The sequence below is a fragment of the Microbulbifer sp. ABH2_005 genome (assembly GCF_056160005.1).
The window spans coordinates 403699-461369 of sequence record NZ_JBSWWI010000001.1 but is presented as its reverse complement, the minus strand read 5'-3'; the positions used below and the strand labels follow the sequence as shown (position 1 = coordinate 461369).

At 51.3% G+C, this 57671-nt stretch carries 48 protein-coding genes and 1 riboswitch (2 of these 49 only partly in view); of the genes, 13 read left to right on the top strand and 35 right to left on the bottom strand.

Annotation, left to right across the window (positions count from 1 at the left end; genetic code table 11):
* A protein-coding gene (locus tag ACXAFI_RS02000) for a TonB-dependent receptor (protein ID WP_475107476.1) crosses the window boundary here: on the bottom strand, positions 1-1976 show its 5' portion. It extends 118 nt beyond the left edge of the window; 1976 of the gene's 2094 nt are visible here — the first part of the coding sequence; it begins with the start codon at positions 1974-1976; the stop codon falls past the left edge of the window.
* 249 nt (positions 1977-2225) lie between these two features.
* Between ACXAFI_RS02000 and ACXAFI_RS01995 the strand changes: the two genes are divergently transcribed.
* Complete coding sequence (locus ACXAFI_RS01995; protein WP_475107475.1) at positions 2226-2543, top strand: DMT family transporter; 318 nt, start codon at positions 2226-2228, stop codon at positions 2541-2543.
* 39 nt (positions 2544-2582) lie between these two features.
* On the opposite strand, the gene rsgA is transcribed toward ACXAFI_RS01995, so the two are convergent.
* Positions 2583-3701, bottom strand: coding sequence for a ribosome small subunit-dependent GTPase A (rsgA, locus tag ACXAFI_RS01990; RefSeq protein WP_475107474.1), 1119 nt, complete (start codon positions 3699-3701; stop codon positions 2583-2585).
* A gap of 590 nt (positions 3702-4291) precedes the next feature.
* Between rsgA and pulA the strand changes: the two genes are divergently transcribed.
* A complete protein-coding gene (gene pulA, locus ACXAFI_RS01985; protein WP_475107473.1) occupies positions 4292-7618 on the top strand; it encodes a pullulanase-type alpha-1,6-glucosidase in 3327 nt (1108 codons plus the stop codon).
* A 152-nt stretch (positions 7619-7770) separates the two neighbouring features.
* Positions 7771-9045 (top strand): metal-dependent hydrolase family protein, encoded by a 1275-nt coding sequence (locus tag ACXAFI_RS01980; protein WP_475107472.1) that lies wholly within the window; start codon positions 7771-7773, stop codon positions 9043-9045.
* A 138-nt stretch (positions 9046-9183) separates the two neighbouring features.
* Here the strand turns inward: ACXAFI_RS01980 and ribA are convergent, their stop codons facing one another.
* The 13 genes from ribA to ACXAFI_RS01915 all read right to left on the bottom strand — a co-directional run bounded on the left by ribA (position 9184) and on the right by ACXAFI_RS01915 (position 19160).
* A complete protein-coding gene (gene ribA / locus ACXAFI_RS01975) occupies positions 9184-9801 on the bottom strand; it encodes a GTP cyclohydrolase II (protein WP_252083347.1) in 618 nt (205 codons plus the stop codon).
* Positions 9802-9818: 17 nt separating this feature from the next.
* Positions 9819-10454, bottom strand: coding sequence for a retropepsin-like aspartic protease family protein (locus ACXAFI_RS01970; protein WP_475107471.1), 636 nt, complete (start codon positions 10452-10454; stop codon positions 9819-9821).
* A 16-nt stretch (positions 10455-10470) separates the two neighbouring features.
* Positions 10471-10959: a phosphatidylglycerophosphatase A family protein gene (locus ACXAFI_RS01965; RefSeq protein ID WP_444920072.1), complete on the bottom strand. Its 489-nt coding sequence runs from the start codon at positions 10957-10959 to the stop codon at positions 10471-10473.
* 46 nt (positions 10960-11005) lie between these two features.
* Complete coding sequence (gene thiL, locus ACXAFI_RS01960; RefSeq protein WP_475107470.1) at positions 11006-11953, bottom strand: thiamine-phosphate kinase; 948 nt, start codon at positions 11951-11953, stop codon at positions 11006-11008.
* 10 nt (positions 11954-11963) lie between these two features.
* Positions 11964-12407, bottom strand: coding sequence for a transcription antitermination factor NusB (gene nusB, locus ACXAFI_RS01955; protein WP_444882793.1), 444 nt, complete (start codon positions 12405-12407; stop codon positions 11964-11966).
* Positions 12408-12472: 65 nt separating this feature from the next.
* Complete coding sequence (gene ribH / locus ACXAFI_RS01950) at positions 12473-12943, bottom strand: 6,7-dimethyl-8-ribityllumazine synthase (RefSeq protein ID WP_152454910.1); 471 nt, start codon at positions 12941-12943, stop codon at positions 12473-12475.
* Between the two features lie 65 nt (positions 12944-13008).
* Positions 13009-14121 carry a bifunctional 3,4-dihydroxy-2-butanone-4-phosphate synthase/GTP cyclohydrolase II gene (gene ribBA, locus ACXAFI_RS01945; RefSeq protein ID WP_252083351.1) on the bottom strand — a complete coding sequence of 371 codons (1113 nt, stop codon included), beginning with the start codon at positions 14119-14121 and terminating at the stop codon, positions 13009-13011.
* Between the two features lie 99 nt (positions 14122-14220).
* The gene (locus ACXAFI_RS01940; RefSeq protein WP_475106323.1) at positions 14221-14883 is read right to left on the bottom strand and encodes a riboflavin synthase; all 663 of its coding nucleotides are present in this window, start codon (positions 14881-14883) and stop codon (positions 14221-14223) included.
* A complete protein-coding gene (gene ribD, locus ACXAFI_RS01935; RefSeq protein WP_475106324.1) occupies positions 14883-16028 on the bottom strand; it encodes a bifunctional diaminohydroxyphosphoribosylaminopyrimidine deaminase/5-amino-6-(5-phosphoribosylamino)uracil reductase RibD in 1146 nt (381 codons plus the stop codon). The genes ACXAFI_RS01940 and ribD overlap by 1 nt, the downstream gene beginning before the upstream one ends.
* Entirely contained in the window at positions 16025-16492 is a 468-nt protein-coding gene (nrdR, locus tag ACXAFI_RS01930) for a transcriptional regulator NrdR (protein ID WP_252083353.1), read from the bottom strand. Before nrdR ends, ribD begins: the two co-directional genes overlap by 4 nt.
* 151 nt (positions 16493-16643) lie before the next feature.
* Positions 16644-17912, bottom strand: coding sequence for a serine hydroxymethyltransferase (glyA, locus tag ACXAFI_RS01925; protein ID WP_444920078.1), 1269 nt, complete (start codon positions 17910-17912; stop codon positions 16644-16646).
* 215 nt (positions 17913-18127) lie between these two features.
* A complete protein-coding gene (locus tag ACXAFI_RS01920; protein WP_475107469.1) occupies positions 18128-18619 on the bottom strand; it encodes an outer membrane beta-barrel protein in 492 nt (163 codons plus the stop codon).
* Between the two features lie 169 nt (positions 18620-18788).
* Positions 18789-19160, bottom strand: a complete 372-nt coding sequence (locus ACXAFI_RS01915) for an outer membrane protein (protein WP_475109789.1) — start codon at positions 19158-19160, stop codon at positions 18789-18791.
* Positions 19161-19865: 705 nt separating this feature from the next.
* Between ACXAFI_RS01915 and ACXAFI_RS01910 the strand changes: the two genes are divergently transcribed.
* Positions 19866-20441, top strand: coding sequence for a hemerythrin domain-containing protein (locus ACXAFI_RS01910; protein WP_475107468.1), 576 nt, complete (start codon positions 19866-19868; stop codon positions 20439-20441).
* 41 nt (positions 20442-20482) lie between these two features.
* On the top strand, positions 20483-20926 hold the full coding sequence (locus tag ACXAFI_RS01905) for a SpoIIAA family protein (RefSeq protein WP_152454919.1): 444 nt from the start codon (positions 20483-20485) through the stop codon (positions 20924-20926).
* Positions 20927-21007: 81 nt separating this feature from the next.
* Here ACXAFI_RS01905 and ACXAFI_RS01900 read toward each other — a convergent pair whose 3' ends face one another.
* The 3 genes from ACXAFI_RS01900 to ACXAFI_RS01890 form a co-directional block, all read right to left on the bottom strand.
* Positions 21008-21667 (bottom strand): putative adhesin, encoded by a 660-nt coding sequence (locus tag ACXAFI_RS01900; RefSeq protein WP_152454920.1) that lies wholly within the window; start codon positions 21665-21667, stop codon positions 21008-21010.
* Between the two features lie 286 nt (positions 21668-21953).
* On the bottom strand, positions 21954-22691 hold the full coding sequence (fnr, locus tag ACXAFI_RS01895) for a fumarate/nitrate reduction transcriptional regulator Fnr (protein ID WP_475107467.1): 738 nt from the start codon (positions 22689-22691) through the stop codon (positions 21954-21956).
* Positions 22692-22943: 252 nt separating this feature from the next.
* Positions 22944-23813: an SDR family oxidoreductase gene (locus ACXAFI_RS01890; RefSeq protein WP_475107466.1), complete on the bottom strand. Its 870-nt coding sequence runs from the start codon at positions 23811-23813 to the stop codon at positions 22944-22946.
* 263 nt (positions 23814-24076) lie between these two features.
* On the opposite strand from ACXAFI_RS01890, the gene ACXAFI_RS01885 reads away from it, so the two are divergent.
* The gene (locus ACXAFI_RS01885; RefSeq protein ID WP_475107465.1) at positions 24077-25099 is read left to right on the top strand and encodes an adenosine deaminase; all 1023 of its coding nucleotides are present in this window, start codon (positions 24077-24079) and stop codon (positions 25097-25099) included.
* An 83-nt stretch (positions 25100-25182) separates the two neighbouring features.
* Here the strand turns inward: ACXAFI_RS01885 and fnr (ACXAFI_RS01880) are convergent, their stop codons facing one another.
* The 5 genes from fnr (ACXAFI_RS01880) to ACXAFI_RS01860 all read right to left on the bottom strand — a co-directional run bounded on the left by fnr (ACXAFI_RS01880) (position 25183) and on the right by ACXAFI_RS01860 (position 30668).
* Positions 25183-25911 (bottom strand): fumarate/nitrate reduction transcriptional regulator Fnr, encoded by a 729-nt coding sequence (gene fnr, locus ACXAFI_RS01880; protein ID WP_152454922.1) that lies wholly within the window; start codon positions 25909-25911, stop codon positions 25183-25185.
* Between the two features lie 70 nt (positions 25912-25981).
* The gene (gene hemN / locus ACXAFI_RS01875; RefSeq protein WP_475107464.1) at positions 25982-27367 is read right to left on the bottom strand and encodes an oxygen-independent coproporphyrinogen III oxidase; all 1386 of its coding nucleotides are present in this window, start codon (positions 27365-27367) and stop codon (positions 25982-25984) included.
* 120 nt (positions 27368-27487) lie between these two features.
* Entirely contained in the window at positions 27488-28186 is a 699-nt protein-coding gene (locus tag ACXAFI_RS01870; RefSeq protein WP_475107463.1) for an OmpW/AlkL family protein, read from the bottom strand.
* A gap of 409 nt (positions 28187-28595) precedes the next feature.
* Positions 28596-29504, bottom strand: a complete 909-nt coding sequence (gene mmsB, locus ACXAFI_RS01865; RefSeq protein WP_475107462.1) for a 3-hydroxyisobutyrate dehydrogenase — start codon at positions 29502-29504, stop codon at positions 28596-28598.
* Positions 29505-29561: 57 nt separating this feature from the next.
* The gene (locus tag ACXAFI_RS01860) at positions 29562-30668 is read right to left on the bottom strand and encodes an enoyl-CoA hydratase/isomerase family protein (RefSeq protein WP_475107461.1); all 1107 of its coding nucleotides are present in this window, start codon (positions 30666-30668) and stop codon (positions 29562-29564) included.
* Positions 30669-30849: 181 nt separating this feature from the next.
* Here ACXAFI_RS01860 and ettA point away from each other — a divergent pair, with 181 nt between their 5' ends.
* Positions 30850-32514: an energy-dependent translational throttle protein EttA gene (gene ettA, locus ACXAFI_RS01855; RefSeq protein ID WP_475107460.1), complete on the top strand. Its 1665-nt coding sequence runs from the start codon at positions 30850-30852 to the stop codon at positions 32512-32514.
* Between the two features lie 321 nt (positions 32515-32835).
* Here the strand turns inward: ettA and ACXAFI_RS01850 are convergent, their stop codons facing one another.
* From ACXAFI_RS01850 to ACXAFI_RS01840, 3 genes are read right to left on the bottom strand one after another with little or no spacing between them, the layout of a single operon-like run.
* Entirely contained in the window at positions 32836-34974 is a 2139-nt protein-coding gene (locus ACXAFI_RS01850; protein ID WP_475107459.1) for an ATP-binding cassette domain-containing protein, read from the bottom strand.
* The gene (locus ACXAFI_RS01845) at positions 34964-37702 is read right to left on the bottom strand and encodes an ATP-binding cassette domain-containing protein (protein WP_475107458.1); all 2739 of its coding nucleotides are present in this window, start codon (positions 37700-37702) and stop codon (positions 34964-34966) included. Before ACXAFI_RS01845 ends, ACXAFI_RS01850 begins: the two co-directional genes overlap by 11 nt.
* Entirely contained in the window at positions 37702-38799 is a 1098-nt protein-coding gene (locus tag ACXAFI_RS01840) for an HlyD family secretion protein (RefSeq protein WP_475107457.1), read from the bottom strand. The genes ACXAFI_RS01845 and ACXAFI_RS01840 overlap by 1 nt, the downstream gene beginning before the upstream one ends.
* Before the next feature lie 444 nt (positions 38800-39243).
* On the opposite strand from ACXAFI_RS01840, the gene ACXAFI_RS01835 reads away from it, so the two are divergent.
* Positions 39244-39957, top strand: a complete 714-nt coding sequence (locus ACXAFI_RS01835; protein WP_475107456.1) for an alpha/beta hydrolase — start codon at positions 39244-39246, stop codon at positions 39955-39957.
* A gap of 238 nt (positions 39958-40195) precedes the next feature.
* Complete coding sequence (locus ACXAFI_RS01830; protein WP_475107455.1) at positions 40196-40516, top strand: hypothetical protein; 321 nt, start codon at positions 40196-40198, stop codon at positions 40514-40516.
* A gap of 97 nt (positions 40517-40613) precedes the next feature.
* On the opposite strand, the gene ACXAFI_RS01825 is transcribed toward ACXAFI_RS01830, so the two are convergent.
* Positions 40614-43601: a TonB-dependent receptor gene (locus ACXAFI_RS01825; RefSeq protein WP_475107454.1), complete on the bottom strand. Its 2988-nt coding sequence runs from the start codon at positions 43599-43601 to the stop codon at positions 40614-40616.
* 574 nt (positions 43602-44175) lie between these two features.
* Positions 44176-44877, bottom strand: coding sequence for a glutamine amidotransferase-related protein (locus ACXAFI_RS01820; protein ID WP_475107453.1), 702 nt, complete (start codon positions 44875-44877; stop codon positions 44176-44178).
* A gap of 339 nt (positions 44878-45216) precedes the next feature.
* On the opposite strand from ACXAFI_RS01820, the gene ACXAFI_RS01815 reads away from it, so the two are divergent.
* Together ACXAFI_RS01815 and ACXAFI_RS01810 are read left to right on the top strand one after the other, a co-directional pair.
* A complete protein-coding gene (locus ACXAFI_RS01815; RefSeq protein ID WP_152454934.1) occupies positions 45217-46818 on the top strand; it encodes an AbgT family transporter in 1602 nt (533 codons plus the stop codon).
* Between the two features lie 738 nt (positions 46819-47556).
* Positions 47557-48624: an AraC family transcriptional regulator gene (locus ACXAFI_RS01810; protein WP_475107452.1), complete on the top strand. Its 1068-nt coding sequence runs from the start codon at positions 47557-47559 to the stop codon at positions 48622-48624.
* Between the two features lie 173 nt (positions 48625-48797).
* Here the strand turns inward: ACXAFI_RS01810 and cobO are convergent, their stop codons facing one another.
* From cobO to ACXAFI_RS01795, 3 genes are all read right to left on the bottom strand, one after another.
* Positions 48798-49412 (bottom strand): cob(I)yrinic acid a,c-diamide adenosyltransferase, encoded by a 615-nt coding sequence (cobO, locus tag ACXAFI_RS01805; RefSeq protein ID WP_475107451.1) that lies wholly within the window; start codon positions 49410-49412, stop codon positions 48798-48800.
* Positions 49413-49473: 61 nt separating this feature from the next.
* A complete protein-coding gene (locus tag ACXAFI_RS01800) occupies positions 49474-50292 on the bottom strand; it encodes an alpha/beta fold hydrolase (RefSeq protein ID WP_475107450.1) in 819 nt (272 codons plus the stop codon).
* Positions 50293-50424: 132 nt separating this feature from the next.
* Positions 50425-52284: a TonB-dependent receptor plug domain-containing protein gene (locus ACXAFI_RS01795; RefSeq protein ID WP_475107449.1), complete on the bottom strand. Its 1860-nt coding sequence runs from the start codon at positions 52282-52284 to the stop codon at positions 50425-50427.
* 126 nt (positions 52285-52410) lie between these two features.
* Positions 52411-52574: riboswitch (cobalamin riboswitch) on the bottom strand.
* A gap of 271 nt (positions 52575-52845) precedes the next feature.
* Between ACXAFI_RS01795 and ACXAFI_RS01790 the strand changes: the two genes are divergently transcribed.
* Positions 52846-53100, top strand: a complete 255-nt coding sequence (locus tag ACXAFI_RS01790; RefSeq protein ID WP_152454939.1) for a hypothetical protein — start codon at positions 52846-52848, stop codon at positions 53098-53100.
* A 42-nt stretch (positions 53101-53142) separates the two neighbouring features.
* The gene (locus tag ACXAFI_RS01785; protein ID WP_475107448.1) at positions 53143-54240 is read left to right on the top strand and encodes a YHYH protein; all 1098 of its coding nucleotides are present in this window, start codon (positions 53143-53145) and stop codon (positions 54238-54240) included.
* 11 nt (positions 54241-54251) lie between these two features.
* On the opposite strand, the gene ACXAFI_RS01780 is transcribed toward ACXAFI_RS01785, so the two are convergent.
* The 4 genes in view from ACXAFI_RS01780 to radA are tightly spaced (at most 5 nt apart) and all read right to left on the bottom strand, a layout consistent with a single transcriptional unit that may run on beyond the window.
* Positions 54252-55046, bottom strand: a complete 795-nt coding sequence (locus ACXAFI_RS01780) for an ABC transporter ATP-binding protein (protein WP_475107447.1) — start codon at positions 55044-55046, stop codon at positions 54252-54254.
* Entirely contained in the window at positions 55043-56038 is a 996-nt protein-coding gene (locus ACXAFI_RS01775; protein ID WP_444920102.1) for a FecCD family ABC transporter permease, read from the bottom strand. The genes ACXAFI_RS01780 and ACXAFI_RS01775 overlap by 4 nt, the downstream gene beginning before the upstream one ends.
* Positions 56022-56855: an ABC transporter substrate-binding protein gene (locus tag ACXAFI_RS01770; RefSeq protein ID WP_475107446.1), complete on the bottom strand. Its 834-nt coding sequence runs from the start codon at positions 56853-56855 to the stop codon at positions 56022-56024. The genes ACXAFI_RS01775 and ACXAFI_RS01770 overlap by 17 nt, the downstream gene beginning before the upstream one ends.
* Before the next feature lie 5 nt (positions 56856-56860).
* On the bottom strand, positions 56861-57671 hold the 3' portion of the coding sequence (radA, locus tag ACXAFI_RS01765; protein ID WP_475107445.1) for a DNA repair protein RadA. The gene runs 593 nt beyond the window's last position; 811 of the gene's 1404 nt are visible here — the last part of the coding sequence; its start codon lies off the right edge, out of view; its stop codon occupies positions 56861-56863.

The window sequence follows — 57671 nt, the reverse complement described above, 5'->3', positions numbered from 1 at the left end:
ATTCGTACAAAAAATCCATATTGCTCCCACTGCCAAGCCAGATGGAGATTCAGTAAATCATGTCCAGGGTATCGATGAGCATTTTGAGGATCAGTGAAATAGCTGCCCTGATGTAACCATTCCAGTTCCGCCGACACTGGAGAACTCGGAGACCAGTGCAGACGATAGCTACCGAACGTTTTTGGTGCTGAATCTACAAAATTTCCATCCAGTTCTACCCCCTCTAACTCCCTTTGATCGTCATAGCGATGTTCAGCATAACTGGTACTGGCCTCAAAACGCAGACTTTCAGATAAGTCATAATTAACTGCTAATTCCAATCCCCAGTGCCGGGTCTTCCCATTGGACTGATTAAAGTAATCAGCATCGCGAAAAATTACATTTTCCTTTTCCATTGCATAGGCCACCCACTCAAATGACAGGGGGTCACCCAGCTTCCTCAGCCCTATTTCAAAGCTATTGAGCTCTTCAGAGTCCAGTTCTGCAACCGTTTGCTCCCTCTGTAAGCGATATAATTCCGTCGTCTGGGGCACCCGATACCCCTGAGCAATTTGGGTAAATAATTGAAACTCACTATCTAATTGTAATAGTGCGCCCAGCTTGGGGGAGATATTGTTAAATCTATCTTTTCGGTCACTCGGTCGACTAAACCGGCAACCGCCGAAGTCACAAGCCAAGCCATTTTCATCGGTACGCCCGGAGAGCATGTTATTGTCGTAATTAAAATGTGCTGACTCAAACCTCACTCCGCCAGTAATTTCCAATTTATCACTGAGCCGCCAGTTTACTGATGCGTAAGGAGCAATATTCCAAACCGTCACTTCGTAATCATAGTGCTTACCCACAGGAATCGTCGCCTGAAGAAATTCAGATCCCTCGGTAACTTTCTCTTGCGCCTCCAAGAGATATCCCTCACTTAATTCCGCATCAATACCCGAAACCAGATTCAGCTTTTTGTCCAACTCCAGATAATAACTACTTCTAATTCCAATGCTTTCCTGACCATTTTCTTCCAAAGGCTGGCCCGGTAAATAATGTTGCAGAAAACGCATTTTGGTTTTTCGAAAATACGGCGCCAATTGTATTTGGCTATCACGGTTGATAGGTATATCGATCAGGGAATACATCCTGATGGCATAGGCATCCCGAAATGACTCTGGATTGGGGTTTGTAAGGCTCAAACGAGGATCTCGATAAGCGCCCTTTCCCTCAACGTAACCCGCAGTTTCCTGGTTCAGGTTTGTAGCTACCAAACGGGTTCGAACTCTGCTATCTCCGATATGGCTAACATACTGAACACTGGCTTTTTGCTGGTCCACACCGGAGTGGTCTCTATAGCCACCATCGGTCATTAGATACAAATCTGTACTTATCCCAGCACCTTCAGCATTAAGACGATGATTCGCTGACACGCCCAATCGGTAATAATCGTGAGGTCCCGTATCAACATTGAGTAATCCCCCCTCATCCTCGACAGGGTCACGACTAATAATATTGATCAATCCATGCAACGCATTTGAGCCATAGAGCGTACCAGCAGGTCCTCTTATGACTTCGATATGACGTGCTGCCTCACTATAAGATTCAAATAACTCATTGATATTGCAAAAGCCATTTGCTCTCAGTGGAATTCCATCCTCTGCTGTCAGAATTCCCCCACAAGCTCCCGCACCCGTCAGCACTGGAGAGCGCAAGGCGGGCAGATATTCCTGCCCATTTCCTCTGGCCAGATTTGCTCCGGGCACACTCGCCAAACTTTGTTGAATATGGGCGTTACCAGCTTTCTTCAGCACATCATTGGCGACAATAGAAATACTCTCTACCCGGTCTGTAATGCCCTGATCATATCTACCTGCTGTAACGACCAGAGTCTCTATCTGCATCTCACTGCCATACGAAAAATCAGAAGAAAAAAATAACCAGGCAGATACAAAAAACAGTGAGACTCCTTTTATTCCATGGACCACACTCAACATCCCCAAACTCCCTATAATTGATTTTTATTTTTATCGCAGAATACTTCCCTTAAAATCTGATTATATCGGAAATAGCTGTTACTAAAGAACAATACGATCTACCGCTCAGCCCACCCCAAGCTTCATAAAACGCGTTTCCTCCATTCTCAGCTATATCTTTTCTATTGACCACCTAATGTGTGCAGCAACAAGCAAGCGTCCCAGGCGGCGCTAGAGTTTAAAACCCAAAGCTATTTTTAAAGGAATATCATGGCCTGGTTCTACTTAATACTCGCTGGACTATGCGAAATTGGTTGGGTGCTGGGACTGAAAATTTCACAGGGAAGTAATACCCGCCTTCTGGGTGTGGCTATGGCTGTGGTATTTATTGGGGTCAGTGGATTTCTTCTGTGGCTGGCGCAGCGGGAGATACCTATTGGTACTTCCTATGCTGTCTGGACTGGAATTGGTGCCGCCGGAGCCTTTGCGGTAGGGGTGCTGTTCTTTGGAGACTCCACCAGCCTTGGGCGCTATCTGGGAGTTTTGCTCATTATCTTAGGCGTTATCACGTTAAAACTCTCTCATTAATTGAGAAGCACCCGGGAAAATTCCCGGGTGCCAGTTCTATTAATCCTCTGAATATTTGTGTTTACGCGCCTGGTTTTGTACAGATCGATACATCTGGGATAGCGCTCTCTCCCCTGCCCGCTTCTGAGCCAGAGTTTGACCGTTACGGCTTAGTTCCTGTTGCAGTTTTTGCCAATTGCGCAAGCGCCGATCATCCAGCGAACCGCCCGTTATTGCCTCTTGTACCGCACAGCCTGGCTCTGACTGGTGCTGGCAGTCAGAGAAGCGACACTCTCTGGACAAGGCTTCAATATCAGAAAAAGTCTCCGCCACGCCATCTTCAACATGCACCAACCCCAGCTCCCGCATTCCAGGGCTATCGAGTAACAGCGCTCCCCAACTCAGGGAATGAAGAGAGCGCTTCCGTGTAGTGTGGCGCCCTTTGCTGTCGGCTTCACGAATGGTCCCAGTCTCAGCCAGGGATTCGCCAGACAGCGCATTTAGCAAAGTGGATTTACCCACTCCAGAAGAACCTAACAGCGCGATAGTTTCCCCAGGTAAGCACCACTGGCGCAGCTGTGCCACGCTTTCTCGATCCAGGCTATTTACCAGTGCAGCGGGTAATTCGCCGAATGGACGCAATGCCTGAAGAAAAGGGGCTGTATCTTCACACAGATCGGTCTTAGTCAGTATCAGGTGTGGGCTGCAACCAGACTCCCGAGCCAGAGCCAAATAGCGCTCAATACGTGAGAGGTTAAAGTCATCATTCAGGGACGAAACAATAAAAACACTATCGACATTGGCGGCGATCATCTGCACCTGATGCCCCCCAGGTGCCATGCGCTCAAACTGGCTGCTGCGGCTCAACAAACGCACGAAGTATCCACTGCTCTTCTCTAACAACAGCCAATCCCCCACCGCGGGCAAATTAGCCACAAGACCCCCGGTTAGGGGAAGGGACAAAGCCCCCTGCTCGCCGGCCAATTCCAGGCGACTGCGGTGTACAGCCATAACCCGCAGCGGCAAACACTGTTCGAGTTCTTCGAGCGTCAGCTGCTGTTGGAAAAAAGACTTCCAACCGAGTTTTTGTAGCGGAGAAGCTTCCCGCTCAATTTTGATAGGTAGGGATTTAGTGCCGAATCTATTAACAGACCGGCGGGTAAAGTGAGATTTACTCAAGATTGAAACCCTCTGGGCGCAACAAAGCACCAAGCGACCGCAGATACGCGGCCAACAGAGCTTTCTCAGGGAAAGCCCGACGTCTAGGAATCTATCGCCGGGCGTGGGCAGCTGGAGGCTGCTACTGGACCCGACGGAGGGTTGCAACAATCATCAATCATCCTCCGCAGTTATTGAGTTCTGGACTCCGCCATAGTACCTGGCCGGGTTGTTGGCAAATTAGCACTACCCAGGGATAGGAGCAAGGATAATCCCGGAAAGCCTCTTAGTAATTGCCCCGCCACAAAAAGCAAAGCCGGCAAAAGCCGGCCTTCGAATCCGATTACAGCGAGTGCATCACCTTTCTCGACCCACAGTAACCTGATCAATAGAGTATAGAACCGACTTTTCTTCTCGCCACTTCTTCTACTCGCGAATCATCTTCTCTAGCGCGCATTGCCACAAGATGACGAATTTATAAAGCTTTTATGACACCCCCAACCACCTCCCCCAGACCTCCACCTCCTCGGGGTGGGAGGCCGTCAATGCGTGACTGCGATTCAATACCAACTGAGAGAACCGCAACAAGTACAAAAAAAATGGGAAGCGCTATGCCAACAACAAAATTTACAGGGCCCGGCACAAGAGCCGGGCTGATTCTGGGGGCAGTCTTCTGCTCCATCCAAGTACCGGTTTGGGCATCTGACACACCAGATCCCACAGAGGTCAATATTCCCGGCAACCTACAAAGCCAACTGGGCTGCGATGGCGACTGGCAACCAGGTTGTGTCGCCACCCTGCTCCGCTATGACAGCGAAGATGACAAATGGCAGGGCAACTTTTGGATACCCGGCGGCAACTGGGAGTACAAAGCCGCTCTCAACAACAGCTGGGATGAAAATTATGGCTGGGGCGGCCAGAGGGACGGCGGTAATATTTCCCTTAGCCAGGATGAGGCTCGCGAAGTTAAATTTATCTACGACCACGAGAGTCACTGGATCACCGACAACCACAATAGCGTGGTCGCCACTGTAGCCGGCAACTTCCAATCCCTGCTCGGGTGCCCGGGAGACTGGCAACCCGGTTGCCTGCACAGCTGGATGCAGGATGCCGATGGAGATGGCACCTACACCTTTATCACCTCAGCACTGCCTGCCGGTTCCTATGAATTCAAGGTAGCCTTGCACGAAGGCTGGGAGGAGAGCTACGGCAACAATGGAGCTAACGTCAGCTTTACCGTGGCTGCCGATTACGACGAAATCTACTTTGCTTTTGACTCGAATAGTAAAGAAGTCTCCGTCAGCAGTGATGGCTTCGCCAAGGGTGACCTGAGCAGCGATAAAGCGCACTGGGTGGATACCAGCAGCTTTGCCTGGGATATCCAGGTGCCGGAAGGTACCAAGGTTAAATTGCACTACAGCAACAGCGCCGAGCTAAAACTGGAGGACGGTGATATCCGTTCCGATGGCACCATCGATCTCACCCCTCTCGCCACCTTGCCCGACAGCGCCCAACAAAAATTCCCGCACCTGGCCAGTTTCAGTGCCTGGCAATTGCCAGGGCAGGCCTCCATCAGTGATCTGGTCACCCAGCAACTCGCACTCGCCGCTTACGATGCGGAGGGCACGTTACTGGATGCAACGGGTGTGCAGATGGCAGGCGCGCTCGATGATCGCTTCTACTACGACGGTGAACTCGGTGCCCGTGTCGGCGAGGAGAATATCCAGCTCGATCTTTGGGCTCCCACCGCACGGGCAGTAAAGCTGCACCTGTTTACAGACTCCAGCAGCGATAGCGCCGATCACGTGGTATCCATGCTGCGCGATGAATCTACCGGGGTTTGGAGTGCCGATATCGATAAGCAGTGGGACCGCAGCTTTTACCTCTACGAGGTCGAGGTGTATTCCTACTTCAGCCGCCAGATTGAAACCAACCTGGTCACCGACCCCTACTCCCTAAGTCTCTCCATCAATAGCGGCAAAAGCCAGATCGTCAACCTGGATGATCGGGATCTGAAGCCGCGCGGTTGGGACCGCCTGCGTAAGCCCAAGTTAACCCAGCCGGAAGATATCAGTGTCTACGAGCTGCACGTACGCGATTTCAGTATTGCGGATCAAACTGTCCCCGAAGCAGAGCGCGGCACCTTCAAGGCTTTCACCCGCAAGCACAGCGACGGCATGCGCCACCTCAATAAACTGGCCCGCGCCGGCCTCACCCATATCCACCTGCTGCCGGCCTTTGACTTTGCCACCGTCAATGAAGATCGCACGCAGCAGCAGCAAACCCCGGACCTCTCAGACTACGCATCGGACAGCAGCGAGCAGCAGGCCCAGGTAGATGCTATTCGCGATACCGATGGCTTTAACTGGGGCTACGATCCATTGCACTACACCGTCCCCGAAGGCAGCTATAGCAGCGCTCCCGATGGACCTGCGCGCATTCGCGAATTCCGTCAAATGGTGCAAGGGCTATCCCACTCCGGCCTGCGACTGGTGATGGATGTGGTTTACAACCACACCAGCTCCTACGGCCAATACGACAACTCCGTACTCGATAAAATCGTCCCCGGCTATTACCACCGCCGCAATCTGGAGGGCGGTGTGGAAATGAGTAGCTGCTGCGCAAATACCGCCAGTGAGCACGCCATGATGGAAAAGCTGATGATCGATTCCCTGGTCACCTGGGCCCGGTCCTACAAGATAGACAGCTTCCGTTTCGATCTGATGGGACACCACAGCCTCGACAATATCCTCAAGGCGCAAGCGGCATTGCAATCACTGACCCCGGCAGCCGATGGTGTCGATGGCAGCGCTATCTATCTGTACGGCGAGGGCTGGAATTTTGGCGAGGTGGCTGACGATGCTCGCTTTGTACAGGCCCGCCAGGGCAATATGGCCGGCAGCGGTATCGGCACCTTTAACGATCGCCTGCGCGATTCCGTGCGTGGCGGCAACCCCTTCGGAGGCTTTGAGGAGCAGGGCTTTGGTACCGGTCTGTTCACCGACAGTAACGGTAAGTTTGAGGGAGAAGATGAGCGTGCCACACTGCTAACCCTGGCAGATAAAGTCCGCGTTTCCCTCGCCGGCAACCTGGCAGATTATCCTTTTGAAGATGCCAACGGCAATATCATTACCGGCAGCGAGCTAGTCTATAACGGCCAGCCCACCGGCTATACCGCCGACCCGCAGGAATCCATTAATTATATTGCCGCCCACGACAACGAGACGCTGTTCGACGGAGTACAGATCAAAGCCAGTGACAGCGCCGACTTGGCTGAACGAGTGCGTATCCAGGCATTCAGTAATTCCCTGGTTCTGTTCGCCCAGGGAGTGCCGTTTATCCACGCAGGCCAGGATTTCCTGCGCTCAAAGTCGATGGATCGGGACAGTTACAACTCCGGTGACTGGTTTAATGCACTGGACTTCAGCCACGCCACCGATAATTGGGGTGCGGGTTTACCTATCGCAGATAAAAACGAAGATAACTGGTCCCTGATGCAACCTTTACTGGCAAACCCGGAATTGGCTCCCGAGCGCCGGCACCGCTTGTGGAGCTCCGCTCTATTCCGCGAGCAGCTGGCGATTCGCAACAGCTCCCCCCTGTTCCGCTTGCCTGATGCCGAGTCCGTAGAGGCACACCTCAATTTCCTCAACACCGGACCCGACCAGATTCCTGGTCTGATTGTGATGGAGTTATCCGATTCCAGTGGCAGCATCGATCGCCGCTTTGAGCGTATTGTGGTGCTGTTTAATGGCGATAAAGAATCGGTGGAGTTCACCAGTGAAAAACTCATTGGTAAGTACTTGTTCAAGCATCCACGTCAACGCCGCTCGGTAGACTCACGCCTGCGCGGAGTGAAGTTTGATAGAGACACAGGCACCTTTACTCTGCCCGGCCGTACTACCGCCGTATTTGTGCAGCCACGCCGCAGACATTAATTCTATGCAGATTAAAAAAGGCCGGATTTTCCGGTCTTTTTTTGGATTTTTTAGAAACTTATTTCCGGCTCTCACCAAGTAATAAACCCACAATTGTCATATTCCGCGGATTGATTTAGCGTGTGCCTAAATAATAAATAGGTGTACAAATCATGAAGCGTTTCCTTCTCTGCGGTATCGCAGCGACTCTTTTCTCTTCCTCAGCACTGGCAGAAACCATTATCCACGCAGGCACACTGCTCGCTGTTCCCGGTAAAAAGCCTTTAAAAGAGCAAAGCGTAATAATCGAGGATGGCAGAATTACTTCCATCCGCCCTGGTTATGTGAATAGAGATGATGCCGAAGTCATTGATCTTAAGGACAGCTTCGTAATGCCGGGCTTAATGGATATGCACGTTCACCTGCAAACTGAGTTGGGCCCCAAAAACGATTCCGAAGCCTTAAAGATGTCCATGCCATTGACCCAAATGCGCTCGCAAATGTTTGGCATGCGTATTCTGAAATCTGGTTTTACCACTGTACGCGATGCGGGTAATAGCGGCGAAGAAATGTATGCGATGCGCGATGCGATCAATAGTGGCTGGGTAGATGGCCCACGCATTATCGCAGCCGGCGGAGTGGGCATTACCGGAGGGCATGCCGATATCAGTGGAGTCAGCCCCGAGTTAATGGCACTGCATGACGACAAAACCAGAACGGTATGCGACGGTCCCTACGATTGCCGCCGCGCGACCCGCCATGCGATCAAATACGGCGCTGATTTTATCAAGATTACCTCTACCGGCGGCGTACTTACCGATCGCGCTACAGGTACCGGCCAGCAGATGGAAATCGATGAGCTAAAAGAGGTGGTCCTGGCAGCCCAGCGTATGGGGCGCAAGGTGGCCAGTCATGCGCACCAGGAAGAAGGCATTATCGCCGCACTGGAGGCTGGTGTAGACAGTATTGAGCACGGCACCTACGCAGGTCCCCGCTCCCATAAGCTATTTAAAGAAACCGGCGCTTACCTGGTTCCGACTCTTCTCGCCGGCGATACCGTGGTACAGTTGGCAAAAAATACCGATGTTTTATCTGAGGCTCAGAAGGAAAAAGCCATACGTGTTGGCACAGATATGCGCGGCAATTTCCGTAAAGCGGTCGATGCCGGAGTAAAAATTGCCTTCGGTACCGACTCAGGTGTATCCAAGCACGGCATCAATGCACGCGAGGCTGTCCTGATGAGTGAAGCCGGTATGGACAATATGGCCATCCTGCAGTCCGCTACCGTTAACGCCGCAGACCTGATCGATATGAGCGATTCACTGGGCACCATTGAGTCCGGTAAGTACGCCGATATTATCGCCACCAATGGCTCGCCACTGGATAATATTGAGGAACTCCTGGACGTGGACTTTGTGATGAAAGGTGGCAAGGTCTTTAAAGATTAGAAGCCCAATATTTTAGGAGCCTCTGAATTATTCAAAGCCGAACTCCAAATACTCGAGCTCGGCTTTAATTAATTTCGACAAAAAAAGGCCTGGATTATCCGGCCTTTTTTTGTGGGGGTGTCTGAAGGAGGTTAAAAGTTATTTTTCTTCTTTCCCTTCCTCATCCTCATTTTCAATCAAATGGCCAAGCTTGCCTTTCTTGGTGGACAAATACTTGGCATTGTGAGGATTGCGCCCGGACTGGTGCGGCAGGCGCTCAGTCACATTAATACCCAAGTCCTCCAACGCTTTTACTTTGCGCGGGTTATTGGTCATCAAGCGAATGGCGTGGATGCCCAGGTGGTCGATCATCGCTTTGAGAATCGAGTAGTCACGCATGTCTGCGCCAAAACCAAGCTGCTCGTTAGCCTCTACCGTATCCGCGCCGCAATCCTGCAAGTGATAGGCACGGATCTTGTTTAGCAGGCCGATACCACGGCCCTCCTGACGCAGATAGAAAATCGCGCCGCGCCCCTCCATGGCAATGCGGTGCATGGCATGTTGCAGCTGGGCACCACAATCACAACGCAGGGAAAACAGGGCATCACCAGTCAGGCATTCCGAGTGAATACGGGCCAACAGGGGCTCGTTGGTATCGAAGTCCCCCATGGTGAGCACGACATGCTCCTTGCCAGTTTCCACTTCCTCGAAACCATGCATCTCAAACATGCCCCAAGAGGTTGGCAATTTTGAGGATTCCACATAACGAATGGTCAACTTAATACCTCTTCACGTCAGTTGCGGGCGCGCAGTATCAGCACACCCCTCTGCTGTTCCATATCTAACCGGCCGAGAAAACTATTTCCCAGAAGCACCACTTGGGGAAAGTTATCAGGATGCACGGTAGCTTCTACATTGTGCAATTTAATGCCACCGATAGTGACACTGCTGAGATTGATCAAATAAGCACTGGTGATACCACTGGCGGTCGACACCGGTATGCGTTTGGCGCCATTGAGATTTAAGCGCAGACGCTGGGCGGTGGGGTAATTGATTGCCAGGGTGGTCGCCCCGGTATCCACCATCACCGGTACCCGCATCCCATTGATCCAGGCATCGGTATTGAAATGACCGCGGCTATCTCCCATCAAGCGCACCTCGGCGCGTTCGGCCTGGGCATAGCTGGCGGCGATGGGCGCATCCAGGGTGAGTTTCTGCTCTCGTCCATTCACACGGATGTGGGCGTAGCTGGTGGTGGCTTCTATCAGGCCAACTCCTTCCGGTGATTGTTGACCCGCCTTGAGAATACGCTGACGGCCATCGATTTCCAGCATGGCGCTATCGCCAAACAGACCCTTCAGTTGTACCTGTTGGGCACAGACTGTGCTGGAAACCAGTAACCCCAGCAGAAGCCAAAATGCCTTGTGCATTGATAATCCCTATCCGCTAAGCCCCAACAAAAAACACGGTTATCTGTAATATCAAAGCCGCATAAACCGCAGCCAGTATATCGTCGAGCATAATTCCGACGCCACCTTGTACACGCCGGTCCGCCCAACCGATGGGCGGCGGCTTGGCAATGTCGAACAGGCGAAAGAGAACAAAACCGTAAAGTGCCCAAATCCAGCCGGCCGGGGCCATAAACATTGTGAGCCAGTAGCCCACCATCTCATCCCAAACAATGCCACCGTGGTCGTGCACACCAAGTTTCTTTGCCGCGGCCCCGCACAGGTAACATCCCACCAAGCCCGTCACTACAAGGATTCCCAAATACCAGGCCGCGGAGAGATCCTTCATCAGCCACCAAAAGGGTATGGCTACCAGGGTGCCGAAAGTGCCCGGCGCCTTGGGTGCCAGCCCCGAGCCAAAGCCAAAAGCCAAAAGCATAGTGGGATCGCGCAAAAGCTCGGAAAAACTGGGGTTATGTATTCTCATAGTCTTATTTCCAAAGCCGCTACCGGCACTTCCCGGTTAATGCCACCTAAAAATGCTTATAACCTGTCGCAGGTGGCGACCAGGGGCTGCCATTATGCCAGCAACGCACCTCGGCCTCGCCCTCTGCAAGGGTGCCGATAGCAGTTACGTTCAGGTCCAGTTGTTCCAGGTCCGCAACCCGCTGCTGCGGAACGGTAAAACAGAGTTGGTAGTCATCGCCACCGCCTGTAGCCAGAGTTGTTGCTTTCTCTGCGGCAAGAGTCCGCGCCAAGGGAGAAACGGCTAATCGCTCCAGATGAATATCAGCGCTGACACCGCTGGACTCACAAATATGTCCCAGGTCAGCGAGCAGACCATCGGAAATATCCAGAGCCGCACTGGCCAACTCGGCAATCGCCGCAGCCACAGGGAATTGGGGTTCGGGATAATAAAAGGCGCGTTCACACTGCAGCTGCACATCGGCATTTACCCGATGTTCTCCCAGCACCACCGGCAGAGCGGCGGCAGCTGCACCTAGAGGACCGCTGACATAAACGTGATCACCGGGGCCGGCACGGTCTCGGCGCAGTGGCGATTCCGTGTGTCCGATCACCTGAATGGTGATCGACAAAGGGCCCGCAGTGGTATCGCCCCCGACCAGAGAAACACCAAACTGTGCCGCGGTCTGCAGCAGGCCATCGGCAAATTTGCGCAACCAAACTGCATCACTGTCAGGCAGGGTCAGGGCCAGGGTAAACCAGAGTGGGCGCGCATTCATTGCCGCCAGGTCACTGAGATTAACCCTGAGTGCACGCGCGGCAATAGCAGCGGGGTCCGCATCAGCCGGAAAGTGGCGGCCTGCCACCAGGGTATCCATAGAGGTGGCCAACTGCCCCGAGGCGGGTGCCTGCAATAGAGCGCAGTCATCACCTATACCCAGAGCAACCCCTTCACCCACAGGAGCACTGGCGAAAAAATCGCGGATAATTTCAAATTCGCCCGGCGCGGTTCCCATCAGCGTGACTTCAGGACTTCTTGTCTGCGGCCACTTCCGCAGTGCGCAGGTCTGCAGCAGTCTTATCCAGGATGCCGTTGATGAACTTGAAGGCGTCGGTGGGGCCGAATTTTTTCGCCAGTGCTACTGCTTCGTTAATCACTACTTTGTAGGGCACATCGATGCGGTTTTTCAGTTCATAAGTGGCCATGCGCAGCAGGGCGCGGGACACCGGGTCCAGATCTTCCACTTTGCGATCCAGATGGGAGGAGTAAGCACCTTCCACTTCGTCGAGGTTTTTGGCTACCCCGTGGAAGATATCGCGGAAATATTCCACGTCGGCTTTGCTCATATCGTTGTCGGTATGGAACTCGGCTTCAATCGCATTGAGGCTGGCGCCGGCCATTTGCCATTGGTAGAGCGCCTGCATGGCGTAGTGGCGCGCCTTGCGGCGGGCAGATGCAGTTACGGTCATTGTCTTTTCCGGTAGATACTTCTCAGAATGGGCAGCGCCGACGCAACTGGCCGGCGCTGTGGCAATTAGATTTTGCCGAGTAGGGAAACCATTTCCAGGGCGGTTTCGGCGGCTTCACAACCTTTGTTGCCAGCCTTGGTGCCGGAGCGCTCGATAGCTTGCTCAATGGAGTCCACAGTCAACACACCAAAGGTCACCGGAATACCGGTATTCAGGGATACCTGAGCCAGACCTTTGGTGCACTCACCAGCGACATATTCGAAGTGCGGAGTGCCGCCACGAATCACCGCGCCCAGTGCAATAATCGCATCAAATTTTTTGGTTTCCGCCAGCTTTTGCGCGGCCAGCGGGAATTCGAAGGCACCGGGGGCGTAATAGATGGTGATATCCTCATCCTTGATGCCCTTGCGGCGCAAGGTATCGAGGGCGCCATCTTTGAGGCTCTCAACCACAAAGCTGTTCCAACGGCTCACCAGCAGCGCGTACTTACCTGTACTGCCGACAAAATCCCCTTCAATCACTTGAATGTTGCTCATAATGTCCAATCCGTATTTCTTTCCATACCCGTGCCATTTCAAATGCACCGGGAAACATTCTGTTATTACTCTTCGACGTTCAAGTACTCTTCCACTTCCAGTTCAAAACCAGAAATAGCGCTGAACTTAAACGGCGCACTCATCAGGCGCATCTTGCGCACCTTGAGATCACGCAGTATCTGCGAACCGGTACCCACCTGCTTGTACACTAAGTCCTGGCTGGGGCGCTGCTGCTTGCCGCTGATCAGCCAATCGATACTCTCCTCGATTTCCTCGGTGGTCTCGTTATGGCAGATCAATACCACCACACCTTTGCCCTCTTTCTCGATGCGCTGCATGGCGCGGCGGAAAGTCCAGGGGACAAATTTTTCATCACCGCGCTGAATCGTGAGCACATCTCGCAGGGTGTTGCCCACATGTACGCGCACCAGGGTTGGCTCCTCTGGCGTAGGCTCGCCTTTGATAAAGGCGAAGTGGCGCTCGCGGCGGGCCTTGTCGAGATAGGTGCGCAGTTTAAACTCGCCAAACTCGGTACGCACTTTGCGTTCGTTGACGCACTCCACGGTTTTCTCGTTGAGCGCGCGGTAAGTAATCAAGTCGGCAATGGTGCCGATCTTCAGGTTGTGCTCTTTCGCGAACTTTTCCAGATCCGGGCGGCGTGCCATGGTGCCATCGTCATTCATGATTTCAACGATTACCGCGGCCGCCTCGAAACCCGCCAAGCGGGAAAGATCACAGCCGGCCTCAGTATGGCCGGCACGGCTCAGTACGCCACCGGGCTGGGCCATAATCGGGAAAATATGTCCGGGCTGAACGATATCGCTGGGTTTGGCATTTCTATTTACGGCGGCGCGCACGGTACGCGCACGGTCCGCAGCGGAAATACCGGTGGTCACCCCTTCGGCAGCTTCGATAGAGACGGTGAAGTTGGTGCTGAACTGGGCACCGTTATCCCGCGACATCAGCGGCAGGTCCAGCTGCTCACAGCGCTCCTTGGACATGGGCATACAAATCAGGCCGCGGGCATGGGTAGCCATAAAGTTAATATCTTCGGCGCGCACCTGCTCCGCTGCCATCACCAGGTCACCCTCGTTTTCGCGATCCTCATCGTCCATCAGGATCACCATTTTGCCCTGGCGGATATCGTCGATCAGTTCTTCAACCGTATTTAATTCCATTGCTAACTCTGGATAAATTAATCAATTGCAAATTGAGCGGCTTTCCCTGCAGTTACACTCACCCGCCCTCACTGGCGCGGCATGCCGGGATAAAGCCAGCTAGCGCTTGTAAAACCCGTTCTGGGCGAGAAATTCGAGTGTCATACCACCGTCGTTGGATTTGGCCGCCTCCTCGCCAAGAAGCAGGCGCTCCAGGTAGCGTGCGATCAAGTCCACCTCAAGATTGACCCGGGTGCCAGCCGCGTAGCCCTGCATAATCGTTTCCTGCAAGGTATGCGGCACAATGGTGAGTTCAAACTCAGCGCCGTCCACCGCGTTCACGGTAAGACTGGTACCGTCGACAGTAATCGAGCCCTTGTGGGCAATATAACGAGCCAGATTATCCGGTGCGCGTAGGCGAAAACGCTCGGCACGGGCCTCAGATTTACGCCACACCACCTCGCCGATACCGTCCACATGGCCGCTGACAATATGGCCGCCAAGGCGGGTTTGTGGGGTCAATGCCTTCTCCAGGTTGACCCTATCCCCGCGCTTCCAGCTGCTGACACTGGTGACATCCAGCGTCTCCGCGGAAACATCCGCCCAGTAGCCATCACCGGGCAGCTCCACTACGGTCAGACAGACGCCGTTGGTGGCGATACTATCACCAAGCTGCACATCGGCGAGGTCCAGTTTGCCGCTCCTGACGCGCACGCGCAGATCCCCACCGCGCGGCTGCAGATCGGCAATCTCGCCGACCGCCTCAATAATTCCAGTAAACATCAGCGCTCGATATCCGTGGTTGCGGTGATGCGCCAGTCGTGGCCGACCGCGCGCATATCGGTAATCGTGATCGGCAGCACCGAGCCCATACGCTCGATGGGCAATTCAAACAGCGGCCGCGCCGTGCTGCCGAGCAGCTTGGGCGCCAGATAGACAATCAATTCGTCTACGTGCCCCCGGTAGAGAAACTCACCGGAAAGGATCGCACCGCTTTCTATCAGTACTTCATTGCATTCGCGTCGGGCCAACTCTTTGAGCAGGGCAAGCAGGTCTACCCGACCGTCCTTGTCCTGAGGTAAAACGACAACTTCGGCACCGGCGTTTTCCAGTCGCTGACGACGCTCTGGATCGGCGCGCTCAGTAGTGCACACCAGTGTGGGGGCGTCCCCCTGCAAAATAAAGGCCTTTGCCGGCGTGCGCAGCTGGCTGTCGACAATAACGCGCAGGGGCTGAACTTCTGCAGCCTGTTCCGCTTCGAGCAGCTCCAGCGCCATCTCATCGGCGCGCACATTGAGATTCGGGTTGTCGAATCGCACAGTCTCTACGCCAGTTACCACTGCACAGCTACGCGCACGCAGGCGCTGCACATCGGCGCGCGCAGCCGGGCCCGAAACCCATTTGGATTCACCGCTGGCCATGGCGGTGCGACCATCTAAACTCATCGCAGATTTGCTGCGCACCAGGGGTAACCCCAAGGTCATACGCTTGATAAAACCCGGGTTGAGCGCACGGCAGCGCTCTTCCAGCACTGGCCCCTCTACCTCAATGCCCGCATCGCGCAGTTTCTGCAAACCGCTTCCGGCAACCCTGGGATTCGGGTCTTCCATACCGTAAACCACGCGGGCGACACCGGCCTGTACCAGTGCCTCGGCACAGGGACCTGTGCGGCCACTGTGGCTACAAGGTTCAAGGGTCACATAGACGATGGCGCCGCGGGCCCGCTCGCCCGCATCGCGCAGGGCTTCTATTTCAGCGTGGGGTTCGCCAGCACGCTTATGCCAGCCCTCGGCAATTACTTTGCCATTATCATCGGTGATCACACAGCCGACCCGGGGATTCGGCATAGTGGTATAGAGACCGCGCTCCGCCAGCTGAATAGCGCGGCCCATCAGTGCCTGGGCACTCTCTACAGCCATTTGACTCATTGCGTTTGGTTTTCCTTACTGGTCAGGCGCTCAATTTCTTCACTGAAGTCGCTGACATCTTCAAAGCGTCGATACACCGAGGCAAAGCGTACATAAGCGACCTCATCCAGCTCGCGCAACTGCTCCATGACCAGCTCACCGATGGCCCTTGCGGGCAGCTCGCGCTCACCCGTTGCGCGCAGCGCATGCTTGATTTGGGAGACTGCGGATTCCACCCGCTCGATACTGACCGGGCGCTTCTCTACCGCGCGCTGGATGCCCGCGCGCAATTTGTCTTCATTGAAGGGCTCGCGCTGGCCATTTTGTTTGATCACCCTGGGCAACAGCAGCTCTGCGCTTTCAAAGGTGGTGAAACGTTCATGGCATTCGAGGCACTCGCGCCGGCGGCGCACCTGATCGCCCTCCGCCACCAGGCGGGAATCGACTACTTTGGTTTCTTCTGCGCTGCAGAAAGGACAGTGCATGTGGGATCGTCCCCAGGGAATGGAAAATGGGCCGCAGTTTATCACAGCCGTTGCCCCCTGTGACTGCACCACGCACCGCTGCGGTGCAGCACACTGTGATACAGCCATAAAAAAAGCGGCTCACCGAGCCGCTTTTTCTAGCAAAGCTAAATTAGGCTTTCTTGTACACAGGAAACTGTGCACAGATCTCCAGAACTTTTTGCTTCACATCGGCAATGGTGGCTTCAACATCGCCGCCTTCCAGTGCGTCCAGGATATCGCAGATCCAATGGGTCAGCTGCTGGGTTTCCTTCACGCCGAAACCGCGCGTGGTAATCGCCGGAGTACCGACACGCAGACCACTGGTGATGAAGGGAGAACGCGGGTCATTAGGCACCGCATTTTTATTCACCGTGATATTGGCATTGCCCAGGGCCTCATCGGCATCTTTACCGGTGTATTCCTTACCGATCAGGTCCACTAGCATCAGGTGATCATCGGTGCCGCCAGAAACGATATTGATACCGCGGTCGAGGAAAGTCTCCGCCATAGCGCGGGCATTCTCTACCACCTTCTTCTGGTAAGCCTTGTACTCAGGGCTCATGGCTTCTTTAAAGGAAACCGCCTTGGCCGCGATAACATGCATCAGCGGGCCGCCCTGACCACCGGGGAATACCGCGGAGTTCAGTTTCTTCTCGATCTCTTCGTTGGCGCGGGCCAGGATAATGCCACCGCGCGGTCCGCGCAGGGTCTTGTGAGTGGTGGAAGTCACCACATCTGCGTGGGAAATCGGCGATGGGTATTCACCAGCGGCAACCAAACCGGCTACGTGGGCCATATCCACAAACAGGTAGGCTCCCACTTTGTCGGCGATTTCGCGGAAACGTGCCCAATCCATGACACGGCTGTAGGCGGAGAAGCCGGCTACGATCATCTTGGGTTTGTGCTCCAGAGCCAGACGCTCCACCTCCTCGTAATCCACCTCGCCGGTTTCCGGATTCAGACCGTACTGCACCGCGTTGTAGATTTTGCCGGAGAAGTTGACACGGGCGCCGTGGGTCAGGTGGCCGCCGTGGGCCAGGCTCATACCCAGCACGGTGTCGCCGGGGGCGCACAGGGCCTGATATACCGCCGAGTTGGCCTGGGAGCCAGAGTGCGGTTGTACATTGGCGTAATCTGCACCAAACAGCGCCTTAGCGCGCTCAATCGCCAGGGTTTCCACTTTATCCACATACTCACAGCCACCGTAGTAGCGTTTGCCCGGATAACCTTCTGCGTACTTATTCGTGAGGCTGCTGCCCTGGGCTTCCATGACTTGTGGGCTGGTGTAGTTCTCGGAGGCGATCAGCTCAATGTGGTCTTCCTGGCGAGAATCCTCTTCGCGGATAGCTTCCCAGATTTCGGGATCGTAAGAAGCGAGCGTGACAGATGAATCAAACATGGTGTTCCCTCGGTAATGCGGGCTGAGTAGAGACTGGTGTAACTCGGTACCACTGTGCTCAGGCCTTGCAACTTGGCCTCAGGTGCCAACAGGCCCCACTGACTACTCAAAGAATCCTGAGCATTTTAGAAAGGCGCGCATTGTACACCAAGGTCACAGGGATTGCGCAAAAACGAAAACGCGGCCAAATGGCCGCGTTTTCACTGTTGGTTAGCTTAGAAGCGAACAACCAAGGAGCCTGACCAATAATCCACATCAGACTCGATAAAGGTATACTCTGTCTCGAATAGAACACTCTCGGTCAGCTTGAACCCGGCACCAATACCTGCCGAGGCACCACTATCTGAATATTCACCAAAACCGTCGACATCCAGCTCTTCATGGAGATAACCGAGCCGTCCCTTGAGGTAAATATCCCCCTCAGAACGGTAAGTCGCGTAAATCGCCTGGGTCGCAAAAGAGTAGTCCACTTCACTCCAGTAGTAATCGTACTCTCCTTCAACCAAGGAGTCAGTGAATTCGGCTTCCAGACCCCAACCCGAATTCCAGCCATAGCCAACACGAACCCCTGCATTGAGTGGGCTATCTCCGTCCGCATCGGTATTCATTACACCAAAAACTGCACCTACATAGGCGCCCTCTGCCTGAGCTGCTGCAGAACATACCAAAGCCACGGCGGCAACTAACGCGTTAAAACGAAAACGCATATCCATCCCCATATTTGTTGAGATATAAAAATCGGGCGGATTATAGGTGCCAAAACAAAGTATGCAAGTACACACTTACCTTAGAGAGCTTTATATTTAGAGATTAACTCAAAGTATGACCACCGAAATGACTCCAGAGGAGTCGGGTATTTTGCCCTAGCAGCCAACTTCAGAAGCGATAGTTAAAAGACCCTGACCAAAGGCCCACGTCCTTTTCGAGCTGGGTGTATTCCAACTCCATCCGGCTATTGGCTGTTAAGGCAAGACCGATACCCGCGCCAATAGCCACACCAAAGTCATCACTGCTGTTACTGCCAACAGTCACATGCTCGTAGAGGAGACCCAGGCGTCCCTTAAAATAGAAATAGCCTTGGGAGCTATAAGTCCGGTAGCCAGCCAGGGTATGCAGATCGACATCCACCTCTTTTCCCTGAACCTCGGTTTCCCCACCATATAAGGAGCCGTTATATTCGGCCTCGAGCCCCCAGCCGGAGTAAAGCGGATAACCGATGCGCAGACCAACACCTAGGGGGTTATCGATATTGTTAAATATCGAAATCCATCACCCCAAGCCCCCTTCCCCAATAGAACCCCTGGACAAATGTGCCGGAGAATAGAGCTAGAGTCAGGGTACCTAAGAAATTTGTTATTTTTTTCATAATTTTTCCAATTTGCCAAAGACAGAAATCACCTTGCGCCGAGTAATTTTTCTCTGTAAGCCTTTCACCGACTGACAACGCCTAAAAAGCTACTGGATCGAAATGGCTGCCTGGAAACCCGATAAAATGGAGCTGAGAAGTAGGCAAAGAAAATATCATCAGAGAGGCGAGAACAAGCGGCCATGATTCTCCCCAGGTTGGAATTAGGCACAATTCCCTAGTGGTCAAGCTTAAAGTAGCCGAAAAAAGTAGCCGAAAAAACTACCTCAAATTTAGGGTATGGCATATAAACTCTGTCCGGTATAGATAAATACTGTCACGACGGCTTTATTCACATAACAAGACTAAGGTTCGCTCAAAACCAGCTCTAAATTGCATATCACGCCATTTTTGTCCTCCATCCTCAGACTTTCACATAGCTGATCGGGCAATTTGCTTGACACTGACAATAAAACCGTAAAATTCCTTGTTTACCGCGCCAAAAATTTTCAGCTCTACCACTATCTATTTGGTACTTGATCCACATCAATTCCCTTCTCGAGTCTGCTGGCAACAATAAGTCTCGAAACTGATCGCGGAGGTCTGGGATGAATAACATCTATCGACAGCTCTGTTTAGACCATAAAAACATGCAGCAAATGCTCAATGCTTTTGAGCGCTTGCTACAGGACCTTTTTGGGAGTAATGAGCGGGATCCTAATACCCTCTCACTAATTCTGGACGCACTGGATTATTTTTCTGTTTACCCAGACAAGTACCATCACCCGGTGGAAGACCTGATACTTGCTCGGCTACTGACCAAACCTGTGCACAATCGAAATGCGATTTATGAAGCACAGATGCAGCACGAGCAAATTGCGGCAACTACCAAGCACATGTGCGCGCTTTTCTATGCCGTAGCCAACGATGCCATGGTAGAGAGAAGAGTTTTACAAGGAGCCAGCCATACCTATTTGCAGTTGCAACGCAAACATATAGAGTTGGAAAATTCGGCAATATTTCCCCAAATAGAGCAGTACCTGGAAGTAGAAGACTGGAAACAAATACACAAGCAGGTGAAACAGCTGAAAGATCCATTCTTCGATCAAAAAACCAGAAACGTTTACGAATCTTTACGTGAGTATCTAACGCAGCCAGAGTCACCCATACAGGCCTTTGCTTAGGATTGCTCAAACCACATTTCGAGCACACTGAAGGAGGAGATATGCAAATCAAACGCCACGGAATCTCCATTGGCATGGAAAGAATTGATAATGATTTCTTCCTGTATATTAAAGCCGTTGGGCAACTAACCCATGAAGATTACGAGTACATCACGCCTTTGCTTGAGTATGCCCTTGAAGGGGTCAAAAAACCAAAAGTACAAATGCTGATTGATCTGCGGGATTTTGAGGGTTGGGGTCTGCACGCGATATGGGATGAATTTAAATTGACCCTGAAACATGGCAACGAGTTCTGTCGTATTGCTGTACTAGGAGATGAGGGCTGGCAGGAGCTGGCCACCAAAGTTGGTGGATGGTTTGTGAGTGGCGAAGTGCGCTACTTTGAAAAGCAGCACGAGGCCATGGACTGGCTATCACAGGCACTGGAAAAAGAGGCAGAAAAAAAAGGTGCAGAAAAGGAATTAGCTTTCTCCACACACTCCTGATAAGTAGTGGATTAACGGGGCGGTTACGCCCCCTTTTTTTGCCTAAAATAATCTCTTTAGACCTCGCATAAAAATCCAGCCTCAGTGGGACACCCGTTGAAACTTACTATCCCAGGATGGTGTCCCTATCAAAATATTATTGAGGCTCACCTCACTGCGACAAAATGAACAATAGATATTGTCATAATGCAATTTATTCGCATGCAGTGTATTAATAACATCTACCAAAGTTGGATCATCCTTTCCAACCCTGTGGCGAATAGTCAATAGATCAGCTTCCATAACAGGCTTTATATTAGCCAACATTTTTTGATGGATAGGGTTATTTGGATCGAGTGAAGAGTAATCTTGATTGTGCTTATGTGCATTATCCAGAGCATTTTGCACATCGGTATAAGATTCCCCTTTGATAAAAGGCCGAGTTACCCGCCCCAAAATTTGCCCGGTAGTGGTCCCATGGTATCCCTGGTACTTACTCAAAGTATAATTATGGCAAACCTTTCCTTTCTTAATCCATTCGTGATACTTCGCATTTCCAGAAAGCACACTGCTAATGCCCGGGTCACTTAAGGAATAACCATGGGGGGAGAAAAAGAAAATATTATCTCCCCCATGCCCGTTGGTGTAGAAATGCTGTTTGGTTGCAGCACCATGCGCAGAAATAACCAAATTGGAAGCCTCACCTAAGCGCTTCCCACTCGCAGTAAATATCTTAAATCTATCAAACTCTCTGACGGGCATAATCACTCCCTGGATTAGCAACTTATTTTTTTCGAATCATATACCCGCAATTGCTCAATGGCAAAAATTACGCCACTAAGCTTAACGGAGGAGCCATCAAGAAAAGATCTACCCAAAATTAATCGGATATTGAAAGGATGACCAGCGCTAGAAGAATATTCACATTTACGCGCAAGAATAGATCGATGGCGGGCAACGGCTAGAGCAGGCTATGGCTGGGGAATATTGGAGCACTAGCTAGCTACTAACCCCTTCCTTGAAACGCTCGTCAGTAAAAATTGGCGAGCTAATCTCCGCCTTCATTATCGTAACCGCAGTGAGTTCCAGCCACTTCACTGAGCCCAAGCAAGTCCTGAATCTGTACAACCCTGCCATTCACCTTGATAAACCCCTGTTTCTGAAAACGAGAAAACAGCCGACTGACCGTTTCCGCAGTCAAGCCCAGATAATTGGCTATATCTGTGCGCGGCATGGATAAAATAAATTCGCAGGAAGAATACCCGCGACTGGCGTAGCGGCTGGAAATATTCATTAGCAATGCGGCCAGACGGGTATCTGCGGATCGCTTGCCAAGTAACATTAATATTTCATTTTCCTTGCGTAGCTCTTCAGAAAAAATACTGTATATCTGTTGCTGTAGAGCCGGAATCTGTTGCGCTAACAATTCCAGTTGAGAAAATGGCAACAAGCAAACACTACTGTCTTCGAGTGCCTCGGCATAGCTTGAATGAACACGCGTACTGTAAGCATCGAGTCCAAGCAATTCTCCCGGTAAAGCAAAATGTGTTACCTGAGTGTCGCCATCAGCGGCTATTACGACATTTTTAAAACTGCCAGAACGGATTGCGTAGAGGTTTTGAAATGAATCGCCAACCCGGTATAGGGATTCCCCGGCCTTAATCAGCTTCTTTTTTCCCGTGACCTGTTCAAGGCGGTCAATATCAACTTGAGACAGGCCTGCTGGTATGCATAGGCGTCTGACGGAGCAATTACTGCAACTTACCGCTGTTGATGAATCAATCATGCCCAACTGGCCGGTTAAAATTTTGCAAAATTGTAACGGCATTGGCGGAGTGCGTCTTCACTTCGAAGCAAACTGCAAAATATTGGAAAAATTTTACTGAAATCAGCCAATTATATTTATCCCCGGCCTACTCTCCACAGCTTTTAAACAATTCCAATCTTTATTTACCTCAATAGAAATCTGACCGCCGGGTGCTATTCATCACAAATGGACAGTCAGAACTCTGGGCAAACAATAAAAACTGTGGGTATATCAGTGATTCGCGTGCAGCATGGAGTCTACCACCATTTTTTGCTGCGCTTTGCCACTAGGGTCCGCATCCGTTTTGTAAGCACAAAACTCATTGGCCCAAGAAGAGGTGCGAACCCGCACCGGCGGATCATCACTTTCAATCACCTCCAAAACCACTTGCGCCACCTGCTCAGCAGTCTGATAAAGGCGCGCCGTCTGCTCGGGTGTACGTTGCTGAATTCCCCCCAGATACTGCTCGAAAACGCCTCGATAATCCCCTTCAGGTACACCTCCATCCGCTTGCAATTGAGACAGAACACTATTGGCAAACTCGGAATAGATGCCTCCAGGCTCAACTGCAGTGAATTGAATATTAAAACTGGGCTGGATATAGCTGGCCATAGCCTCTGTGTACCCCTCTACAGCAAACTTGGCGGCACAGTAAAGTTCGTTGAACGGCTGCCCCACTAACCCGCCCACGGAGGAGATATTGATAATCCGACCGCTGCGCATCTTCCGCATATGGGGAAGTACCGCTTTGGTACAACGCACGACGCCATGGAAGTTCACATCCATTACCCACTGTATCTCTGCTTCAGTGGCCATCTCCGTGGTTTTCACAAAACCGGCGCCGGCATTATTGACCAATATATCGATGCGTCCCTGCTCCCGGATAATGGTATCCACAGCATTTTGAATAGTTGCCGTATTTTGCACATCCAGCGGTAAAACTCTAAGACTGTGACCACGATCAGCAACCTCAAGTAGTGGAGCCGCTTTTGCCAAATCTCTCATGGTGGCATAAACAACATATCCCAGATCCGCCATTTTAGCGGCCAAACTCTGCCCCAATCCCGTAGATGTCCCCGTAATCAATACAACCTTGCTCATAGCTTTCTCCTACCCGGAAAAAGTAAACTACCTGGTGTATATTACATCAACACACACACAAGTAAACCATATAGTTTACTTTATGCAAGATATTAGCATTCCTCAGCACTCTTAGCAGGGCCTAACCCAACAGGCATAAGACTGACTTTTCAGCCAGTGAGTAGAAACTGTTAAGATGGCCTCCAGTTTTATCTGGCTGCTTGATCAATGTAGCTTTCAGCTCAGGCAACAGCCCCAAATTTCTTTCCAATACAGTTATTACTATGAGCATCGCCGACCTGGATTTTATAAAAGCCCTGCCAAAGGCAGAGCTGCACCTGCACATTGAAGGCTCCCTGGAGCCAGAACTAATGTTCGAGCTAAGCCGACGCAATAAGATTGAAATCCCTTTTTCCAGCGTTGAAGAAATTAAGGCCGCCTATAAGTTTCACAATCTGCAGTCTTTCCTGGATATTTACTATCAGGGTGCCTCAGTCCTAATCCATGAACAGGATTTTTACGATCTGACCATGGCCTACCTGCAGCGCTGCCGTGAAGATAACGTTGTACATACAGAAATTTTCTTCGACCCCCAAACCCATACGGAAAGAGGCATTGATATCGGTGTGGTTATTCGGGGCATCCACAGCGCACTGAAAGATGCCGAATCCGAGTGGGGAATTAGCAGCCACTTGATCCTCTGCTTCCTGCGACATCTGAGTGAGGAAGAGGCTCTCTCTACCTTGGAAGCCGCCAAGCCCTACCTGGAATTTATTAAAGGCGTTGGTCTGGATTCCTCCGAATTAGGCCACCCGCCCAGCAAATTCCAGCAAGTCTTTGCCATGGCTAAAGAGTTAGGGCTGGAAAGGGTCGCCCATGCGGGAGAGGAAGGACCCGCTGAATATATTAAAGAAGCTCTGGATTTACTCGATGTAAGTCGGATAGATCACGGGGTGCGCTGTGTGGAAGATGAAACACTGATTGAGCGGCTGATAGATCAGGAGATTCCCCTCACTGTCTGCCCACTCTCGAACACTGCACTCTGTGTTTACGAGGATATGAACCAGCATCCAATTTTGCAGCTACTGGAACGCGGACTCTGTGTCACGGTAAATGCCGATGACCCGGCCTATTTCGGCGGCTACGTGAATCGCAATTACGTGGCATTGAGTGAAAGTCTGGGCATGACCAGGGAACAGGCTAAACAGCTGGCTATCAACAGCTTCAAGGCCAGCTATATTTCAGAGGATCAAAAACAAAAATGGGCTGAGGTGATTGCCTCTATTGAGACTGTTGCGGAAGTGTAAAAAAATCGTGAGAGGCCTGATCTTATACTCAACAGCAGGCCTCTTAGGTTAATTGGGACTCTTCAACGTTTGATGAGTCTTAATTAATCCTCATCGTAACCGTAATGGGTACCCGCCAGCTCGCTGAGACTGATCATATCTAGTATTTCCACTGCCCGGCCACTCACTTTAATCATCTTTTCTTTCTGAAAACGGGAAAATAATCGACTTACCGTTTCCGCCGTCAAACCCAGGTAATTGGCGATATCGGTGCGCGGCATAGAAAGTACAAATTCACTGTGGGAATAACCCCGGCGGGCATAGCGACTGGAAATATTAATCAGCAAAGCCGCTAAACGGGTATCCGCCGAGCGCTTGCCTAGCAGCATCAAAATATCATTTTCCTGGCGTAGCTCTTCGGAAAAAATACTATATATCTGCTTCTGCAACGCCGTAACCTGATTAGCCAGTAATTCCAACTGAGTAAAGGGCAACAGGCAGACACTGCTGTCTTCTAGCGCTTCGGCGTAGCTCGGGTGCACGCGGCTACTATAAGCATCTAACCCCAACAATTCTCCAGGCAAAGCAAAGTGGGTAACCTGAGTGTCGCCATCGGCTGCGATCACTACAGTTTTAAAACTGCCTGAACGAATAGCATAGAGATTCGCAAAAGGGTCACCGGACCGATATAAGCTCTCGCCGGCTTTTACAATTTTTTTACGGCGCGTAACCTGCTCTAGTCGATCAATATCTGCTTGAGATAATCCCGCAGGCAGGCATAAACGTCTAACCGAGCAGTTGCTGCAGCTAACCGCTACTGAGGAGTCCATCATACTAAACCAGCCGGTAAACTAATTTGCGGCTATTGTACCCGCTGTGCAGCCAATCGTCTCCCATAGAAAATTAAAGAACACGAGAATATTGCGCATCGGTTTGTTGGCTGTGTAGATAAATATCAAATGCCGAGGCGACATTGCGTACAAACCAGCGCCCCTGTTCCGTGACTACGATCTTTTTCTCATCCTGGTAAATAAGACCATCGTCAAACATAGGTTCAAGCCGCTCTAGCTCATGATAAAAATATGTATTAAAAGCTACGCCTGTACGACGCTCGGCCTCAACTTTATCCAGGCTTAGGCGACACATCAGTTCGGTAATAACCCACTGGCGCAACTTATCTTCATCACTCATTAACCAGCCTCGGCATGACGCATTACCCCGCTCGGCAACAGCCTGGGTATATTCCTTCAGGCGATGCAGGTTCTGCCAGAAACCATTACGACTGTAGCTGATTGCGGAAGCCCCCAATCCGACAAGTGCATCGGCGGGCATTAATGTATAACCCTGGAAGTTTCTTTGTAACATCCCCGCATGAGCGGCCTTGGCCAGTTCATCTCCCGGACGGGCAAAATGGTCCATACCGAGGAATTCATATCCGGCACGGCGCAGGTGCTCTACCGCAGCCAGCTGCATCGCTACTTTTTCTGAGGCGGAGGGAATGAGTTCCGTATCAATAAGGCGTTGAGCCTTAAAGCGATGGGGTAAATGCGCATAGTGGTAGAGGGCGATTCGGTCCGGCTGTAAATCCAGTACCTTATCCAGGGTGCTGTGCAGGCTGCTGAGGTTTTGCTTGGGCAGACCGTAAATCAAATCATAGGAAATAGATTCGAATCCCCGCTCGCGTGCCGCAACCGTCAGTTCGGTCACCTGATCAGCACTGCAAATTCGGTTGATGGATCTCTGCACTTCGATATCAAAATCCTGCACCCCCAGACTCAGGCGATTGAAGCCGAGCTCCCGCAGGGTATCCAAGGTCTCCAGCTCCAAAGTGCGCGGATCAGCCTCAATGCTATATTCCACTCCATCGCCGGGACGCAAATCGAAAATTTCACCCAGCCCTTCCATTAGGCGATGCATATCTCCATCGCTGAGGAATGTGGGAGTACCGCCCCCCAAGTGCAACTGGGTAACTGGTACCTGGGCTACTCTATCCCGATACCAGCGCGCCTCCTCTAAAAGGTTATCTAGGTAACTGGAGGCAAGACCGTATTGAGAGGTTATTACTTTGTTGCAGGCGCAGAAATAACAGAGAGAGCGACAAAAGGGGATGTGTACATACAGGGATAAGCTGCGAATATCCCGAAGAGCATCCCAGGGTTTGATACTGCCATCCAGTGGCTTAAATCTATCGGCTGTGGGATAAGAGGTGTAGCGTGGGCAGGGGCCGCTATAGCGGGACAACAGCTCTTCCGATAGGCCACCCATACTGCTTTTTGTCTCTTGCATCATATTTCTACAACCTCAATCAAATGTTTGCGACAGCCCCCGCACAAACTAAAAGGCAGCCGCCGAGTTCTCACCGGGAAAACCGCAGCGACTGCCACACCCCAAAACTAGAGTGTTGCCACCTTAGAAGCGGTAGCCGAGACCTGCCATATAAACCAGCGGATCGATATCAACATTGGCAGTCACTTTACCTATGCCAGGTACCTTGACGGTGGCGTCAGTTTCGATATCCATCCAGAACACAGACATATTGAACAACCAGCGCTGATCGGCGCCGAAGGCGAAGTCGATGCCCGCTTCGGCAGCTAGACCGAAAGAGTTATCCAGGGACAGTTTGGAATCACCGGTGGCACCAATACTTTTAAGCGCTGCATTGCCAGAGCTATTGATCTCTTCATCGAAGAAAGCGGTGTAGTTCACCCCCAGACCGACATAAGGCTGGATAGCGGATTGAGTATCCATTGGGTACCACTGCACTAACAAAGTGGGTGGCAGGTGCTTTGTTTCACCCAGATCAAAGTTGCCAAGACCTTCGCCAACAACTTCGATATCGTGACTGAAAGGCGTTGCGGCAACCAGCTCCACACCCCAGTGATCGCGGAACATATACACACCGGTCAGGCCCAGAGCAGAGCCGTTATCTACATCAACACCGGTATTAGGTTGAGCAGCCCCATTAACAGACAGTGCGCTGGAACTGGTGTCGGGCGCTACTGTGGCCATACCACCGCGCAAAATAAAGCTACCCTCTTCGTAGGCCAGTACCGGTGCAGAAAGTACGGCGGTCAAGGCGGCTGTCGCACAAGCAGTTATACGATTCATTAACTTCTCCATACATAGCGATTTAGCATTTTTCCCGACTTTGGAAGGCCCCCTCCAGGCACAATCACAAGTCGCAGGCAGGTTAACCGCTGGCTGCAATCCTGAGCTTGATCCAAATCAAGCTGTCGGATTTCGCGGAATTAAAAGCAGCGTATTGCCCACAACACTTGTCTGGCCAAATATCAGGGACATTCCAAGCGGGGCGGCGAAGATAGCGATTGGGGTGCGCTGAAGGAACGGGGAGGGTGTTAGTAATTGGTACCTATTGCCAATTTTGCGAACTGGTACGAATTTTTAACGTTAGATGACATATAGACACGCCCCCTCTCCATCACTGGCCGGCACCAATCAACGGAGAGGGGGAGGGAGAAGGGAAAAGAGAGAGCACGGAAGCCAGGTAACTTCTAGGCTACCAAGTCAGACCACCCGCCGGGCGGCGGAACATATTCTGGATGCTGGAAAAATCCAATTTCTGGTTTTCTTCACTGGCGCCGTGCAGCTGATAGAGGTTTTTTGCCAGAGCCCCCATAGGCGTGGAAGAGGCACTGGTAGCCGCCGCATCCATGGCGAGCCCCAGGTCTTTCAGCATCAACGCCACGGTAAAGCCACCAGCGTAGCCATTTGCCGCCGGCACATTTTCCATTGCGCCAGGGTAGGGGTTGTAATTGGCCAGGGACCAATTGTTGCCTGAGCTCTGCATCATGATCTCGCTCAGTACCTTTGGGTCCAATCCCTTATCCACACCCAACTGCAGGGCTTCGGCGGTGCCAGTCATATGGATAGCCAGAAGCAGGTTGTTACAAATTTTTGCCACCTGCCCTGCCCCTGCGCCACCGGCATGAAAAATCTTGGCGCCCATCGCCTGTAGCGGCGCCCGCGCGGCATCTACTGCCGCCTCCTCACCCCCACACATAAAGCACAAGCTGCCCGCCTGGGCTGCTGCGGTACCCCCCGAAACTGGCGCATCAATGGCAAGCAGGCCCCGCTCAGACGCAGCTTCATCCACCTGACGGGCATCTTCCGCAGAGATGGTTGAGCAATCGATAATCAGAGTATTCTCAGCCAGGTGATTCAGCAGCCCCTCTTCTCCCAGGTAGAGGCTTTTTACCGCCGCACCACTGGGCAGCATTGAGACCACAATAGTGGCCCCCTCAGCCGCCTGCAGCGGGGACTCACAAGGCGTGCAACCATCTTCTTGCGCCTGCGCCAGAGCCCTGGGATTGAGATCGAAAGCCGCCACGCTATACCCGGCCTTCACCAAGTTGGCCGCCATAGGGCCACCCATATTCCCCAGACCAAAAAAGGCTATCTTTTCCATAAAAGCCACTCCATATTTTGTTGTTGGTATCCCGTGCGTAAAGCGGCCCGGGTCGCTTTATAGATCCGCAAGTGGATGCGCTCCGCCCCAGGGCGCGCTAAAGCAGCTCTCCAGCTGTTGCGGGCTAATCTCCTCCAAGCTCTGAGGCTGCCACTTTGGCGTACGATCCTTATCGATCAATAGAGCCCGCACCCCCTCCTTCAAATGGCCACTGGCACAGAGGTTTACCGCGAGCGCCAACTCCATCCGAAACACATCGGCCAAAGATAAGTGGCGCGCTCGACGCAACTGCTCCCATACCACCCAAGGGGTCAGTGGTGAACCACCGGCCAGGGTGGTGGCGGCGCGCTGCAACCATTTATCCACCCCTTGATAGGCGCTGATTGCCGCGCAAACCTCCGGCAGGCTGGCAAAGTCCGTGAGCTGTTGAATCTGGTCGTAGTGTTCGCGCAACTGCGACTCCGGCCGCTGCAAGGGAGAGAGCTCGCAACTCTTAAGGCAGTCACTAATTAGACGGTGGTTAATTGCGTTCTCAGCCGAATAATCCAACGCAGCCAGTGCCGCCAACACGGTCTCGCGTTGGTCCTGCGCAATAATTCGGTCGGCCATACCGGCAAACAGGGCATCGGCCCCATTAAACTGGGCCCCTGTCAGCCCCAAAAAAAGACCCAGGCGGCCCGGCATACGGTTCAGGAACCAGCTACCGCCCACATCGGGAAATAAGCCGATAGTGATTTCTGGCATCGCCATACGCGTGGTTTCAGTCACAATACGATGGCTGGCACCGGCCATAATGCCGATACCACCCCCCATCACAATACCGCCACCCCAGACCACGATTGGCTTGGTATAGGTGTGTATTTGGTAGTCCAGACGATATTCGCGCGAGAAGAATTCGGTCGTGTAACGATATTCCGGCGGCTCACCGTAGGCGGCCGATTGCTCGTACAGTGCCACCACATCGCCCCCGGCACAGAGGGCTTTATCACCACTGCCGTCTATCCATACGGCGGCCACCGCATCATCATCAGCCCATTGATCTAACTGGGCTGAGAGCAGGTCAATCATCTGCAGGTTGAGCGCATTGAGCGCCTTGGGCAGGTTGAGGGTCGCGATCGCCAGTGCACCGCGCCGGGAGAACAACACCGGGGAGTCCTGATCCATTGCTATCTGTCTTATTGCTCTTGTACTAATTAGCGTCGCAGTTAAGCACATATCAGATTCAACGTCAGCCACACGCGAGTACAGCGGCGACAGGCGCAGGGGTGCAGTTGCACTTTTTACGCAAACTGATAAGTTGCGCGCAAAATCTGAGCGATTGCAACACCCAGTTACGGAACCCCAAATGGCTGAATACGTATACACCATGAACCGGGTGGGCAAAGTAGTGCCCCCCAAACGCGAAATTCTGAAGGACATCTCCCTTTCCTTCTTCCCCGGCGCCAAAATCGGCGTACTGGGCCTGAACGGTGCCGGTAAATCCACCTTATTGCGCATTATGGCCGGGGTCGACCAGGACTTTAACGGCGAAGCCCGCGCCATGCCGGGCATTAAAGTTGGCTATCTGCCCCAGGAACCGCAGCTCGACGCCAGCAAGACCGTGCGCGGCAACGTGGAAGACGGCGTGAGGGAAGCCATCGACGCCCTCGCCGGCCTGGAACAGGTCTATGCCGATTACGCCGAGCCCGACGCAGACTTCGATGCCCTTGCGAAGAAACAGCAGCAATTCGAAGACATCATCCAGGCCTGGGACGCCCACAACCTGGAGCACCGCCTGGAAGTCGCCGCAGACGCCCTGCGCCTGCCGCCTTGGGACGCCGACGTTAACAACCTATCTGGTGGTGAAAAGCGCCGTGTGGCCCTGTGCCGCCTGCTGCTGTCGCGCCCTGATATGCTGCTGCTGGATGAGCCCACCAACCACCTGGATGCGGAATCCGTATTCTGGCTGGAGCGCTTCTTGCACGACTTCACCGGCACCGTAGTGGCCATCACCCACGACCGCTACTTCCTCGACAATGTTGCCGGCTGGATTCTGGAACTGGACCGCGGCCACGGTATCCCCTGGGAAGGCAACTACACCACCTGGCTGGAACAGAAAGAGAAGCGCCTGGAGCAAGAGCAGCGCGGCGAACAGGCCCGCGCCAAAGCTATGCAGAAGGAGCTCGAGTGGGCCCGCCAAAACCCCAAGGGCCGCCAGTCCAAGAACAAAGCCCGCCTGTCCCGTTTGGAAGAAATGCAATCCCAGGACTTCCAGGCCCGCAACGAGACCAACGAAATCTACATTCCACCCGGTGAACGTCTCGGCGACAATGTGATTGAGTTTAAAGAGGTGAGCAAAGGCTTCGGCGAGCGCCTGTTGATCGACAACCTGTCTTTCCGCGTACCCAAGGGCGCGATTGTGGGTATCGTCGGCGGTAACGGTGCCGGTAAGTCCACCCTGTTCCGCATGATCAGCGGCACCGAGCAACCGGACTCCGGTGAAATCAAGATCGGTGAAACCGTCAAGGTCGCCTACGTTGAACAGGGCCGTGAGAACCTGGACGACAGCAAGACCGTTTGGGAAGCCATTTCAGACGGCCACGATATGCTCAAGATCAACAACTACGAAGTGGGCTCACGCAACTACGTAGGCCGCTTTAACTTCAAGGGCAGTGACCAGCAGAAGCGCGTAGGCGAACTCTCCGGCGGTGAGCGCGGGCGCCTGCACCTGGCCTACACCCTCAAGCAGGGCGCCAACGTATTGTTACTAGATGAACCCTCCAACGACCTGGATATCGAAACCCTGCGCGCCCTGGAAGAAGCCCTGCTCAACTTCCCCGGCTGCGCCCTGGTGATCTCGCACGATCGCTGGTTCCTGGACCGCGTTGCCACACATATCCTCGCCTATGAGGGTGAGAGTGAAGCCGTTTTCTTCGAGGGTAACTACAGCGAGTACCACGAGGACTTCGTTCAGCGCAAAGGCGAAGATGCCGCCCCGCATCGGATGCATTATAAGAAGCTGAAGACCTAAGAATAAAAAAGCCCGCGAAATGCGGGCTTTTTTAACAAGATTTATAAGCTCAAGTATCAACAATATAAAATTAGCAAAATAAGATCTGGCAATTACTAACTTATAGAATCACTTAAGAATACGAACCTCATTTGAATACCAAAAATAAATTAATCTTCATCTGGCATTGCAATAACTACATCAGGCCCCGCATTAATATCTGTCTCAGAATACATATTGAATCTCCCTTTAGAAGTTGAATACAGCCCTTAACTATTCTTAGCTAAGTACACAGTATAGATTAACCCGAATTTAGCCTACCGCACCATACTTAACCAAAAATTATGGGTGAGCGATCACAATTAAACTATTCGAATATTTTTGCACACAATGGAACGATTGTCTTAAGTTGCCCGGATCCAAGGCTGCAAAACTCTCATCTAGTACTAACAACTCAGCATTCTGCAAAAGTGCTCTAGCAATAAACAAGCGACTCATTTCCCCGTGAGATAATCTCCAGCCCATTTCTCCCACGGTTTGCAACATTCCAGCCGGCATTTTTTTAAGTAGTGGACTAAGCCCTAGTACGTCACAAATTTTATAGGCTCTTCTTATACTTTCAGGCTTAGGAGGCCAGTCATCACCCATCAATAAATTAAATAAGAAAGAATCACCTAGTACGTAATTCTCATGAAATTGAGGTGCCGATGCAACTTGTCTACGCCAATGTTGCACACCCATACTGGGTCTATCGTACCCATTAATGAGCAAAAGCCCCTCTCTTTGCTTTTGGATACCTGTTATCACATTCGCGAAAGTAGATTTACCCGAACCCGAAGCCCCCTGTAATATTATGCGATCGCCTGGATAAATACTTAGATTACAGTTTTTTAAGGCCGCCCTGTCTTGATTCGGGTAGCTAAAACTTAAGTCACTGATATAACATAAAGGTTGCTTAGATCCTGTCATATTCCCTGGCAATTTATCAGCCCTAGAAAGCTTGCAAAACCCCGGTTTTGATGGAGCCTCCAAGGAAAAAAGTTCACAGACTTTTTCCCATGCTACAAGAGCACTGAGCCCACTGGAGAATCCGCTTATACATTTCAGCACTGCACGATAACCGAGTAGCATCCCCCCCAAAGCCGCAGCGATTTGACCACTCTCGGCGTTACCAATAACAAAAATTGGTACAAGGCTCACTATTCCCAGCAGCAGCCAAATACGTGGCAATACTGCAGTTAGATGAGTCAAATTGCTATCCATAGCATTCGAGCTACGCAAATACTCTTCCAGCTCCTGATCTTCGCCCCGATGCCAATCCACTGCCTCTTGTTGTGCCAAACGAGTTCGGTGGCCGAGCATTTTCTCAATTAAGCGATGAGTCATACTCAAGCGTTGATTGGTCCAATGTCGACGAGCCTGGTATTGGCTACGTCCTAGAGCAAAGGCTATAAGTAAAAAAATGATCAAGACCCCTAACAATAGCGGGGCTCCGATACTTAGCAGTAGCACGATGGAAGCCATTCCCAACTCTACACCGCCAAGAAGTAGCAAAAAGCTCGCCTGCAGAGCGCTGGTTTCTATGTTTTCTGCATCATACACACGCCCAAGTATCTGCCCAGACCCCATATGACGCACCTTGCCTGGATCTATTCGCAAAGCGCTGGCGAGCAAGCGCTTTTTAAGTAAGGCACCAGTTTCCAGCGAGATTGAACCTTTTAACCGGGCGGTAAAGAGCGAAAGGGGGATCTGTGTTATCAGCAATAGCAACCAGGCAATTAGCCAACCGCTATCAACATAACCGTCAAGAACAGCACGACCTATCAACCACCAGCTGACAATGAATAAGACCATTTGCAGCGTGTGGCAGGCAATCATGCTCAAAAAGCGAAAATGTTGACGTCGCTGGCGTAGCTGCTGCCAGAAAGGGCGATGAGCCGGTTGACGCAACAGCCAGCAATCGTCGATTTGTAATTCTGCCAAATTTACCAACAATAATGCTTCGGCAGCTTTCTCACGCCGCTGCCCAGCTATATTGGTACTGTCGAGTAGACTTGTAATACGCTCGCGCTGGGGTGCCTCCTGCGCGCTTATCAGCGCACTGATTACTTGTCTTGGACGCAGCTTTAAAACTTTTTGGGATGGTGAAAGAATATGTAAAAAACGGCGGTCACTGCCGCATAAAGCAACGAAATATTCATCAGTTTCAAAGCGCACCCGCAGCAGGGCCGGTGCAGCACGCACCAGCATATGCTCCAGCTCTCCATATTTACAACTAACTTGCTCAATTTTTAAATCCAGAGCCTCTGCCTGTAAGTGCAGACGGATATCTATATCTTTATGTACTTCCGTGTTGGAGTCGTAGTCAGTTGCTGCTGGCTCTAGGCCAGTACACAAAGCCAGGGACTTTAGGGCACTATCTAATTGAGCCGTGGGCCAACAAAGGTGGGGTAGCTTTCTAAGGGAATCTTCAGATTTCACAAGCTACCTCTTGAGACTGCGCCACACCACTATTTTGCGACCGCTCTTTTATTTCAGGTTGAACCTCGGTGATTCGCCCTTCCTTCATATAAAGGTGGCGCCAATCTGTGCTCTGCCAACATTCCTGCCAAAGATTCTTTTCCGCGGCAAGAAGTTGGGCATATCTGGACTGAGTTTGCGCTTCCAGGTTTGTGGGTCTGCCATCCTCAATTATTTGCCCATCTTCCACCACTAATACGCGGGGAAAATCTCTAGTTTCAGAAATATCGTGGGTGATACAAATTAGCGTGGTGTCTTTCCAAAACTGCCGCACGCGATTGAGCAAGCGCTGGCGCTGTCCACGGTCAAGTCCGCGAAACGGCTCATCTAAAATGGCGCAGATTGGAGACTCTCGACCCAGAGCGCGACCTAACCGCACACGCTGCCCCTCTCCTCCACTAACAAGCGCACCACTTTCCCCTAAGTTGCTCTGTAAACCATCGGGCAGGGAAGCCACTAAATTTAATAGATCGGCCTGCTGTAATATTGGGTACAAGGAAGTAGAGGAATTGTTGCCGTAATGCAAGTTATCCAGCAAACTGCTATTCCAAAGTTGGATCGCAGGGTCAACCCAAGCACAGCGTCGGCGAAAGCGGGACTGCAATTCACCCTGCAGCTCTTCGCCATTGAGCAATAGGCTACCAGTCGCTGGTTTATACCAGCCCAACAATAAACCAGCCAAGCTCGATTTGCCCGCACCGGATGAGCCAACAATTGCGATATGCTCTCCGGGAGCAACATCCAGATTAATATTCTTGAGAATGCTTTGGCCACTAGCTTTAACGCTGACATTATCAAAGCGAAAAGACGCAGCTCCTTTTAAGGGCTGCCCCTTTTCATTGCTAGACGTCTCTTCACTGTTATCAACTGTGGCCGCCTGCAGCGACTCCAAAGCCCTCAACAGAGTATTTCGCTGGCGAGGGTAGCTCCGCATTAGTTGCGCGATATCTTCCCCCAATGGTGGCAGCGCCAGTACCCAGTAAATTAATAGGAGCAGATCGGGGCTTGCCCCGCGGACCTGGACACAATAAATCACTAGCGCACAGGTAAGAATCCCGTTAACAATCAATTGTACGGCTTGACTATTCAGTTGAAACCGCAAAGATGAGTAGCCGGCTTTAATCCACTCGGTTAATAAGCTTTCGTGTTCACGGCGAACGGATTCCCCTGCGCCATGTGTGCGTATTGGAATGACCCCCAGCAGCGCATCCATATAAAACCTAGCCAAGGCGCCAGCGTGAGTTTGCACATGCATATTATGATCGCTGAGTACAGGCAAGAAGAGCAGTGGAATAACTACTTGCAACCCAGCCATTAATAACACCAAGGGTGCGGCAGCGGGCGCAATCCAAATAATGCCAACCGCTGTAGCGAGTAATGACAGGCTCTTGAAGAGTATTCCACCTCCCAGCAATGGCAGTTCTCTTAGAGCAACTATTCGGTGACTTCTCTCTGCGGTATCCGATGTGGGACGGCTTTGAAAAAAATGGTCGGGAATTTTCGGCAGGGAAGAGAGAAAACGTATGCGAAAGCGGTTTTCCAGATGTCTACCAATCCTTAATTGCAGCTTGGTCATCGGCAATTGCACGAGTATAAGCGTTAGCATAAACCCCAATAACAAAATGACCGCACTCAATCTCTGCACCTCGGTGGTCAGTTCCGTGTGAATATCGATCAAACCACGAAACAGTAATGCTTCAACCATCACACCAAGTACTGCGGCCAACATTGCTATTAGTACTATGCTTGGAGCAAGTAGACCATCCTCACGCAAAAACCCCCATAATTGCTGGAATGGGTTTATCGGTTGTGCTTGCAAAGCTTTGTTTAAGGCCTCGGACTTAGGCTTGACCTCCTCCCGAACCCCTCTCACGCTGACAATTACAGCGCCACTAAACTCCAACAACTCTGGCTCTAACTCAACAGTATTCGCTTCGTCAGTGCCAGGAGGGCGGGAAGGTTGCACACACCAATAGCTCTGCGGCACCAGGTCATAAGCGTTGCTAAAATCTTCTGTTAAGTCCCCCATCAGCCTTTGCAATAACGCACTGGTTTCTGCCCCTCGTCGCACCGCACCTGAGTCAACGAGTGCTGCCAACATTCTTACACTGGCATCTAGGAAAGCCAGGGAGAGCCAATCTCCTCGCTTCAGGGCCCGCTCACACACGGCTTCGCTGATAGATTTTGAAATTCTTAACTGCCCTATCCGCTCTCGCAGGGGATCGATAAAATCTTTTCCGCCAGCCCAGCTTCGCCACCCTTGTGGTGGAACGCGCATAGTATGGATATGCAGCTCATCGAGAAAACATCGCGCACTCGGCCAACGCCTTCCCGAGGCTGGGTCCATAACCTGTATAATTCCACTATGATTGCGCCAAGCCACAACAAAGTGTGTGTTACCGTTGGGCAGACGTACTACCACCAATCCCGGTAGGTAACCTGCTGAATCTAATAATAAGTGATCTTTGGGCACGACCATCTGTGCCGCATCCAACCCCAGCTCAACCGCAATTTTTTCCAGGGTGTTAATAGAGGTGCCGTCCACATCGGTTTGGCAGGCATCACGTAAATGGCCGTAATGCACATTCACCCCAAAGCCTTCAAGCAAGCACTTAAGAGACGCCGGGCCACAATCCATATTGGAAGTTTGAACGACCTCGGGAACCAGCCAGCGGGTTTTTCCCTTCACTACGGGGTCTCCAACGAATTTGCGCTACTACCAGCTTGCCCCGATAACAAGTCGCCAGCCCTCTGCAATAGCAGCTGATAGGGGGTCTTTACTCCGGTGGCGATCTCTACCCTTGCTGGTAGGTCATGTAATAGGGGTAATTTGGGGGGGATCTCTCCCTGTAAAGATAACTCAACGAGGATTTTTCCTTTTTGCACCGCGCTGGCCACCCGCTCTACCCGAGCCTGTAACTGGCCATAACGCGCCCAGGAAAACCCATCCAGTTTTACCCGCGCACTCTGTCCCGGACGGATATGTCCAAGAGCAAGAGCGGGAGGGAAAAACGCCTGCACGCTGATATTACCCTCGGCTTGTAATGTGGCAACTTGTTGCCCCGCGAGTAAAACCTCTCCTTCCCGAATATCTGCCAGCGAAGCAAGCTTACCCGAGATAGGCGCTCGCAGACGCTGCTCATCTACAGCCAGAGTGCTCTGCTGCATGCGAGTATCCACTTCAGCCAGCTGTCTTTGGGTGTCTGCTCGACGCTGCCCCAATTCACTCACTGATAACTGGTACTCATTAGCCAATTGCTCCTGGCGATCATTGGCTGCACTTATTGCTGCTTCCGATGCTAGAGTGGCCATGGCCATTTGCTGATAGGTTCGCTTGGCAGCGAGGTAATCAAGTTCAGAGCTTTGCTGTTTTTCCAGTAGACGCTTATAGCGCTCTGCCACATCCGCCTGAATTTGCTGATTACTCTTCTGAAGCTTGTGCTGCTCTTGAAGCAGCCTCAACTGATCTCTTAAAGCTTTATTATCTTCGGCAAATTTTCTAGCCAGCAATTCCTCTTCACGATCTATTGCCAATAACTGATCTGAAAGTCGCTGCGATACTCGACTATCGCCAACCAGATCCAGAGCAAATGCCTTGGTATCCAGCTCTATTAATAAGTCCCCCTGGTTTAAGGTATCACCCAGAGAAGCTGCGATAGTGATGACCCTTCCGGCCCGCTGAGTACTGACATGAACTGTATTCTGTTCTTGCTCAAGCCTGGCCTGGTCACTAATACTGTAAACCGTGATCTCCTTAAATAGGAACCATAAACCCCAGCCCACCATTAGAAATACACCCAAGGTGCTTATCAGCCCAAGAGAGTAGATTGAATCAGAGTTAATCGCGCGGGAAGTTTGAATAAACGGTGTTGGCAATACAATTCACCCAGTCCGTACCAATTAAGGCGAGTAAAATAATTATTTCTGGTTTTGCGAAGCCAGCATGGGCTGTGATCCGCGGGGCCAAATCTAATTCTCTGGTATCGGATAGTCAAATTCGAGAAAATTTTGTTTGCCTGGACGGAGTCACAAACTTCTCAAACACCTCGTATTAACTCAAGTACACCAGGAAATACTGAACAAAAGCAATTGAGTGACGGATCAGATCCTCATTAGATAAAGACTGTTCACTTGGAAGTGGGCAGAAACGCTATATTGATAAGAGTCCCTGAAGTTTTCTACGGATCCAGTATGCTTTGCTAGGTATAGAGACAATATGAATACCGTCAAATGACTAAAACGTTTGTCCTTGTACACGGTTTGTTTCATGGCGGCTGGTGCTGGTCGAAGGTCCGACAGAGGCTCATGAGGGCAGGTCACATTGTCTTTAGCCCAACACAAACAGGCCTGGGAGAACGTCGGCACCTTCTTTCCCCAAGTGTGGGCATCGATACCTTTATTGACGATAAAGTCAATTTAATCATATGGGAGGAATTACAAGAAATATCGCTGGTAGGGCACAGTTTTGGTGGTATTACGATCTCCGCAGTAGCCGATAGATTAAGAGATCGCATTCGGCATCTAGTTTTCCTGGATGCCGCTATCGCTCAGGATGGCCACTGTTTCTATGAGCAGTTACCAGAGCAAAATAGGGCCCAACGTCTGGCTAATAGCCAGCTCGTTAAGGGAACCCGATGCTTTATGCCAACATCCGCCTCAAGTTTTGATATAACTAACCCGAATGACATCGCCTGGGTAGAACGCCACCTTACTCCCCACCCGGTGAAAACCTATTTAGACCCTGTAAAGATGTCAAAGCCTGCAGGAACAGGATTAGACTGCTCCTATATAGTCTGCAGTAAACCGATACATCCCTCATTTTCATTGAGTCGACACTGGGCAAAAACCCAAGAAAAGTGGAAAATTAAATACATAACGACGGGACACAGCGCTCCCATTACTGACCCAGGTATTGTCACTGATATCTTGACAAACTTAGCTTAGCCACTCGCTTCTTAGCAGAACTCAACAACCATGGGAAAGAAATAGGAAAATTGCTTAAATTATTTTGCTATATCTCACCCTAAACAATGATATTTATCTTTACCACTCCATTAATTTACAAAACCAATACTCATTCTTGGGAAGCTATCAACCCATTAACTAACAGCTACACTCTATGTAGACAAGCTGTGTGAAGAAGAAAAAGTTTCTTCTAATAGGTCCACCAGGAATCCCACGTATGTCCAGCTGCAAAATATTTGTAGAGTCTTCAAAATCAGTTCCAGAGTCAGCAACAAGAATATTTGGTGAAATATTGACGAACAATTTGGAAATACAAGAAATAAAATTGCCTGTTGCTGTGATCGAATCCAAGCAGGTTATACCATCGGGTTGCTACATTGAAATTCTCTGCAGCAAAACACCTCACCGGACCCACAAGATATTGCAAAGCATGGCCATTGAGTTGGACGAGACGGCCAGAAGGTTATTTCAAATTGAAGAGCCTGTCGGAGTAAGAATTCAAATGGTAGATGAAGATTTTTTATTAGGTGTGAACTAAGATAGGAAATGGAAAATTACTGAAATTAGAAAAAAGGAAGTCCTCCCTTTAGAGAAGACCTCCTGCAATCACATATTAATTTATAATAATTTTTCAGCTAGAACCTTGCACTTGCTCCAAATCGAAAATACCGGGGGGTCTGATACTCTTGATTTATACCCCAGTCCGGATCTACAATTCCTGGATTCAATTCAGCAAATTCATAAACTTCAGTTTCAGCATCTGCATCAAGTAGATTGAACACTTCAGCCCTCAGCTCAACATCAGCTAGGCCAACACGGGTATTATAAATAAGAGATAAATCTATTTGATTTACCCAACTGGTTCTCCCTCTACTGCCACGTTTCATTCTGATTAAGTTTCCGTTTGGATCTGTTAAATAATAGGTGTCTCCATAAGACGGAGTACCATTTGGGTGGCCAACGCCAAAGGAATTTATAGGTCGCCCTGACTGTAAGAGGAAATTCCCCCCCAAAAGAAGATTTTCCATAATTTGGTAGCTACCGTAAATCTTGAACTTATGCGTTCTATCATTAGGTAAGTACCCATCTGCTCCATCCATTAACTCAGGAAAATCAAAATCTTGGGTAATCCCAGCATCGTCCTGAGCATTATCCGACTTCACATAACCTTCAGTGTTACCCTTACTCTGAGACCAAGAATAACTGGCACTTAATCCCCAAACACCATCAAAGGCCTTCTTAGCAGAAAACTCCAACTCCCTATAAGTTCTTTTGGCTTCGGGATAATTTAGTAAGTCTGCCGAAAAGGTTGTCATCTCAAGCTCACCAGTACCATATCGATCATAGGGTATAGTGATATCATTTCCTGGATTGGCAAGTACATAGCCATGAGCATCTCCTGTATGGGCATAACCCAAAGCATCAACAGCATGATCAATACTTACATCATCAATGTGAGATTTTAGGTCGCGATAAGTTGCTTTTATCCCTAGAGTCCACTCATTATTTAAGAGTTTTTCGAAGCCAAGAATAATTTCATCCTGGTACATCGGCTCCAAATCTCTGTCTGACAGCTGTTTACTATCTGGAACCTCGCCACTTGAAGTGACCTGGACCGAGCCGATCTCTTCTGTAGTAGGCACCCCATCTACACCTACACTTGTAGGCGCTATCGTTTTAGGGTCATACTCTCCATCAAACACAAAATACCGTTGAAGCCCTAACTCTCCCCCAGACAAACGCACATTGGTATTTGATGCAACTGGCATAAAGTAGCGGCCCCAGCTACCAAACATCCTTGACTCCCCATCGCCGATAGGATCCCAGGAAAAACTTAGTCTCGGCGCCCACTGATCATCAATTTCAATAAATGTATCGCCCTCTCCATTGTAATTAGAAAAGGTTTCATTACGAATTCCTGCACTTACAGTAAGGGTATCAGTAATATCCCATGTATCTTCAATATATAAAGCCTTGGATTCCACTTCAAAGTCACCGGAAACTTCACCTAGTCGATACCGTACAATATGTACTTCTGATTCATCATCATGTACATCGGGGACTATCCCACCATTAGAAAGCTCCGTACCAGGTAAAGCCGTATAATAACGGTAATAAACTCCACCATCAGCACGCAATCCAGTACCTGAATAAGTCTCAGCTGAAGTCGAGGAATTGTTTTCTTGATCATACCCAAAGCGAACTGTGTGATCCCCTAGCACTAATTCAAAGTCAATACGATCAGCCACACGCTCATCCCCTCCTGTTTGAGGCCTAGCACTTGCCTCACATCCAGGAAAAGTAGAAGAATTCCCTGGTATTGCCCCATCACTAGTATCCACAACATAGGGGCATTCCATGTCAGTAGTACTGGTGGTGGTCAAAGAGTACTCATTTTGACCATGAAGAAGAGAGACACTTAAATTATCCGTTATCTGGCCATCATAACGAACCAGCCAGTTATCTCCACCACGCTTATCCCAAACAGTCCCCTTTTTTCCTTGCTTTTTAGTATTATAGTAATCGTAATTAGATTGATTGTTTTCCCTAGTACGCTTATCCGAAAACTGCACATAAGAAAGAATATGATTGTCGGTAACGTTCCAGGTTAAATTTACACCCCAAAAATCATCACCAATTTCTCTTTTATTAAACGTTTCAGGATCTGATCTAGTTGTAAACTCTTCCATGGTTTCTTGCTGCTCATAAAGCGCATAGAAAAATAATTTATCCGGGATAATAGGGCCACTTACGTAATAATCAGTTGTATACTTGGATTCCTCATTTTCTGAATTTAAATCGTAAAGAGTACCATCTGTTGAAAACGTATTTGGCGCTTCCGAGCGCAATGCTGCTGGCTCATAATAAGCGACCACACCATATTCAAACTCATTAGTACCTTTCTTTGTAACGGCATTAAACACTCCACCCAAAGACCTACCAAACTCAGCACTATAACCGCCTGTTTTGATTTGGAATTGGTCATAAAACTCAAAAGGTACCGATGCTCCACCTAGCCCATTACGAAAATTAGTAACATTCATTCCATCAATATAATAGGCGTTCTCCCCAACAGAAGCACCGCCAAATGATATCAAGTCTTTATCTTCACCAAATCCAGAATCCCCAAGAACCGTACCAGGGGCGAGCAAAGCAACCGACTCAATATTACGAGCAACCGGCAGCATTTCTATATCTGACAAACCAATATTCAGTGAAGATTCTGCTGTACCAGTGCGAATCTGGGGAATTGCCTCCCCTAATACAACCACCTCTTCCAAGTCACCAAAAGTTAATGGTATATCCAATTTGGTAGAGCTACCGATAGTAACGGAAACGGCTTCAATCACTGCAGGTTGATAGCCGTCCTTCTGAACAGTCACCTTGTAAATACCAGTGGGCAAATTTACTCTAAAATCATTATCCCCACCGGTAGACATAGTTCTTTTGAAGCCATTCTTATCGTTTTCGATAATAATAGTAGCGTTACTCAGGTCCCCCCCACCACTGCTGATAACTGTTCCATCAATAGTACCATTCACATTACCTGCCGCTAGTGCCTGCCCTCCGATTAACGGCACACTTATGGTTGCTGCTAACAGCGTCCGCTTAAAATTCGTCATAAAGCCATCCTTTTGATTATCAATCAATTTATATTTTATTAGTTACAAGCTTTACCGAAATTGTTGACCGTCCCCCAGCGATCCCCACATGAAACCCATGAAAAATAGCGAAATACTAAAACAAAACCCCTATTACCAACACAAGAAAAACCAGACAAAACCCACTGTTTAAGTATATTCAACAGCTTAGTCAGATATAATATTCCCCCCAAAACAATTAACACAATAAGTACAAAACTTTATTCGAAGTGAAATAGCGATATAAACGCCAAAAAATTGAAACAATACTCCACAATAAAAAAATTCAGGGAATGACTACAATAAATTGAACAAAATGGCGCCAGCAAACCCTAGAAAAAGGGCATGTAATCCAACACGGTAAAAATATAGAAGAATAAAAAACAAAGCCTAAAGAAAAGAGCACACCCGCGCCCAACTTAATAAATAAAATTTTTTGAATAAATTATGAACTCAATAAAATGTGCTCAATCATCCAATTGAAGGCAGGAAGAAAGGGAATATTAGGAACTTAGAGGCAAGCTAACGGGGCAGCATTAGCTACCCCTTTAAAAATCTATTTACGTAAAAACTCCAACATCCACTTGGCAACCATATTCTCGTGAATATCGTTTTGTAGGGAGGCCTGCCCCTTTTCCACTACATCAGAACCAAACGCCTCTCGGCGCAATTCCATCAGGCTATTGGAATAAGGCTTGGTAAATTCAGGGTGGGCTTGGAAGGTGAGCATATGATCATCAACCTGGAGCATCGCCATTGGGCAGAAATCATTAGATGCCAGCACACGGCCGCCGGGAGGTAGAGTATCCACTTGGTCCTGATGGGTAACCAGCAGGTTAAAGCTATTCGTAGGCTCCGACATCCAGGAGGGTGTTTCCTGCATTTCATAAGAATGTACCCCCAATCCCCAGCCCTTATCAGATTTGCGGGCCCTTCCACCCAGTGCCTGAGCGATCAACTGGTGGCCAAAGCAGATTCCAATGGTAGGTTTTTTCTGGTCGTGTAGCTTCCGCACGAAGTCCATTAGGGGTGGTATCCACTCCTTATCGTCATAGACACCGGTTTTACTGCCAGTAATCAAATAGGCATCCACTTCATCAATCTGGGCTGGGTACTGTCCGTGCTGTACCTCATAGGTAGAGAACTCCAGTGTGGGGTCCTGGCTGCGCAATAGGTCTGCGAACATCTCCGGGTATTCACCGTATTCGCCCACCAATTCCTTGCGCACATCGTCGGTTTTTAAAACTCCAATCTTCATTATTTCACCCCTCGGTTGACTGCTGAGTTTTCGGATTATGGCATATTAAGAAATTCTGGGCGGCATGCGTGAGGCTCAAACAGACCACCTAAAACACCACCCCCTGAGTTTCGATTAGTTGTGCAGAGGTATCCCCTCGTTTCAATAGCCTGCCAAGATAACCCTCTTCTAAACAGGGTTTTACCGACCCACTAACCAATATCATTCCAGCGCCGGCATTCTTACCTAAAGGACTTTTGTGTATCATCGCGCCCTTAGCACATTTTTCAGCCAATTATTGGGCTAACGGGTATCCCAGAGGCAATTAGGGCTACTCGCTAACGAAATTGAGGACACACAATGACCACAACGACCTCCCCCAGCAACCAGCAGGAAAGCCCGCCGGGACGCAAAACAGCCTTTACCCGCTTCCTGGATGTGGTGGAGTGGCTAGGCAATCTGCTCCCCCACCCCATCACCCTCTTTGCGCTCTTTGCTGTGGGTGTGGTGATACTTAGCGGTATAGCCTCCTACTTTGGCCTGTCTGTGGCAGACCCACGCCCGGTAGGTGCGGCGGGACGCGATCCCGATGGGGTGATTGAGGTCTTCAACCTAATGAGTGGCGATGGCCTTCGAATGATCGTCACCAGCCTGGTGAAAAACTTTACCGGATTCGCGCCGCTGGGTACCGTTCTCGTTGCCCTGCTTGGGGTAGGTATTGCCGAGCATTCCGGGCTACTGAGTGCCGCCGTTCGCGGTCTGGTGCTGCAGGCCTCCAAGCGCTCAGTCACCGTGATCGTGGTATTCGCCGGTATCATCTCCAACACCGCCTCTGAACTCGGCTATGTGGTACTGATCCCTCTTGCCGCTATGATCTTCCACTCCCTGGGCCGCCACCCTCTCGCCGGGTTGGCAGCGGCCTTTGCCGGTGTTTCCGGCGGCTACAGTGCCAACCTGCTGCTGGGCACAGTGGACCCGCTCCTATCGGGGATTACTGAATCCGCTGCGCATATGATCGACCCTACCTATAGCGTTGGGCCGGAAGTGAACTGGTTCTTTATGATCGTCAGTACCTTCCTGATCACCATTGTTGGCAGTTGGGTCACCATGGCCATCGTTGAACCTAAGTTGGGTAAGTACGACCCCAATGAGGCCTCCGTCGACCTGAGCCAGGACAAACTTGGTACGCTTACCGACGATGAAAAACGCGGCCTTAAGTACGCTGGCCTTGCGGTTCTGGCGGTCTCCGCTGTTTTTGCCCTGTCGGTGGTGCCCGAGTGGGGTGTGCTGCGCAACCCAGAAACTGGTCTGGTAGCCGGTTCGCCATTCCTGAAAGGTATTGTGTCTCTAATCCTTGTGTTCTTTGCGATCCCCGGCTTTGTCTACGGCAAGGTGGTCGGCACCATGAAGAATGACCGTGATGTCATTGATGCCATGGCCAAAAGTATGAACAGCATGGGGATGTACATCGTACTGGTGTTTTTCGCTGCGCAGTTTGTCGCCTTCTTCAAGGTGACCAATCTGGGGACTATTTTCGCCGTACTGGGCGCCGATGCCCTGCAGAGTATCGGCCTGACAGGCCCACTGCTGTTCCTGTTCTTTATCATGATGTGCGGATTTGTGAACCTGATGCTGGGCAGCGCCTCGGCACAATGGGCCGTTACCGCTCCAATCTTTGTGCCGATGTTGATGCTGCTGGGCTATGCGCCGGAGGTGATCCAGGCCGCTTATCGAATTGGCGACTCAGTGACGAATGTCATTACGCCGATGATGAGCTACTTCGGTCTGATCATCACCTTCGCCGCACGCTATAAGAAAGACCTGGGGATGGGGACATTGATCGCCACAATGATTCCCTACTCCATCTTCTTCTTTGTTGGCTGGACAGCCCTGTTCTATATCTGGGTGTTTGCCCTGGGCCTCCCCGTTGGGCCCGGTGCAGCAACCTATTACGGTGGCTAAAGCTCCGATTTTTAAAAAGGCCCGCTTTTAGCGGGCCTTTTTAATTTTGAAAGAAATGTGCAAATTAAAGCGCCTCACTGGGAGAGAAAGCTCAACAGCGCTTCAACAAAATCACTATAATCTTGAGCTCAATTGGTACCACCGAGCCAATACCGCATTTTATTGTCAGTCCTGACTAAAAAACTAATATTCCCGGTGACGCAGTCGTCATAAAACAAAAAGAGCTTAAAAGAGATAAAAGGGGATAAATTACCCCAAAAGGATCAATAAAAAGATTTATTTTCCACAGGGCAGTATTCGAGAAGCACCCTGAAGTTACCAATGGCCTTTAAAACATCTAAATAAAACGAGTAACATTACTCCGTAATAACATTTTGCGGAGATCGATACGCGGATTATCGCCAGCATAGACCTGCCCTGATCTAACTATCATTTATTTTTTCCGCTCAGGACGAGCACCGTGGTTGTGCCCTACCTTACCTTCTTTGAGAAGGTAAAGATTGCTATTGCCCTCCATTACAGACATTACAGGACGTCAATTCAGAGCAGGCCCTGGCCGAAGACTGTCCTCTAATTCAGTCGCTATAAAACCCCACTTGATAAATACCATGGGCCGTAAGGCTCTTTTTTATCCCTGGGTTCCGCCCTTATTCGATCTATTCCGACGGATTAACCCCTTCACCCTGGGAAATGTATAACAGCAATTTTTTCCCAGGGAATTCACAGGATTTATAAAAATTGACTCAACAAATAAGAACGACCCTGTTAACAGGCTTTTACGAGTTGGTGAGCCAATTAAAAGCTAGCCCTGAAGCCCTGCTAATCAGCTCACGTATCAACCCCCACCAGGTGGAAAGCCTGGATGGATATCTGGCGCTTGATCAGGTCGCCGAACTGGTACACAAGACCGCTAGCCAATTGAACTGTGCTGACTTTGGCCTGCGCCTCGCTCACAGCCAAGGTGCCGCCGCACTGGGTTCCCTTGGGGCGGCAGTATTGCAGTCCCTTACCCTCGGAGAGTTTCTGAACGCAGCGATAAAACAGCTGGGTAACTCACCCTATAATCTGCGGGTTGAACTCACCAAAAAAGGCAAGCATACGCACCTGGACTTTCTTTGTGTCGATGACCTCGAAGCCCAGCTCGGCGAGGACTCCCCCCTCGCCCAGCAACAGTGCCGGGAATTTCTGCTCGGCGTATCACTCGTGGCCCTCCAGCACCTGTGCGGCAGCAACTTTCAACTGGAAAGCGTCCATCTAAAAGCCGAGCGGCCGTTACACAGCCATTACGAAAACTTTTTTGGGGTTCCGGTGCGCTTTGGCAAGGAAACAGATGCGTTCATCCTAAATAGTAGCTCCCTGCTACAGCCCACCGAAAAGTGCAATCCAAGCCTGCGCCCACTGTTGAAAACCTACATCGAAGAGCTTCTGCAGCAGGGAGAATCCAGTTTAATAGAGCAGGTGCAGCAGCTAATCTACTGCCTGATGCCATTAAAGCGCTGCAGCCTGCAAGAGGTGGCCAACCAGTTGGGTATGCACAAACGCACCTTACAACGGCGGCTGCGGGACCGTGACTTGGTATTTGAAGATCTGTTAGATCGCATTCGCCGGGAGCGCGCCGAATACTATTTAAGCGGTAAACAGCCACCCATGTCCCAGATTTCCGATATGCTGGGCTATCGCGAACAGAGCTCTTTCAACCGCGCCTGTTATCGTTGGTTTGGCACCACTCCGATGCGCGTCAGACGCCAGCTAATGGCGCAGCTGGCTGCCCGAGAAGCGGCACAAGAGTTGGCGGAAGTCGAATAAGTAGAGCCAGTAGGGGCTTTGGCTGTATATACTCTGAGACAGCCAAAGCCTTTATCCAGCATCTCTACTCACCATCACCTTTTTTACTAACCATCACCTGTCCACCGGTTCCATCCAATCCAACCCAACCCTTCATAGTCACTACTTTGATTATGGTTATTGCGAAGGCAGGTTCACCACTCTATGCCCCTGCGGGCGGCAACCCCGGTATTGAACGCGTGTTTTTCCGCACGCATTTCACTCACAGTATCGGCAATATCTTTCAGGTACTGTTTGGCCCCTCGCCCGGTAATAATGACCGATTGCTCCCTGGGACGCTGTTGTATCGCCTGTAACACTGCTTCTTTGTCCAACCAACGGTAATTCAGGGCGTAGGTAAGCTCATCCAAAACCACCAGATAAACCCGTTCATCCCGCAACGCTTCCCGCGCCTTCTCCCAAAGTGCCATCGCCGCGGCTTTATCGGCCTCAAAGTCCTGAGTTTCCCAGGTAAAGTCCGTACCCATTTGGTGCCATTGCAACGGATGGGCAGCTCCCATTAACAGGTTCTTTTCTCCACACTCCCAGGTCCCCTTAATGAACTGAGTCACCACGGTGGAGTAACCAAAGCCCAGGGCTCGAGTGACAGTACCCATAGCCGCAGTAGTTTTGCCCTTGCCATCGCCGGTATAGAGAATCACGATACCGCGCTCATCCAGGGCTTTGGAAACTGCCTCATCCACAATTTTCTTACGGTTCTGCATTCGCGCCTTATGGCGACTATTTTTATCTTGTGATTCTGAGCTCATAAAAACCATCGAATACTAAAATAATAGGAAGGGAACTGATAAAGCTCACTTACATTCATTTTTAATCAGCCAGCACCATAAATTCGGAAATAAAATTCCAAATCAGATCGTCCTGCCAGAGGACATTATGACCGCCGGAAAAAATAGCCAAACGTGCATTGGGTATCTGCTGGAATAGGGCCTGCTGATTTTCAAAAGGAGCAACACTATCATAGCGTCCCGCGCAGATCAGTGTCTCCACTTCCAGTTCCGGTAAGCGCGTAAAGGTATCGTGACCCTTTCTCGCTTGGAGCTGTCGCGAACGGCATAGGGCACCCTCAGGCTTCTTCGCGGCCAGTTCACAGACTTGTCGATAATAACGGCTTAAAGTAGCATAAAGCGCGGATTCTGAGTTTATTCCGCCGGCAGTTTGTAAACGCCGGTCCCCTGCTGTCACCCACAAATTTACTTTTTCCTCGAGGCTCATTGCCTCGATATCGTAATTATGAAATGGAAATGAAGCGCCTCCATGACCTCCAGAGCTGGTGACCAATAAAATAAGTTTTTGCACCATCTGTGGATACTGTAAGGCAAACTCCTGGGCAACCATACCGCCAAATGACTCCCCCAACAAAAAAGCCTCCCGCCAGCCGAGATGATCCATCAGGCGTTTAAGGTCGAGAGCATAATCGGCCATATTGGGGGAGCCGAGCGGCGAATTAGACTGGCCGATGCCACGGGGATCGAAGGTCAGTATTTCAAACTGGTTTGCCAGCGGGGAATCAAAAATCGTCGGGGCTACTCTGAGGTCACTGAGAGTGCCGGGGTGAAATACCAGACGGGGACCATTTCCGCGAATTTCGAAATGCAATTCCACGCCATTATTACTAAATACCGCCACAAAATAGCTCCCAGAAAAAACCAGACGCTGCAATAGTAGCCGCCGGGAAGAGAAACACCGGAATTGAGTCGTTGAATTGTCAAAAGAGAGTGAACAGAGAGATAACCCAAAGGGCCATCTCTCGAAAGGTTTTTACAGGCTAAATTCTATACCCGCATAAACTGCCGCCCCTGCAGTGTAATAACCCGCAACTTCGCGATAGTTCCGGTCCAGCACATTTTCACCGCGTAGATTAACCCGCATATTGGGGGTAAGACGATACACTGCGTTCAGGTCTAATTTGGAGTAATTTTCCAACGCAATTTCCCTAATGGAGCCATTGCTCTCCCTTATGCGATTAATACGATCTTCTACCCGTTGCCAATTAGCGGTTAACGTCAACTTATCCTCCAACAATTGCTGGCTGAGGCCAAAGTTATAAACCCGCTGGGGAACGCCCTCACGCACAGCACCAGTGCTATTCTCTGTGTCGAGCCAAGTACCGCTAGCATGCCAATCTAAACCGCTATTCAAGCTACCATTCAGGGATAGTTCAATGCCTTCCGATTGGCTCTCGCCATCATCCTGTTCATAAATACCCAAATAGCCCACATCAGGATTATGAACAATTGCATCTGTAATTTCCTGGTCGAAATAGGTCAGCTCCGCCTGTAACAGCTGCGCCCACTGATATTCCAATCCCAACTCATAACCACGACTGGTCTCCGGACCCACTAACGCCACACCAGCAGAATTATTTAAACTGATTTCATTGGGGCTAGGCGCGCGATAGCCCGTTCCCAAGCTTGCGCGATACTTCACACGCTGCTCTTCGCCAATAGCAACCGGAATAGCTGCGGATACTCGCCAGCTATTGTGGTTCTCAGTTTCCAGGCTGTCACGGCGGTAACCCAGGGTGTAGAAAACTGTTTCGGCAAAATTACTGTGCCACTCGGTAAAAACACCAGTGCTTTCTAATACTTCTTTGGAAGGGGTAAAACTGCCGAATCGAGTGAAGAAGTCCGTTTGTTCGTATTCCCCACCCCAGAGTAATTTACCTGAAGCGAGTACTTTGCTACCGATATAATTGGCTTCTCGAATTTCACCTTGTGTAGTGAACAGCATCGCGCCGGGACTGATGCCCTCAACCCGATCAATCCCCTGCTGCGACAAACTCAGCTGGTGATTCCAAGAATCTATTTGATAATTACCACTGAGACTAAACAGCTCTTGATCATAGCGGCTCAGGCAATCGTTGGGTGTCAATGAATAGCAGCCATCAAACTCTGTTTCGGCATCGGTTTTTCGATATTGTCCCTCCAGGGAGAGGGTGTCATTTACCTGATAGCCGAGGCGCGCACTTGCAGTAAAGTTTTCATAACCATCCTTTTCCCCCGATGTATCCATTTCTCTCGCATTAAAACCATCGCTGGAAAAATCAGAGACATTCAGATCGTAATACCAGGAGCCAGCACTGCCACCGAGGCTGGCACTTGTACGCTCGGTGCCGTAGCGGCCAGCCTCTACCCCTGCCGTTGCGCGCACCGCTTCGCTTGACTTCTTGGTGATAATATTGATCACGCCACCGGCACCTGCACCATAGAGCATACCCTGAGGGCCGCGCAGCATTTCAATACGCTCAATATCCGCAGCCTGCAGGTGTTGTAACTGGACACCCACCTGCGGTGTGGTGGGATCGGCAATATTTACCCCATCCAGTAACACCAGGGTACGGAAGTTACTTTCACCGCGGATAAATAAGGAACTGACCTTGCCAGCACCGCCGCTGTTGCTGACAGCCACACCCGGCTGTGTTCGGATCACATCCAGCAGGCTGGTATAACCCAAGCGCTCGATATCGGCAGCATTAAGAATTGAAACAGAGACGCCCAGCTGGCTTTTGGGCAGATCCAGACGGCTGGCGGTCACCGTGATTTCTTCAAGGTTCTCAGCCAAAGACAACAGCGGTTGCGCCGCGCTAAAAACGGCAGCGGCTAATAAAGTTTTTTTCATTGTGGTTCCCCAATCTCGAACAGAAAAACGGATTGAGGGAGGGTGAGTACAATCGGTGCGCAACCCAGGCGGACACACTGACCAGACAAAGCCCTCCGCTTTATCCTCGAGGCCGGATTTAAAAATTCCGGCTTAGCGCCGAGGGCCGGTATCGGGCTTGTCATTTTGCAAAGAAAAATGATTTACCGTTGCGGGGGCAGCGCCGGACTCTGTGTACACATCACCGGACTTCCCGTTTACCCCAGCCAAGTGACATTGCACTGCTGGGCACCCAAAGCGGCGGCAAGTATAACAGCGTGGCTGACGCTTCCCCAGCGAAAGTGAGACGTTAAATCCACGGGGTAATTTTCAATAAAAATCAGTTTTCAAACGCCTCTCAGCCTCTTGCTCGCTTGCACACTTCTTTACCAGAAATCCACATTGCTTACGCATTCCTGAACTATGTTGGCTTGCAAGTGCTGGTTAAAAAATATCCCTGAGAAAGGAGTACCGGCCACCGGTGTCACCACAATCTGCACATTTGGGTGCAGGCAAACCCCATCCGCCCCCAAGGAGCACACCATGCATAAAGTCATTTTACCTATCGCCCTATTGGCCTTGATTTCCACCGCTACGGCACAACCGCGCAAACCCCCTCAGGAGGCTTTTGATGCCTGTAACGGCAAGTCTGAGGGTGATGCCTGCACTGTGGAAACCCCGCGCGGTACTTTAGAGGGAACTTGCCGTAAACCCCCTCAGGAAGAACAAATACTGTGTGTACCGACAAAAATGGAAGGCCGTGGACCTCGCAAAGATAAAGAAAAGGATTCTCAGTAAATTTTGCGGCCTCCCAGGGGCCGCGCAGTTTGGAAATGTCGTATGAAGAAGTGGTTTTTATTCAGCCTCGCCTGTGTTGCCCCCGCGGCCCTGGGCCATCTGCCACAAACTGCCGTTGAGGCCTGCCAGAGCCTCTCTACTGGCAGCAGTTGCACCATCAATCACAGCGCAGGACAGTGCTTCAGCTTATCTGAACAGCAAAGCCTGGTCTGTGTGCCAGACCAATTAGATATTGCCAGGGCCCCTATTCAGGATCGCGCTAATGGCAGACCACCGGCGCGCAAGCACCGGGTGGTACAGTCAGAAGGACTGCAATATAAAGTCCCCGCCGACCGTGACCCGATCACCTCGAGCCGTATTAAAGTCACTATTGAGGGCCCTTGGCGGGTGATTGAGGCCAACGGTATTTCCATACACAAAACCGGCGCCTTCCCCAACTCCGGTAATCCCCACGAAATAGAGATCCAGCGTTACAAATACCGAGTGCCTGCAAACCCCAAAGTGGCAAAAAAATCCACGCCGGTAACTCTGCAAAATTTTGGCATTGGCATTAACGGCGTGCCTTTTGATCCCAGCGCGGCGGAATGGTATTTGGGCAACCGCGGTATCTGGCGCTACGAGGCACTCTCCGGTGCCGTGCCTCTGGGTGTGGACGACAATTATGCCCATGTTCAACCGAACGGCGCCTACCACTATCACGGCCTGCCCACTGGACTGCTAACACGATTGCATGTAACGCCACAGCAGCATTCACCATTGATTGGTTGGGCCGCAGATGGTTTTCCCATTTACGCATTGTATGGCTATGAAGATGGCATGAGTGGGGAATCTAGTATCGTAAAAATGCATTCCAGCTATCGGGTAAAATCTGGACCTCGACCAAAAGGCAGTAAGCAACCTGGCGGCTATTACGACGGCACCTTTGTGGCGGACTACGAGTATGTTGAAGGGGCGGGCTCCCTCGATGAGTGCAATGGCCGCTTTGTGCGCACCCCGGAATTCCCCCAGGGCACCTATGCCTATTTCCTCACCGAAGAGTGGCCAATAATTCCGCGCTGCTACAAAGGCACACCGTCCGAAGACTTCCGCCGCGGACCCGCAATGGGGCGGCCGCAGCCCCCGCGCCGGCGATTTGGTTGAGATGAATAACTCTAGCCGCTGGATTTCCGCAACAAATCCAGCGGCACAAAATCGGCGATACCATCGCGCCAGCGGAATTCGCAACTCACTCCGTAAGCTTCGCCAATCAGCGCCGGGGTCAGCACCTCCTGCGGTATTCCCTGTGCCAGCATTTCACCATCCAGCATCAAGAGAATCCGATCACAAAATCGTGCCGCCAGGCTGAGATCATGCAGTGCCAACACCACGGTTTTGCCACTGTCGGCCAGACTGCGGAAGTTCTGCATCAGCTGAAGCTGATGACGAATATCCAGCGCCGCGGTGGGCTCATCGGCAATCAGCAACGGCGCCCGCCCCACTAACAGGCGGGCCAATTGCACACGGCGCAGCTCGCCACCGGACAATTGAGTGACCGGGCGCTGGGCAAATTCCTGCGCATCCACCAATAACAACGCCTGTTGAATTCTCTGCTCGCGATCCGGCAGACGCCCCCAAGGTAGTAATCCCAGCGCCACCATATCCGCCGCACTGAGAGACCAGGCCGGAGTTTCCGACTGCGGCAGGAAAGCCCCCAGCCGCGCGCGCTGGGCCGCCTTCATCTGCCCAGAGGCCAGACCATTTAACTCTACGCGCCCGCTACTGGGATTTTGAACTCCTGACAGACACTGCAACAGACTGCTCTTACCAGCCCCATTGGGCCCCACCACAGCGGTTAGCTCAAAGGGCTTAAATGCACAATGGATTCCACGCAGGACACTCTTGCGCCCACGCTCTAGCCCCAGCTCAATGCAAGCGGCCTCGATCGTTTGCTCACCCGCAATACTCACAACCACTGCCCCCTGCGCGCCGTCAAAATTAACCAGAAGAAAAAAGGTGCACCGATAAAGGCAGTGACCGCACCAATGCGCAGCTCCTGCGCGCCAACAAAATTAATCACCAGGATATCTGCCAGCAGCAACAGCAACGCTCCAGCTAAAGCACTGATCCACAGTAAGCGGGCGGGGTCCTGGCGCACCAGAGGGCGTACCAGGTGCGGCACCACCAATCCGACAAAACCGATGGTGCCAGCTACTGCCACAGCACCACCCACGGCACTGGCAATACCCAGCAGAATAAGAAAGGGATAGGCACGACTCTGGAAACCCAAGGAAGCTGCGCTGTCTTCGCCCAAGGCCAGCGCGCGCAAATAATTGCGCGTGAAAAACAGGCACAGCACCCCCACGGCCAAAAAGGGCAATGCCAAAAACAGCTGATCCCAGCCGCGATTGGCCAGCGAGCCCATCAACCAGAACACCACTTCCTGCATGGCGAACATGCTCGGCGCATAGTTAAGCGCCAGCGCAATCAGTGCCGATAGGAAAGCGTTAATAGCCACACCCGCCAACACCAGCCGCCCGGCACTGGCGCCCCGCCCCGCCAACAGCCACACCGCCGCCGCCGCGCTAAAGGCACCACCGATAGCCAGAGCTTGCAGCAGCCAACCGGATTTCCAGGCGGCGCCATAATAGAGAAACAGTACCGCCGCCAAAGCCGCACCGCTGGAAACACCGAGCAGGGCCGGCTCCGCCAGGGGATTGCGCAACATCCCCTGCATGGCCGCGCCGCCCATTCCCAGGGCAGCGCCCACCAATATCGCCAACAGAGCGCGGGGCAGCCGCAACTGCCACAGGATCACCGCATCGCTACTCTGGCCACTCCAGCCCTCAGCCAGCGCACTGGAAAGATCCACCGAAACCGGGCCGCTGCCCAATGCCCCGAGCAGGGCCAGCGGCAGGGCCGCCAGCAATAGAAAAACCGCGTTTTTATTGTGCTTGAACAAGGGCTTCCCTCTTTTCCATCAGCTGCTGCAACGTATTCACCATCGCAAGTACCGGGCACAGGCTCAGTTGTTTCGGCAGGGTATAGGTGCGACCGCTATCGATATAGCGCTGTAACACCGGGTGGCGAGCGGCCAGATAAGCCAGAGCGAAATGCTGTTCGCTACCATAGAACACCAACAAATCCGGCTGCAGGGCGATCACTTCTTCCAGACTGATACGAGCCAGCCCCTGAGCGCTGGCGAGATTGTCAAAACCGGCGCGCTGCAGCAGCTGATGCTCCAGCATGCCGCTGCCGTAAGTGATGTTATTGGCGGAGAGAATCACCGCGCTGGCGCGCTGTTTTGCGACGGGCTGATCGAGTAGTTGCGCCAGCGCGCGTTTTTGCTGTTGCAGCGGTGGGAGCGGGCCCAGTACGGCTTCTAAAGCACCGAGTTGTTGTTGTAACTGCTCCAGGCTGTAGGCATCGGGAATAGTTACCACATTCACCCCCAGAGACTGCAGCCGCTCCGCCGCACGCTGGGCACCGTACTGCCCGGCAAGCACCAGATCTGGCTTTAATGGCAGCAGCTCCTCGGCGCGGGCGCGATTGAGCTGAACGTGTTCGGGAATCGGCAGGGAGCGATACTGTTCGGCGGCGGACAGCCAGGTCAGAGAGGCAATATCCGCAGGTTGTGCCCAGTTCAGCAGTACTTGGTCCAGACACAGGTTCAACGAAGCAATGCGCTCATAGGCCTGAACTTTCGCGGCCAGAATGAACACTGCACCGAGTAATAATTGCCAGCAGATAAGGTTGCGCCTGGGTGTGCGGGCACTCATCCGGCTCAACTCATGTCGATCACGGAGAGGGCTTCCGCCAGGGTTTTCACTGAGTGCATTTCCATACCCTCGATATCGTTTTTCAGGCGGTTGGCGGCGGGCACTATCGCCTTGCGGAAACCGTGCTTGGCGGCTTCGCGCAGGCGTTCCTGGCCCGAGGGCACCGGGCGGATCTCACCGGAAAGTCCCACCTCACCGAATACCACCAGATCCCGCGGCAAGACCCGATTGCGGAAGCTGGAAACAACCGCCAGTAAAAGGGTCAGGTCGGCACTGGTTTCCATTACCTTGACGCCGCCCACCACATTGATAAACACATCCTGATCGCCGACCAAGACGCCGCCATGGCGGTGCAGCACCGCCAGCAGCATATTCAGGCGGTTCTGGTCGAGGCCCACCGCCACCCGGCGCGGATTACCGAGGCTGCTGTCATCCACTAGAGCCTGCAGTTCGACCAGCAGCGGCCGGGTGCCCTCCCACACGGAAGTCACCACCGATCCCGCGGCGATCTCTTCAGCGCGTTGCAGGAAAATAGCGGAGGGATTGGAAACTTCTTTCAGGCCCTGCTCGGTCATGGCAAACACCCCCAGCTCATTCACCGCACCAAAGCGGTTTTTATGGGCGCGCAGGGTGCGGAAGCGGGAGTCGTGAGTACCTTCGAGCAGAATGGAGCAGTCAATAATATGTTCCAACACCTTGGGGCCGGCCAAACTGCCGTCTTTGGTGACATGGCCCACCAAAATCAGCGCAGTACCAGTCTGCTTGGCAAAGCGGGTCAGGTAAGCAGCACTCTCACGCACCTGGGCCACCGAGCCC

What these genes read in the sequence shown, in the direction of transcription:
- ACXAFI_RS01995 (WP_475107475.1), top strand. Translation starts at nt 2,226, where the DNA reads ATGGCCTGGTTCTACTTAATACTCGCTGGACTATGCGAAATTGGTTGG.
- pulA (WP_475107473.1), top strand. Translation starts at nt 4,292, where the DNA reads ATGCCAACAACAAAATTTACAGGGCCCGGCACAAGAGCCGGGCTGATT.
- ACXAFI_RS01980 (WP_475107472.1), top strand. Translation starts at nt 7,771, where the DNA reads ATGAAGCGTTTCCTTCTCTGCGGTATCGCAGCGACTCTTTTCTCTTCC.
- ACXAFI_RS01970 (WP_475107471.1), bottom strand. Translation starts at nt 10,454, where the DNA reads ATGCACAAGGCATTTTGGCTTCTGCTGGGGTTACTGGTTTCCAGCACA.
- ACXAFI_RS01965 (WP_444920072.1), bottom strand. Translation starts at nt 10,959, where the DNA reads ATGAGAATACATAACCCCAGTTTTTCCGAGCTTTTGCGCGATCCCACT.
- thiL (WP_475107470.1), bottom strand. Translation starts at nt 11,953, where the DNA reads ATGGGAACCGCGCCGGGCGAATTTGAAATTATCCGCGATTTTTTCGCC.
- nusB (WP_444882793.1), bottom strand. Translation starts at nt 12,407, where the DNA reads ATGACCGTAACTGCATCTGCCCGCCGCAAGGCGCGCCACTACGCCATG.
- ribH (WP_152454910.1), bottom strand. Translation starts at nt 12,943, where the DNA reads ATGAGCAACATTCAAGTGATTGAAGGGGATTTTGTCGGCAGTACAGGT.
- ribBA (WP_252083351.1), bottom strand. Translation starts at nt 14,121, where the DNA reads ATGGAATTAAATACGGTTGAAGAACTGATCGACGATATCCGCCAGGGC.
- ACXAFI_RS01940 (WP_475106323.1), bottom strand. Translation starts at nt 14,883, where the DNA reads ATGTTTACTGGAATTATTGAGGCGGTCGGCGAGATTGCCGATCTGCAG.
- ribD (WP_475106324.1), bottom strand. Translation starts at nt 16,028, where the DNA reads ATGAGTCAAATGGCTGTAGAGAGTGCCCAGGCACTGATGGGCCGCGCT.
- nrdR (WP_252083353.1), bottom strand. Translation starts at nt 16,492, where the DNA reads ATGCACTGTCCTTTCTGCAGCGCAGAAGAAACCAAAGTAGTCGATTCC.
- glyA (WP_444920078.1), bottom strand. Translation starts at nt 17,912, where the DNA reads ATGTTTGATTCATCTGTCACGCTCGCTTCTTACGATCCCGAAATCTGG.
- ACXAFI_RS01920 (WP_475107469.1), bottom strand. Translation starts at nt 18,619, where the DNA reads ATGCGTTTTCGTTTTAACGCGTTAGTTGCCGCCGTGGCTTTGGTATGT.
- ACXAFI_RS01910 (WP_475107468.1), top strand. Translation starts at nt 19,866, where the DNA reads ATGAATAACATCTATCGACAGCTCTGTTTAGACCATAAAAACATGCAG.
- ACXAFI_RS01905 (WP_152454919.1), top strand. Translation starts at nt 20,483, where the DNA reads ATGCAAATCAAACGCCACGGAATCTCCATTGGCATGGAAAGAATTGAT.
- ACXAFI_RS01900 (WP_152454920.1), bottom strand. Translation starts at nt 21,667, where the DNA reads ATGCCCGTCAGAGAGTTTGATAGATTTAAGATATTTACTGCGAGTGGG.
- fnr (WP_475107467.1), bottom strand. Translation starts at nt 22,691, where the DNA reads ATGATTGATTCATCAACAGCGGTAAGTTGCAGTAATTGCTCCGTCAGA.
- ACXAFI_RS01890 (WP_475107466.1), bottom strand. Translation starts at nt 23,813, where the DNA reads ATGAGCAAGGTTGTATTGATTACGGGGACATCTACGGGATTGGGGCAG.
- ACXAFI_RS01885 (WP_475107465.1), top strand. Translation starts at nt 24,077, where the DNA reads ATGAGCATCGCCGACCTGGATTTTATAAAAGCCCTGCCAAAGGCAGAG.
- fnr (WP_152454922.1), bottom strand. Translation starts at nt 25,911, where the DNA reads ATGATGGACTCCTCAGTAGCGGTTAGCTGCAGCAACTGCTCGGTTAGA.
- hemN (WP_475107464.1), bottom strand. Translation starts at nt 27,367, where the DNA reads ATGATGCAAGAGACAAAAAGCAGTATGGGTGGCCTATCGGAAGAGCTG.
- ACXAFI_RS01870 (WP_475107463.1), bottom strand. Translation starts at nt 28,186, where the DNA reads ATGAATCGTATAACTGCTTGTGCGACAGCCGCCTTGACCGCCGTACTT.
- mmsB (WP_475107462.1), bottom strand. Translation starts at nt 29,504, where the DNA reads ATGGAAAAGATAGCCTTTTTTGGTCTGGGGAATATGGGTGGCCCTATG.
- ACXAFI_RS01860 (WP_475107461.1), bottom strand. Translation starts at nt 30,668, where the DNA reads ATGGATCAGGACTCCCCGGTGTTGTTCTCCCGGCGCGGTGCACTGGCG.
- ettA (WP_475107460.1), top strand. Translation starts at nt 30,850, where the DNA reads ATGGCTGAATACGTATACACCATGAACCGGGTGGGCAAAGTAGTGCCC.
- ACXAFI_RS01840 (WP_475107457.1), bottom strand. Translation starts at nt 38,799, where the DNA reads ATGGTGGGCTGGGGTTTATGGTTCCTATTTAAGGAGATCACGGTTTAC.
- ACXAFI_RS01835 (WP_475107456.1), top strand. Translation starts at nt 39,244, where the DNA reads ATGACTAAAACGTTTGTCCTTGTACACGGTTTGTTTCATGGCGGCTGG.
- ACXAFI_RS01830 (WP_475107455.1), top strand. Translation starts at nt 40,196, where the DNA reads ATGTCCAGCTGCAAAATATTTGTAGAGTCTTCAAAATCAGTTCCAGAG.
- ACXAFI_RS01825 (WP_475107454.1), bottom strand. Translation starts at nt 43,601, where the DNA reads ATGACGAATTTTAAGCGGACGCTGTTAGCAGCAACCATAAGTGTGCCG.
- ACXAFI_RS01820 (WP_475107453.1), bottom strand. Translation starts at nt 44,877, where the DNA reads ATGAAGATTGGAGTTTTAAAAACCGACGATGTGCGCAAGGAATTGGTG.
- ACXAFI_RS01815 (WP_152454934.1), top strand. Translation starts at nt 45,217, where the DNA reads ATGACCACAACGACCTCCCCCAGCAACCAGCAGGAAAGCCCGCCGGGA.
- cobO (WP_475107451.1), bottom strand. Translation starts at nt 49,412, where the DNA reads ATGAGCTCAGAATCACAAGATAAAAATAGTCGCCATAAGGCGCGAATG.
- ACXAFI_RS01795 (WP_475107449.1), bottom strand. Translation starts at nt 52,284, where the DNA reads ATGAAAAAAACTTTATTAGCCGCTGCCGTTTTTAGCGCGGCGCAACCG.
- ACXAFI_RS01790 (WP_152454939.1), top strand. Translation starts at nt 52,846, where the DNA reads ATGCATAAAGTCATTTTACCTATCGCCCTATTGGCCTTGATTTCCACC.
- ACXAFI_RS01785 (WP_475107448.1), top strand. Translation starts at nt 53,143, where the DNA reads ATGAAGAAGTGGTTTTTATTCAGCCTCGCCTGTGTTGCCCCCGCGGCC.
- ACXAFI_RS01770 (WP_475107446.1), bottom strand. Translation starts at nt 56,855, where the DNA reads ATGAGTGCCCGCACACCCAGGCGCAACCTTATCTGCTGGCAATTATTA.